At 68.1% G+C, this 54,833-nt stretch carries 57 protein-coding genes and 1 tRNA gene (1 of these 58 running past the window's edge); 14 read left to right on the plus strand and 44 right to left on the minus strand.

The features are described from left to right. Positions 1-110 precede the first annotated feature (110 nt). Entirely contained in the window at positions 111-1,808 is a 1,698-nt protein-coding gene (locus CG50_RS09530) for an MFS transporter (RefSeq protein ID WP_394297138.1), read from the minus strand. Between the two features lie 418 nt (positions 1,809-2,226). On the opposite strand from CG50_RS09530, the gene mqo reads away from it, so the two are divergent. The 3 genes from mqo to CG50_RS09545 all read left to right on the plus strand — a co-directional run bounded on the left by mqo (position 2,227) and on the right by CG50_RS09545 (position 5,415). Next, entirely contained in the window at positions 2,227-3,819 is a 1,593-nt protein-coding gene (gene mqo, locus CG50_RS09535) for a malate dehydrogenase (quinone) (RefSeq protein ID WP_036637556.1), read from the plus strand. A gap of 161 nt (positions 3,820-3,980) precedes the next feature. Beyond that, positions 3,981-4,634 carry a pyridoxamine 5'-phosphate oxidase family protein gene (locus CG50_RS09540; RefSeq protein WP_036637558.1) on the plus strand — a complete coding sequence of 218 codons (654 nt, stop codon included), beginning with the start codon at positions 3,981-3,983 and terminating at the stop codon, positions 4,632-4,634. 7 nt (positions 4,635-4,641) lie between these two features. Continuing rightward, on the plus strand, positions 4,642-5,415 hold the full coding sequence (locus CG50_RS09545; protein ID WP_036637560.1) for a ferredoxin--NADP reductase: 774 nt from the start codon (positions 4,642-4,644) through the stop codon (positions 5,413-5,415). Between the two features lie 101 nt (positions 5,416-5,516). Here CG50_RS09545 and CG50_RS09550 read toward each other — a convergent pair whose 3' ends face one another. The 8 genes from CG50_RS09550 to CG50_RS09585 all read right to left on the minus strand — a co-directional run bounded on the left by CG50_RS09550 (position 5,517) and on the right by CG50_RS09585 (position 14,789). Continuing rightward, positions 5,517-6,950, minus strand: a complete 1,434-nt coding sequence (locus CG50_RS09550) for an amidase family protein (protein WP_051909841.1) — start codon at positions 6,948-6,950, stop codon at positions 5,517-5,519. Beyond that, a complete protein-coding gene (locus CG50_RS09555; RefSeq protein WP_036637561.1) occupies positions 6,928-8,304 on the minus strand; it encodes a glutamine synthetase family protein in 1,377 nt (458 codons plus the stop codon). Before CG50_RS09555 ends, CG50_RS09550 begins: the two co-directional genes overlap by 23 nt. A 30-nt stretch (positions 8,305-8,334) precedes the next feature. Beyond that, complete coding sequence (locus CG50_RS09560) at positions 8,335-9,060, minus strand: type 1 glutamine amidotransferase (RefSeq protein WP_036637563.1); 726 nt, start codon at positions 9,058-9,060, stop codon at positions 8,335-8,337. Between the two features lie 40 nt (positions 9,061-9,100). After that, positions 9,101-10,201, minus strand: a complete 1,101-nt coding sequence (locus tag CG50_RS09565; RefSeq protein WP_036637565.1) for an ABC transporter ATP-binding protein — start codon at positions 10,199-10,201, stop codon at positions 9,101-9,103. Further along, a complete protein-coding gene (locus CG50_RS09570) occupies positions 10,198-11,286 on the minus strand; it encodes an ABC transporter ATP-binding protein (protein ID WP_036637567.1) in 1,089 nt (362 codons plus the stop codon). Before CG50_RS09570 ends, CG50_RS09565 begins: the two co-directional genes overlap by 4 nt. Further along, positions 11,283-12,143: a carbohydrate ABC transporter permease gene (locus CG50_RS09575; protein WP_036637569.1), complete on the minus strand. Its 861-nt coding sequence runs from the start codon at positions 12,141-12,143 to the stop codon at positions 11,283-11,285. Before CG50_RS09575 ends, CG50_RS09570 begins: the two co-directional genes overlap by 4 nt. Beyond that, positions 12,143-13,135, minus strand: coding sequence for a carbohydrate ABC transporter permease (locus CG50_RS09580; protein WP_152559481.1), 993 nt, complete (start codon positions 13,133-13,135; stop codon positions 12,143-12,145). Before CG50_RS09580 ends, CG50_RS09575 begins: the two co-directional genes overlap by 1 nt. 85 nt (positions 13,136-13,220) lie before the next feature. Then, on the minus strand, positions 13,221-14,789 hold the full coding sequence (locus CG50_RS09585) for an ABC transporter substrate-binding protein (protein ID WP_036637570.1): 1,569 nt from the start codon (positions 14,787-14,789) through the stop codon (positions 13,221-13,223). Positions 14,790-15,093: 304 nt separating this feature from the next. Between CG50_RS09585 and pdxR the strand changes: the two genes are divergently transcribed. Next, the gene (gene pdxR / locus CG50_RS09590; protein ID WP_036637572.1) at positions 15,094-16,617 is read left to right on the plus strand and encodes a MocR-like pyridoxine biosynthesis transcription factor PdxR; all 1,524 of its coding nucleotides are present in this window, start codon (positions 15,094-15,096) and stop codon (positions 16,615-16,617) included. 69 nt (positions 16,618-16,686) lie between these two features. Here the strand turns inward: pdxR and CG50_RS09595 are convergent. The 4 genes from CG50_RS09595 to CG50_RS09610 form a co-directional block, all read right to left on the minus strand. Then, positions 16,687-16,760 (minus strand) — tRNA-Gly (locus CG50_RS09595). A 76-nt stretch (positions 16,761-16,836) separates the two neighbouring features. Beyond that, entirely contained in the window at positions 16,837-17,796 is a 960-nt protein-coding gene (locus CG50_RS09600; protein WP_036637574.1) for an AEC family transporter, read from the minus strand. Positions 17,797-17,801: 5 nt separating this feature from the next. After that, positions 17,802-18,650: a DMT family transporter gene (locus tag CG50_RS09605; RefSeq protein ID WP_036637576.1), complete on the minus strand. Its 849-nt coding sequence runs from the start codon at positions 18,648-18,650 to the stop codon at positions 17,802-17,804. Positions 18,651-18,783: 133 nt separating this feature from the next. Next, on the minus strand, positions 18,784-19,629 hold the full coding sequence (locus tag CG50_RS09610; protein WP_245615670.1) for a BadF/BadG/BcrA/BcrD ATPase family protein: 846 nt from the start codon (positions 19,627-19,629) through the stop codon (positions 18,784-18,786). 277 nt (positions 19,630-19,906) lie between these two features. Between CG50_RS09610 and CG50_RS09615 the strand changes: the two genes are divergently transcribed. The 5 genes from CG50_RS09615 to CG50_RS09635 all read left to right on the plus strand — a co-directional run bounded on the left by CG50_RS09615 (position 19,907) and on the right by CG50_RS09635 (position 23,277). Next, positions 19,907-20,296 carry a tautomerase family protein gene (locus CG50_RS09615; RefSeq protein WP_036637578.1) on the plus strand — a complete coding sequence of 130 codons (390 nt, stop codon included), beginning with the start codon at positions 19,907-19,909 and terminating at the stop codon, positions 20,294-20,296. A 141-nt stretch (positions 20,297-20,437) separates the two neighbouring features. Then, a complete protein-coding gene (gene serB / locus CG50_RS09620; RefSeq protein WP_036637579.1) occupies positions 20,438-21,316 on the plus strand; it encodes a phosphoserine phosphatase SerB in 879 nt (292 codons plus the stop codon). A gap of 91 nt (positions 21,317-21,407) precedes the next feature. Next, entirely contained in the window at positions 21,408-22,040 is a 633-nt protein-coding gene (locus tag CG50_RS09625; RefSeq protein ID WP_036637581.1) for a hypothetical protein, read from the plus strand. A gap of 98 nt (positions 22,041-22,138) precedes the next feature. Further along, a complete protein-coding gene (locus CG50_RS09630) occupies positions 22,139-22,912 on the plus strand; it encodes a DUF6478 family protein (protein WP_036637583.1) in 774 nt (257 codons plus the stop codon). Between the two features lie 23 nt (positions 22,913-22,935). Continuing rightward, positions 22,936-23,277, plus strand: a complete 342-nt coding sequence (locus CG50_RS09635) for a hypothetical protein (protein WP_036637585.1) — start codon at positions 22,936-22,938, stop codon at positions 23,275-23,277. A gap of 22 nt (positions 23,278-23,299) precedes the next feature. Here CG50_RS09635 and CG50_RS09640 read toward each other — a convergent pair whose 3' ends face one another. The 3 genes from CG50_RS09640 to CG50_RS09650 are packed head-to-tail and all read right to left on the minus strand — an operon-like array spanning position 23,300 to position 25,676. Then, positions 23,300-24,244: an OmpA family protein gene (locus CG50_RS09640; protein WP_051909843.1), complete on the minus strand. Its 945-nt coding sequence runs from the start codon at positions 24,242-24,244 to the stop codon at positions 23,300-23,302. Further along, on the minus strand, positions 24,241-24,951 hold the full coding sequence (locus tag CG50_RS09645) for a GNAT family N-acetyltransferase (RefSeq protein ID WP_036637587.1): 711 nt from the start codon (positions 24,949-24,951) through the stop codon (positions 24,241-24,243). The genes CG50_RS09640 and CG50_RS09645 overlap by 4 nt, the downstream gene beginning before the upstream one ends. After that, positions 24,948-25,676 carry a competence/damage-inducible protein A gene (locus CG50_RS09650; protein ID WP_036637589.1) on the minus strand — a complete coding sequence of 243 codons (729 nt, stop codon included), beginning with the start codon at positions 25,674-25,676 and terminating at the stop codon, positions 24,948-24,950. Before CG50_RS09650 ends, CG50_RS09645 begins: the two co-directional genes overlap by 4 nt. A gap of 136 nt (positions 25,677-25,812) precedes the next feature. Between CG50_RS09650 and map the strand changes: the two genes are divergently transcribed. Next, a complete protein-coding gene (map, locus tag CG50_RS09655; protein WP_051909845.1) occupies positions 25,813-26,601 on the plus strand; it encodes a type I methionyl aminopeptidase in 789 nt (262 codons plus the stop codon). Positions 26,602-26,668: 67 nt separating this feature from the next. On the opposite strand, the gene CG50_RS09660 is transcribed toward map, so the two are convergent. The 3 genes from CG50_RS09660 to CG50_RS09670 are packed head-to-tail and all read right to left on the minus strand — an operon-like array spanning position 26,669 to position 29,084. Further along, entirely contained in the window at positions 26,669-27,325 is a 657-nt protein-coding gene (locus tag CG50_RS09660) for an HAD family hydrolase (RefSeq protein ID WP_036637594.1), read from the minus strand. Further along, on the minus strand, positions 27,325-27,888 hold the full coding sequence (rsmD, locus tag CG50_RS09665; RefSeq protein ID WP_036637595.1) for a 16S rRNA (guanine(966)-N(2))-methyltransferase RsmD: 564 nt from the start codon (positions 27,886-27,888) through the stop codon (positions 27,325-27,327). The genes CG50_RS09660 and rsmD overlap by 1 nt, the downstream gene beginning before the upstream one ends. Further along, entirely contained in the window at positions 27,885-29,084 is a 1,200-nt protein-coding gene (locus tag CG50_RS09670) for an NAD(P)/FAD-dependent oxidoreductase (RefSeq protein WP_036637596.1), read from the minus strand. Before CG50_RS09670 ends, rsmD begins: the two co-directional genes overlap by 4 nt. A 73-nt stretch (positions 29,085-29,157) precedes the next feature. Between CG50_RS09670 and CG50_RS09675 the strand changes: the two genes are divergently transcribed. Beyond that, the gene (locus tag CG50_RS09675; protein ID WP_036637597.1) at positions 29,158-29,646 is read left to right on the plus strand and encodes a peroxiredoxin; all 489 of its coding nucleotides are present in this window, start codon (positions 29,158-29,160) and stop codon (positions 29,644-29,646) included. 266 nt (positions 29,647-29,912) lie between these two features. On the opposite strand, the gene CG50_RS09680 is transcribed toward CG50_RS09675, so the two are convergent. The 5 genes from CG50_RS09680 to CG50_RS09700 form a co-directional block, all read right to left on the minus strand. Next, positions 29,913-31,088 carry a GNAT family N-acetyltransferase gene (locus tag CG50_RS09680; protein ID WP_036637599.1) on the minus strand — a complete coding sequence of 392 codons (1,176 nt, stop codon included), beginning with the start codon at positions 31,086-31,088 and terminating at the stop codon, positions 29,913-29,915. 82 nt (positions 31,089-31,170) lie between these two features. Next, complete coding sequence (locus tag CG50_RS09685) at positions 31,171-31,941, minus strand: glycerophosphodiester phosphodiesterase family protein (protein ID WP_036637601.1); 771 nt, start codon at positions 31,939-31,941, stop codon at positions 31,171-31,173. Further along, positions 31,938-32,399, minus strand: coding sequence for a RidA family protein (locus CG50_RS09690; RefSeq protein ID WP_036637603.1), 462 nt, complete (start codon positions 32,397-32,399; stop codon positions 31,938-31,940). Before CG50_RS09690 ends, CG50_RS09685 begins: the two co-directional genes overlap by 4 nt. A gap of 36 nt (positions 32,400-32,435) precedes the next feature. Continuing rightward, positions 32,436-32,912 carry a YbjN domain-containing protein gene (locus CG50_RS09695; protein WP_245615672.1) on the minus strand — a complete coding sequence of 159 codons (477 nt, stop codon included), beginning with the start codon at positions 32,910-32,912 and terminating at the stop codon, positions 32,436-32,438. A 43-nt stretch (positions 32,913-32,955) separates the two neighbouring features. Next, positions 32,956-36,411, minus strand: a complete 3,456-nt coding sequence (locus tag CG50_RS09700) for a chromosome segregation SMC family protein (protein WP_036637605.1) — start codon at positions 36,409-36,411, stop codon at positions 32,956-32,958. A gap of 185 nt (positions 36,412-36,596) precedes the next feature. Between CG50_RS09700 and CG50_RS09705 the strand changes: the two genes are divergently transcribed. Together CG50_RS09705 and CG50_RS09710 are read left to right on the plus strand one after the other, a co-directional pair. Beyond that, positions 36,597-36,959: a CidA/LrgA family protein gene (locus CG50_RS09705; protein ID WP_245615674.1), complete on the plus strand. Its 363-nt coding sequence runs from the start codon at positions 36,597-36,599 to the stop codon at positions 36,957-36,959. After that, the gene (locus CG50_RS09710; protein WP_036637607.1) at positions 36,952-37,668 is read left to right on the plus strand and encodes an LrgB family protein; all 717 of its coding nucleotides are present in this window, start codon (positions 36,952-36,954) and stop codon (positions 37,666-37,668) included. Before CG50_RS09705 ends, CG50_RS09710 begins: the two co-directional genes overlap by 8 nt. Positions 37,669-37,815: 147 nt before the next feature. Here CG50_RS09710 and rnhA read toward each other — a convergent pair whose 3' ends face one another. The 3 genes from rnhA to ispH are packed head-to-tail and all read right to left on the minus strand — an operon-like array spanning position 37,816 to position 39,861. After that, positions 37,816-38,274 carry a ribonuclease HI gene (gene rnhA, locus CG50_RS09715; protein ID WP_036637609.1) on the minus strand — a complete coding sequence of 153 codons (459 nt, stop codon included), beginning with the start codon at positions 38,272-38,274 and terminating at the stop codon, positions 37,816-37,818. Next, complete coding sequence (locus tag CG50_RS09720) at positions 38,267-38,872, minus strand: glutathione S-transferase family protein (protein WP_036637612.1); 606 nt, start codon at positions 38,870-38,872, stop codon at positions 38,267-38,269. Before CG50_RS09720 ends, rnhA begins: the two co-directional genes overlap by 8 nt. Positions 38,873-38,907: 35 nt before the next feature. Further along, the gene (ispH, locus tag CG50_RS09725; protein ID WP_036637614.1) at positions 38,908-39,861 is read right to left on the minus strand and encodes a 4-hydroxy-3-methylbut-2-enyl diphosphate reductase; all 954 of its coding nucleotides are present in this window, start codon (positions 39,859-39,861) and stop codon (positions 38,908-38,910) included. 116 nt (positions 39,862-39,977) lie between these two features. Between ispH and CG50_RS09730 the strand changes: the two genes are divergently transcribed. After that, entirely contained in the window at positions 39,978-40,511 is a 534-nt protein-coding gene (locus tag CG50_RS09730) for a GNAT family N-acetyltransferase (protein WP_338048270.1), read from the plus strand. Between the two features lie 2 nt (positions 40,512-40,513). Here the strand turns inward: CG50_RS09730 and recO are convergent, their stop codons facing one another. The 17 genes from recO to hypF form a co-directional block, all read right to left on the minus strand. Beyond that, positions 40,514-41,233 carry a DNA repair protein RecO gene (gene recO / locus CG50_RS09735; protein ID WP_036637618.1) on the minus strand — a complete coding sequence of 240 codons (720 nt, stop codon included), beginning with the start codon at positions 41,231-41,233 and terminating at the stop codon, positions 40,514-40,516. 276 nt (positions 41,234-41,509) lie between these two features. After that, positions 41,510-42,532 carry a hydrogenase expression/formation protein HypE gene (gene hypE, locus CG50_RS09740; protein WP_036637620.1) on the minus strand — a complete coding sequence of 341 codons (1,023 nt, stop codon included), beginning with the start codon at positions 42,530-42,532 and terminating at the stop codon, positions 41,510-41,512. A 30-nt stretch (positions 42,533-42,562) separates the two neighbouring features. Continuing rightward, on the minus strand, positions 42,563-43,699 hold the full coding sequence (hypD, locus tag CG50_RS09745) for a hydrogenase formation protein HypD (RefSeq protein ID WP_036637621.1): 1,137 nt from the start codon (positions 43,697-43,699) through the stop codon (positions 42,563-42,565). Further along, positions 43,696-43,980 carry a HypC/HybG/HupF family hydrogenase formation chaperone gene (locus tag CG50_RS09750; RefSeq protein WP_036637623.1) on the minus strand — a complete coding sequence of 95 codons (285 nt, stop codon included), beginning with the start codon at positions 43,978-43,980 and terminating at the stop codon, positions 43,696-43,698. The genes hypD and CG50_RS09750 overlap by 4 nt, the downstream gene beginning before the upstream one ends. Further along, positions 43,980-45,461, minus strand: coding sequence for a sigma-54-dependent transcriptional regulator (locus CG50_RS09755; protein WP_051909847.1), 1,482 nt, complete (start codon positions 45,459-45,461; stop codon positions 43,980-43,982). The genes CG50_RS09750 and CG50_RS09755 overlap by 1 nt, the downstream gene beginning before the upstream one ends. After that, entirely contained in the window at positions 45,461-46,354 is an 894-nt protein-coding gene (hypB, locus tag CG50_RS09760) for a hydrogenase nickel incorporation protein HypB (RefSeq protein ID WP_036637627.1), read from the minus strand. The genes CG50_RS09755 and hypB overlap by 1 nt, the downstream gene beginning before the upstream one ends. Further along, positions 46,354-46,695, minus strand: coding sequence for a hydrogenase maturation nickel metallochaperone HypA (gene hypA / locus CG50_RS09765; protein WP_036637629.1), 342 nt, complete (start codon positions 46,693-46,695; stop codon positions 46,354-46,356). The genes hypB and hypA overlap by 1 nt, the downstream gene beginning before the upstream one ends. Further along, a complete protein-coding gene (locus CG50_RS09770; protein ID WP_036637631.1) occupies positions 46,688-47,563 on the minus strand; it encodes a hypothetical protein in 876 nt (291 codons plus the stop codon). The genes hypA and CG50_RS09770 overlap by 8 nt, the downstream gene beginning before the upstream one ends. Next, a complete protein-coding gene (gene hybE / locus CG50_RS09775; protein ID WP_036637633.1) occupies positions 47,560-48,396 on the minus strand; it encodes a [NiFe]-hydrogenase assembly chaperone HybE in 837 nt (278 codons plus the stop codon). Before hybE ends, CG50_RS09770 begins: the two co-directional genes overlap by 4 nt. Continuing rightward, positions 48,393-49,220 (minus strand): hydrogenase expression/formation protein, encoded by an 828-nt coding sequence (locus CG50_RS09780; RefSeq protein ID WP_036637635.1) that lies wholly within the window; start codon positions 49,218-49,220, stop codon positions 48,393-48,395. Before CG50_RS09780 ends, hybE begins: the two co-directional genes overlap by 4 nt. Positions 49,221-49,223: 3 nt before the next feature. Beyond that, the gene (locus CG50_RS09785; RefSeq protein ID WP_081880372.1) at positions 49,224-49,637 is read right to left on the minus strand and encodes a hydrogenase accessory protein; all 414 of its coding nucleotides are present in this window, start codon (positions 49,635-49,637) and stop codon (positions 49,224-49,226) included. Positions 49,638-49,645: 8 nt separating this feature from the next. Beyond that, a complete protein-coding gene (locus CG50_RS09790; protein WP_036637636.1) occupies positions 49,646-49,966 on the minus strand; it encodes a HypC/HybG/HupF family hydrogenase formation chaperone in 321 nt (106 codons plus the stop codon). Further along, entirely contained in the window at positions 49,966-50,595 is a 630-nt protein-coding gene (locus tag CG50_RS09795; protein WP_036637638.1) for a HyaD/HybD family hydrogenase maturation endopeptidase, read from the minus strand. The genes CG50_RS09790 and CG50_RS09795 overlap by 1 nt, the downstream gene beginning before the upstream one ends. A 258-nt stretch (positions 50,596-50,853) precedes the next feature. After that, a complete protein-coding gene (gene cybH / locus CG50_RS09800) occupies positions 50,854-51,546 on the minus strand; it encodes a Ni/Fe-hydrogenase, b-type cytochrome subunit (RefSeq protein ID WP_036637640.1) in 693 nt (230 codons plus the stop codon). Between the two features lie 39 nt (positions 51,547-51,585). Beyond that, positions 51,586-53,379, minus strand: a complete 1,794-nt coding sequence (locus CG50_RS09805) for a nickel-dependent hydrogenase large subunit (protein ID WP_036637642.1) — start codon at positions 53,377-53,379, stop codon at positions 51,586-51,588. Positions 53,380-53,381: 2 nt separating this feature from the next. Next, positions 53,382-54,458, minus strand: coding sequence for a hydrogenase small subunit (locus tag CG50_RS09810; RefSeq protein ID WP_036637644.1), 1,077 nt, complete (start codon positions 54,456-54,458; stop codon positions 53,382-53,384). A gap of 205 nt (positions 54,459-54,663) precedes the next feature. Beyond that, positions 54,664-54,833, minus strand: partial view of a carbamoyltransferase HypF gene (hypF, locus tag CG50_RS09815; RefSeq protein ID WP_036637646.1) — the 3' portion only. It continues 2,050 nt past the right edge of the window; 170 of the gene's 2,220 nt are visible here — the last part of the coding sequence; the start codon falls outside the window, past its right edge — the gene reads right to left on this strand; its stop codon occupies positions 54,664-54,666.

Below are 54,833 nucleotides of genomic sequence, written 5' to 3' on the forward strand. Positions count from 1 at the left end.
TCAGCTGCTCTACCACTGAGCTACCGGTCCGGGGGCGCTTTTACGCTTATTGAGGCCGGGCGCAAGGGCCGATGCGGAATTTTTTCCGCGGGGGGGGACGGGGCGGGGCGTCAGACGTCGGGCAGATCGGTGCTGGCGCGCAGGACGGCATCTTCGGTTTCGGGGATGGTCTGGCGCTCGATCAGGCGGTGAACGCGGGGCGTCTTGTCGGGGCCGCGGATCAGCGCGCGCAGCTGGTCGGCATTCTCGGCATCGGCCTTGGTGCGGCGCTGGTTGTGGCGCAGGTAATCCACCCAGGTGGGAACATGATAGCTTTCGGTCCAGCGTTCGGGTTCTTCGATGTCGCGCAGGAGTGCCCATTGCCGGGCGCCGTCGCGCAGCCGGATCCGGCGCCGCGCCCGCATCAGGGCAAGGAAGCGGTCGGTGTCGGGGGCAGCGATGTCATAGTCGATCATCACCATGATCGGCCCGCTGCGGTCCACCATGTCGATGCGCGGCAAAGGCGCGCGGAACCGGTCGAGCGGGTCGAGGTCGAGGCGGGAGAAGTCCGTCACCTCGAGCCACAGACCGAGAAGCGCGCCGAGCACCAGCATCGCCGCCGCGAGGGCGAGCGCCACCGTCACTCCGGACCGGTCGGCGATCAGCCCCCAGATCCAGGCACCGGTCGCCATGCCGCCGAAGGTCGCGGTCTGGTAGAAGGACAGCGCGCGCCCCACCACCCAGCGGGGCGTGGCGAGCTGCACCGTCACGTTGAACAGCGACAGCGCCAGCACCCAGCACGCCCCCGCCACCAGAAGCGCTGCCATGCTGAGCGCGATTTCGGTGGAGGCCGACAGCACCGCCACCGCTGCCGCAAAGCCGAGGAAGGCGATTCGCACCACCCATTCGTTGCGCAGTCTGGCCCGCAGCGGGCCGTTCATCATCGCGCCGCCAAGCGCGCCGAGCCCGAAGGCGCCGAGCGTGATGCCATAGGTCAGCGCCGTGCCCCCCAGACTGTCGCGCACCACCAGAGGCAGCAGCGCCAGCACCGAGGCTGCGGCGAATCCGAACACCGCGCCGCGCCCCATAACCCTGAGCAACGCCGGCGACATCAGCACATAGCGCAGCCCCGCTCCGAGCGCCGAGCCAAGCGATTCGGGCGGCAGTGCCGCGGCCGGATAGGCCGGCTTCCAGCGCAGCAGCGCCCAGATCAGCGGGATATAGCTGAGCGCGTTGCACAGGAAGGCCGCCGCCGCCCCGGCGATCGCCACGATCATGCCCCCGACGGCCGGGCCGAGGCTGCGCATCATGTTGAAGCTCATGCTGTTCAGACTGACTGCCGAGGGCAGCTCGGCGCGCGGCACGATATCGCCCATCGAGGCCTGCCAGGACGGGTTGAACAGCGCTGTGCCGCAACCGATCAGGAAGGTGAACAGCAGCAGCAGCCACGGGTTCAGCAGCCCCGCCCAGGCACAGAGCGCCAGCGCCACCGAGGTCAGCGCCATGAAGCCTTGCGCGAAGATCATGATCCGGCGGCGGTTGAAATTGTCGGCAAGCGCTCCTGCGATCAGAGAAAATACCATGACCGGCAGCGTGTTCGACGACTGCACCAGCGCCACCATCCCGTGCGAGGAGGTCAGTGTCGCCATCAGCCAGCCCGCCCCCACCGCCTGCACCAGACCGCCGAGGTTCGACATCAGCGTGGCCGTCCAGAGCGAACGGAACGTCGCGATGCGGAACGGGGTCAGGATCGAGGCTTTCGGCAAGGGCGCTCCTCCGGGCTGGTCCGACAGGGCTAACGCCTTCCGGGGCGGGCGGCAACGGTGCATCAGAGGGCGGGCGGGCGGTGCCGGTCGTGGCGCCGGATCGGCGCAAAATGGCGCAGCCTTGCGACAGGGGTCGATCTGCCTCCCGCTCGGTGCATGGCTAGCAATTTTATTGCGCGGAGCGGGCGCGACGCCCTTTGACCGGACGCGGATTATGGTGTCTACCACCGCCGAGTCCGGGCGCCGAGTCCGGGCCGGGCCCGCAGGGCGAGACGGGCCGTTCCGCCCATCCCGTCCGGCCTGTTTCGGCAAGGGCCGGGTCGCCGGAGAGGTGAAGCTGCATATAGGATACACGGAATATTTCGGCTTGTGACACATTGTCACGGCGACTATAGAAACCCGCAGGGGGAGAGAACGTTCGGGCGCCGTCGTGCCGCCCCGGTGCCGTCAATCCCCGCGCAAAAAAGCCAGGATCTCCTCGATGGCAGGAACGTCAGTTACTAACCCCGGATCCGCTAAGGTCGACGTCGTTCTGATCGGCGCAGGCATGATGAGCGCCACGCTCGGCGTGTTGCTGCATCAGCTTGAACCCGATTGGACGTTCGAGATGATCGAGCGGCTCGACACGCCCGCCTCGGAAAGCTCGAACTGCTGGAATAACGCGGGCACCGGCCATTCGGCACTGTGCGAACTGAATTACGCCCCGATGGACGACCAGGGTGTCGTGCATGTCGAGAAGGCCCTGTCGATCAACGAACAGTTCCAGATCTCGCGTCAGTTCTGGGCCTATCAGGTGTCGCAGGGCGTGCTGAGCGAGCCGCGCAAGTTCATCAATTCGACCCCGCACATGAGCCTCGTGTGGGGCGCAGAGAACGTTGACTATCTGCGCAAGCGTTACGAGGCGCTGAAGGCCAGCCCGCTGTTCTCGGGGATGGAATTCTCGACCGATCGCGCGAAGATCGCCGAATGGGCACCGCTGACCATGGAGGGCCAGCCCGAGGATCAGGTCTTCGCTGCCACCTGGTCGCCGGCCGGCACCGACGTCAATTTCGGCGAGATTACCCGTCAGTATATCGCCTATCTGTCCGGTCTGACGCAGTTCACCCTGCGCACCGGTTGCGAGGTCCGCAAGATCCGCCGCAACGGCGAAGGCGGCTGGCGCATCACCAGCCGCGACCTGAAAAGCGGCGAGACCCGGAGCATCGACGCACGGTTCCTGTTCATCGGCGCCGGCGGTGGCACGCTGCCGTTGCTGCAGTCGACCGGTATCCCCGAGGCGGACGATTACGCCGGCTTCCCGGTCGGCGGCTCGTTCCTCGTGAGCGAAACCCCCGAGGTCACCGGCCGCCATCTGGCCAAGGTCTATGGCAAGGCGGGCGTCGGCGCGCCGCCGATGTCGGTGCCGCATCTCGATGCGCGGGTTCTCGACGGCGGCAAGCATGTGGTGCTGTTCGGGCCGTTCGCGACCTTCTCGACCAAGTTCCTGAAGACCGGCTCCTATCTCGACCTTCCGGCGACGGTGCGGCCGACGAACCTGTTGCCGATGCTGCGCGTCGGCATGAGCAACTTCGATCTGGTCACCTATCTGGCCGGTCAGCTGCTGATGTCGGAAACCGACAAGATCAAGCAGTTGCACGATTTCTACCCGAACGCGAAGGCCGAAGACTGGCGCCTCGTGCAGGCCGGGCAGCGCGTGCAGGTGATCAAGCGCGATGCGAAGAAGGGCGGGGTGCTGAAGCTTGGCACCGAGGTCGTCAGCTCGCAGGACGGGACGGTTGCGGCGCTTCTGGGCGCTTCTCCGGGGGCCTCGACCGCGGCACCGATCATGCTCGATCTGCTTGGGCGCTCGTTCCGGGACAAGCTCGCAACGCCGGAGTGGCAGGAGAAGATCCGCGCCATCGTGCCGAGCTACGGGCTGAAGCTGAACGACAACCCCGAGATGCTGGATGCCGAATGGCAGCGCACCGCGCAGCTTCTGGAACTGGCCATCGCGCCGGTTCCGGTGGTCTCGGGCGGGCTGGCGGCTCCGGTTCCCACCGGCACGATCAAGCCGGTGTCCGATATCGCGCTCTGAGCCGCGGGCGGAGACGAAATTTTCAGGGCGCGTCCGGGCAACCGGGCGCGCCTTTCGCGTCCCGGGATTGGTCCCCAAGCGGATCGCTAAATGGTTCTCATGGCGCCGAGTGGCTGCCGCTAGGGTGGGTCGCAGGACGAACCTGACCCAAGGAGGCAAACGTGTCGGAGACTGCCAAGGCGCCGACCGACCGGACGCGGCTGCGCCGCTACAACTGGCTGGCCAAATACGACCGCGACACGATCAATGCGATCATCGACGCGAGCAAGGTCTGCCAGGTCGGATATGTGATCGACGGCGAACCCTATGTGACGCCGACCAGCCACTGGCGGATCGGCGATCACGTCTACTGGCACGGCTCCTCGGCGAGCCGGATGCTGAAGGCGCAGGCGAAGGGCATCAAGGTGTGCTTCACCGTGACCCATCTCGACGGGATCGTGTTCTCGCGCGCGGCGTTCAATCACAACCTGCAATACCGCTCTGTCATCGCCTTCGGCGAGGCGGAGATGTGCGACGACGAGACCAAGCGCAGCGCACTGCGCACCTTCACCGACGGTCTGGCGCCGGGGCTGTGGGATTACGCCCGCCCGCCGACCGATCAGGAGTGGAAGGCGTCGAAGGTGATCCGGATGCAGCTTGACGAGGTGTCGGCCAAGGTCGCCGACGGCCTGCCCGAGGAGGATGCCGAGGATTACGCCTCGGACCGCTGGGCGGGGCATGTGCCGCTGACGCTGGTGCAGGGTGCGCCGGTCGCCGATCCGCGTCTCGATCCGGCCATCGCGATGCCGGATTTCGTCAAGAATTTCAAATACTGAGCTCCTCATGAAAGGTTACAACACCGAAACGGTGCTGTCCGTCCGGCACTGGACGGACAGGCTGTTCAGCTTTTCGCTGACCCGCGATCCGGGGTTCCGGTTCTCGAACGGTCATTTCACCATGATCGGCCTCGAGACCGGCGAGCGCCCGGTGCTGCGCGCCTATTCCATCGCCTCGCCGAATTACGACGATCATCTGGAGTTCTTCTCGATCAAGGTGCCGGACGGGCCGCTGACCTCGAAGCTGCAGCATATCCGGCCGGGCGACCGGGTGCTGGTGGGGCGCAAGCCCACCGGAACCCTGCTGATCGACTATCTCCTGCCGGGGCGGCGGCTGTATCTGATGGCGACGGGCACCGGGCTCGCGCCCTTCCTGTCGATCCTGCGCGACCCCGAGACCTACGAGAAATTCGATCAGGTGATCCTGACCCACGGCGTGCGGCAGGTGAGCGAACTCGCCTTTCGCGATTTCCTGTCGCAGGATCTGCCGCAGGACGAGATTCTGGGCGAGATCGTCTCGGGCCATTTCAGCTATCTGCCGACCGTCACCCGCGAGCCGTTCGGGCGTCAGGGCCGGATCACCGATCTTCTGGCCTCGGGGCGGCTGACCCACGATGCCGGGATGCCGGAGCTGGACCCCGGGACCGACCGGGTGATGATCTGCGGCAGCATGGGGCTGAACGCCGATCTGACGGCTGCGCTGCGCGCGCGGGGGTTCACCGAAGGGAATACCTCGACGCCGGGCAGTTTCGTGGTCGAGAAGGCTTTCGTCGACGCCTGAGGGCTGCGACAGGCGGACAAGCCCTGGCCCCGGCAGCGTTTGCCGGGGCCGGATGCGTTTCGGGGACAAGAGACAGCCCCCGCGCGGGGGGCTGTCGGGGGTCATCCGGCAAGCGCGGGGTGGCGCTGCCACAGCGGGCGGGCGCGCTCGATCGCCTCGGCGGTGCGCAGGATCAGCGGCTCCGCCCCCATCGCGCCGACGATCTGCACCCCGACCGGCAGCCCGGCGCGGGTGAAGCCGATCGGCACCGACAGCGCCGGCTGGCCGGTCATGTTCCACGGGTAGGTGTAGGGGCACCAGCTCCAGTCCGTGGCGGCGAAGCCCTCGGGCGTGTCGCGGCCGGTCGCATAGGCGGGGACCGGCATCACCGGCGCGATCAGCAGGTCGTGGCGGGTGAAGAACGCCTTCGCCGCCGCCGCGATCCGGGTGCGGTCCTCGATGGCCTGCATCAGCGTGTCGAGCCCGTATCCCGCGCCGAGCGCCGCGACATCGGCGATGATCGGATCGAGAAGCGGGCGCCGGTCCGCGGGGGTCTTGCGCAAGGCTTCCATGCAGGCGGTGACCCAGAACACCTGAAACGGCCCGAAAGGATCGAGGGGCCAGTCGGGGGCGTCCTCGCGCAGCGTGGCGCCGGCGTGTTGCAGAAGAGGGGCCGTTCCGGCGACCAGCGCATCGACCTCGGCATCGACCAGGGGCGCGGTGCAGCCCATCCGCGCCGAATGGGCGATGCGTATCCCCGACAGATCCACGGCGCCGGGGGCGCTCAGATCGGGGGTGTCGAAGGGCAGGGGCCAGGCATGGGGGTCGCGCGGCTCCGGTTCGGACAGAACGGCCAGCATGAGGGCCGCATCGCGCACCCGCCGCGCCATCGGGCCGACCACGGAATGCGGCATGTCGGGATCGGGCGGGAAGGCCGGCACCCGGCCGAAGCCGGGCTTCACCCCCACCACGTTGCAATGACTGGCCGGGATCCTCAGCGATCCCGCCCCGTCCGAGCCGAGCGCGACCGGCCCGAACCCCATCGCCAGCGCCGCCGCCGCCCCGCCCGAGGAGCCGCCGGCCGTCTTCGCCGGATCCCAGGGGTTCAGCGTCTCGCCATAGCGCAGCGAGCGCGTCACCACCTTGGTTCCGCCCTCGGGCGTGGCGGTGCGGCCCAGAAACACCGCCCCCGCCTCGCGCAGCCGGGCGACGGCCGGGGTATCCTCGGCCATCGGTGTGTCATCGGCGAGCCGCCCGCCGCGCCAGCGCGGCCAGCCCCGGATCGCCGACAGATCCTTGATCGTCACCGGCACCCCGTCGAGGACCGAAAGCGGCGCCCCCGCCTGCCAGCGCGCGGCCGAGGCCCGGGCCATGGCGAGCGTCCGCTCTGGCGCGAGGTCGATCACCGCGTTGACGCGCGGGTTCAGCCGCGCGATGCGTCCGAGCAGCGCCTGCGCCACATCGACCGGGGTGAAGGCGCCGGTGCGGTAGCCCTGCGCCAGTTCCCCGATCCCGGCCCAGGCGAAGCGCTCTTCAGTAGAGGTCGAAATATTCATCGGTTTCCGCCGCCGGGATCTCGTCGCGCAGGCGCGTCGCCTCTTGCCACTTCATCGCCATGTAAACCTTGATGAATTCCTCGCCGAGCATCTCGCGCAGCGCGGTATCGGCTTCGAGCGCGTCGAGCGCGTCGGCCATCTCCGTCGGCAGTTTCGCATAGCTCGAATCGTCCTCCTTCGGGCCCTGCCCGGCGGGCATCAGCTCGCGCTTCTGCAAAAGGCCCAGAAGCCCGCCCGCGATGGCGCTGGCGGCGATCAGATAGGGGTTCGCCATCGCCGCGGGGACGCGGACCTCCATATGGGTCGACTTGTCCTGCGACGCCTTCACCCGCACCGAGGCCGAGCGGTCCTGAATCCCCCAGGAGATGTTCGAAGGCGCATAGGTCCGCGGCCGGATCCGGCGATAGCAGTTCGGCGTCGGGCTCCAGATCGCCATCGCGCCGCGGGTATGGTCGAGGACGCCCTGGATGAAGCTCTTGAACACCTGCGACATGCCGTCGGGATCGGTCTTGTCGAGGAACACGTTCTCGCCCGTCTCCTTGTCGAGCAGCGAGATGTGGAAATGCGAGCAGCTTCCCGACTTGCCCTTGTAGGGCTTGGTCATGAAGGTGGCGAGGATGCCGCGCCTGAGCAGATATTCCTTCACCGTGTTCTTGAACCTGAACCCGGTGTCCGAGGCGGTCACGCCGATCTCGGCGGCATAGTTGATCTCGACCTGACCGGGGCCGTGCTCGACGTTGCTGGTGATGATGTCGATGCCCTCGGCCTGAAGCACGCGGATCAGATCGTCGAGTTCGGGATATTGATGGGTGCGGATCGTGGCGAAGATCGGCTGATTGCCCCACAGCGGTTCGCGGGTCTTCGCATCGACCACGTAGAACTCGTATTCATGGCCCATCAGCGCCTTGTAGCCCATCTGATCGGCGATCATCAGCATCTTCTTGAGCAGCATCCGCGGCGAGGCGAGCTGCACCGTGCCGTCATACCACATCGTGTCGCAGATCACCCGCGCCGTGCGATCGAGCCAGGGCACCGGCGACAGCGTGTCGAGATCGGCGACCATCACCCCGTCCTGATAATTCATCTCCTCGTTGTAGCCCGATCCGCGCACCGGAACCGATCCGCTGTCGAGCGCGACCGTCCCGCCGTAGAGGTTCAGCCCGCTTTTCAGATAGCCCGCGACATGGCGGATCGGGATGGTCTTGCCGCGCGACATACCGGCCATGTCGGCCATCTCGAAGCGCAGGAAATCGTAGCCCTCGGCCTTCAGCCGGGCGACGAAGGCCTCGGCCTCCTCGGGGGTGGCGGTGCGCAGGGGCGGCACGGCGTCGAAAGTGGCAGGTTCGTTTATCATTATCTTCTTGCTCCCTGTAGGGGCTGCGCCTCAGGCGTCGCGGCCCTGAAGAATGGTTTCGAGATTGTCGTTCAGCGCGCGCGCGGCGCGGGCGAACTCGGGCAGGCGCGGCGCCACCTCGGCCGCGAGGTCGCGGGCGCGCTCCGCCCCGAGGGCGGTTTCGAGGCTTTCGGCATAGGCCGGAACCTGCTGCCAGTCGGCGACGGTCACCGGGGTGATCTCGACATGGTATTGCAGCCCGTAGGCGTGCCGGCCCCAGCGGATCGCTTGGGTCGGGCAGGCGGCATTCGCGGCCAGAACCACCGCGCCTTCGGGCAGCACGCTCGCCTCGGCGCCGTGCCACTGGAAGGTCAGCATGTCGGGGGCGATGCCCTGAAACAGCGGATCGGCGCGCCCGGCCGCGGTCTGCTGCACCTGCGCCAGTCCGACCTCGGGGGTGCGCATCGGCGTGACCCTGCCGCCGAGCGCCTCGGTCAGCAACTGGTGGCCGAGGCAGATCCCCAGATAGGGCCGCCCCATGTCCTTCACCCAGCGGCGGATCGCGGCGAGTTCGGCCTTCATCCAGGGCAGCTCGTCTTGCTGCCACAGATCCTGCGGACCGCCCATCGCGACCAGCAGATCGAAGCCCTCCATCTCGGGGATCGGCTCTCCGGCGTCGAGTTCGACCGGGGTCCAGTCATGGCCGGCCTCGGCCCAGAAATCGCGCAGCGCGCCGGGATGTTCGACGGGAAGATGCTGGAAGACGAGGATTTTCATGTCCGGGAATCCGTTGGTTGGTGAGTGGTGAGGGGATGCGTCAGGCGGCGGGCGGGATCAGCCGCCCGTCCGCGGGATCGAAGGCGAGAAGGCCCGCGCGCCCGACCGCGATGCCGAGCGTGGTCCCGATGCCGAAGCCGGCGGCCCCGGCGGCGGGGGCGGTCAGGCGCAGCTCGGTGCCCGCGCTCAGGGTGACGGTGACCGCGACCAGATGGCCGAGCGGTTCGAGATCGCTGACCGTCGCGTCGAAATCGCCCTGACCGGCGGCGCATGGGGTCAGATGCTCGGGCCGGATGCCGGCGGTGAAGGCGCAGGGCGCCGGCGGGGCGCGGAACGCGCCGGGGGCGAGGCTCTGGCCCGCGAGGATCAGCGCCCCGCCGGTCCATTCCGCATCGACGAGGTTGATCTGCGGCGCGCCGACGAAACGCGCGGTCTCGATATCGGCCGGGGCGTCATACAGATCCTGCGGCGCCGCGATCTGCACCACCCGGCCCGCGCGCAGCATCACGATGCGGTCGGCGACGGCCAGCGCCTCCTGGAAATCCGGGGTGGCGAGCACGAAGGTATGGCCCTGTTCGCGCTGCAACCGGCGCAGCTCCGCCCGCAGCTCGATGCGCAGCATCGCGTCGAGCGAGGACAGCGGCTCGTCGAGCAGGAACACCGTCGGCTCGCGCACCAGCGCCCGCGCCAGCGCCACGCGCTGCTTTTCGCCGCCTGACATGGTTTTCGGCAACCGCCCCAGCACATGCGGGATCTTCAGCAGCACCGCGATGCGGCGCACGCGCTCCTCGATCTCGGGCGCAGCGCGGCGGGCGAGCTTCAGCGGATAGGCGATGTTGTCGAAGCCGCTGCGGTCCGGGTAAAGCGCCAGATTGTCGAAGATCATCGCGACATTGCGCGCGCGCGGTTCGGCCGCGGTCAGATCGTGACCGGCGAGGATCACCTGTCCGGCGTCCGGTGTCTCCAGCCCGGCGATCATCTTCAGCGTCGTCGTCTTGCCCGCTCCGGCCGCGCCGAGGATCACCGTCATCGTGCCGGGTTCGACATCGAGGGTCGTGCCCGCGACCGCGACGGTCGCGCCATAGCTCTTGCGCAGCCCGTTCAGCTGCAGCGGCAGGCTCCGGGGGATTTCAGGGATCATCGGGCCGCCTCCGCGACATGCGGCGCGCCGGGCAGCCGCAGGTTGGTGTCTCCGTCGAAGGCAACGAGCGCGCCTTCGGGGATGCTCAGGCCGCAGGTCTCGCCCGGAACCGGCCGGGTCTGCGCGGGAACCAGCAGCCGGATCGCCTTGCCGGCGCAATCGAGGGTCAGCGCCGCCTCGGCGCCGCGCGGCTCGACCTGGCTCAGCCGGCCGGTGAGCGCGCCTTCCCCCGGCGCCACGAGGCGCAGCGCCTGCGGCCGGAGCCCGAGGGTCACGATCCCCTCGGGGATATCGCCAAGCGGCAGGGCGAACCCGTCGGCGCGGAACACCCCGCCGCCCACCTTGCCGCGGATCAGCGTCATCGGCGGATCGCCGAGGAAGGAGGCGACGAAGACATGGGCCGGGTTGTCCATGATCCGGGTCGCGGCCTCGACCTGACGGATCTTGCCTGCCGACATGACCGCGATGCGATCGGCGAGCGACAACGCCTCGATCTGGTCGTGGGTGACATAGACGATGGTCAGGCCGATCTCCTTTTGCAGGCGGCGCAGCTCTCGGCGCATGGCGAGGCGGGCGGCGGTCTCGAGGTTCGACAGCGGTTCATCGAGCAGCAGAAGCGACGGCCGGGTGACCAGCGTGCGCCCGATGGCGACGCGCTGCAGCTCGGATCCGCCCAGATCCTGCGCGCGGGCGTCGAGCTTGTCGCGCATGCCCAGAAGTTCGGCGGTCTCGGCGACGGCGCGGGCGATTTCAGCTTTGGGCCGGCCCTTCACGCTCAGCCCGAAGGCGAGGTTCTGGCGCACCGACATCGAGGTGAAGACGGCATAGTCCTGAAACACCAGCCCGACATTGCGCTTGCCGGCGGGGGTGGCGACGATCGACTGACCGTCGATCTGGATGTCGCCCGAGCTTGGCTGTTCGAGGCCGACGATCATGTTCAGCGTCGTCGACTTGCCGCAGCCCGAGGAGCCGAGCAGCGCGAGCGTCTCGCCCGGCTGCACGTCGAGGTCGATGCGGTCGACCGCCGCCACTTCGGAGCCGGGATAGACCTTGCTCAGCTGACGCAGGGAAAGTTTCGGTGTCATCGCTTGATCGCTCCGAAGGTCATGCCGCGGGCGAGATGCGACTGGATGGCGTAGCCCGCGACGATGAGGGGGATCATCGCCACCACGGCCAAGGCCGCCTGCACGCCGTAAAGCGTGCCCGCCGTCGCGGTGACGTATTTTGCCAGCTGCACGGGGATGGTGGAGATGTTGGAATAGCTCAGCACCAGCGCGAACATGAATTCCGACCAGTTCAGGATGAAGATGAACATCGTCGTGGCGAACAGCCCGCCCTTGATGAGCGGAATGGTCACCGTCACATGCGCCATCAGCCGCGACCGGCCGTCGAGCATGGCCGCCTGCTCGATCTCGCGCGGGAGGTCGTCGACGAAACTTTTCAGCATCCAGGTGGAGAACGGCAGGGTCACGGCGACATAGATCGCGATCAGCCCGGCATAGGTGTCGATCAGCCGCGTCGCCGAGAACATGATGACGAAGGGCACCGCGATGGCGGCGGGCGGGAACATCCGCCCCGACAGGATCATCAGCGGCGTCCATTTCGTCATCTTCGCGTAGCGCGACAGCCCGATCGCCGAGGCGAGGCCGATCGCGATCGACAACGCCGTCGCGCTGACCGAGGCGAGGATCGAGCCGAGGATCGCCGGCGTCGCGGGCTGGCTGACGCCGCTCAGCCCGTAGGCCTTGATCGCGTCGGGGTCGAACAGCGTGGCGAAATTGACCAGCGTCGGCTCGGACGGCAGCCAGACCGCGGGGGCGGCGTTCCAGTCGGTCGGCGGTTTCAGCGCCGTCATCACGATCCAGAAGATCGGGAACATCGTCACCGTCAGCGCGACGAGCAGGATCAGCCGCTGGGCGAGGGTCAGACTCTTCGGTCCCATCACGCTTTTCCTTTCACCAGCTGGTCGCGCACCGGCAGCAGCATCAGGTTGATGACGATCAGCGTCCCGATCAGCACGAGGAACGCGCCCGCCGCGCCATAGGCGAGCTGGAAGTCGTTGAAGGCGAGCTTGTAGATGTAGAGGCTGATCGTCTCGGTCGAGGAGCCCGGCCCGCCGCGGGTGAGCATGAACACCTCGTCGAACAGCTTCAGGATCTCCATCCCGCGGATCACGAAGGCGACGACGATCACCGGCTTGAGCATCGGCAGCACGACGCGAAAGAAGATCTGCCGCGGGCTGGCGCCGAGGATCATCGCCGCGCGCACCGGGTTCTCGGGCACCGCGTTCAGCCCGGACAGCAGGATCAGGAAGAACAGCGGCGTCCAGTGCCAGACCTCGGTCACGATCACCGCGAGCATCGCGAAGGGGGCGGAGCGGAACCATTCGGGCACGTTCTGCATCCCGATCAGCGCGCCGAGCAGCTGATTGACCGGCCCGTTCGACTGGAACAGCATCCAGAACGTGTAGCCCACGACCACCGGCAGGATCATCATCGGCGTGAGGAAGGCCGAGAACAGCATGGACTTGCCGCGGAACTCGCGCAGGAAGATCACCGCGAGCCCGAGCCCGAGGGTGAATTCGAGGCTGAGGCAGACCACCGCGAGGAACAGCGTGCGCCCGACCGCCTCGACGAAGCGGGTATCGTAGACCAGAAGCTCCGCGTAATTCTCCAGCCCCACGAAAGAGGCTTCGAGCAGCGATCCGCCGGTGGGCGACCAGTCGGTGAAGCTCATGTAAAGCGCGACGAGCAGCGGCACCACCAGCACCAGAAGCGAGATGACGTTGCCGGGCAGCGTCAGGAACCGCAGGGCGGGCTTTCGGGCGCGCGGCGCGCGGGGGGCAGGCGGATGGGCCGGCGGGGGCGGGGCGAGGGCGGCGGCGCCTGTCGCGGGGCCGCTGTGCATGGGGGCGATCTGTGCGCTGTCGGACATGTCGGTCTCCGGGGGCGGGCTGAGGGGAGGGGCGGAACGGGAGCCGGGGCCACGGCATCGCGCCGCGGCCCCGCCCGGGTCGCGCTTACTCCCAGCCGTCGGCGCCGGACGCCTTCTTGATCGGGTCGGCCAGGTTCTTCGCCAGCGCCAGCCACGACTTCTGCACCTTGTCCTTGCCGTGGCGGCGGGTGATGCGCTCGAAGTTCTTCGACGCCTGATCGAGCGCCTGTTGCGGCTTCAGCTCGCCGGTCATCGCGCCGTGGATCGCCTTGTCGAGGGCGTCCTGATACTCGAACCCGCCGGGCAGGCAGAAATCGGGCACGGTGTTGACGATGTTCTTGTACAGGATGTCGAGGTAATCCTTGCTGTAGGTGTCGACCATCCGCTGCGTCGGGGCGAGCATGTGGTTCACCCGATACGGGTCCGAATAGCCGCCGAGATAGGGGATCGCGTCCATCGAGATCGTCGGCGAGGTCATCCACTGCGCATAGGCGTAGGACAGTTCCGGGTTGGCCGAATATTTCGACACCGCGTAGCCGTAGCCCCAGCAGAACATGCCGGCATAGAGCTTCGTGCCGTCCTTCAGCATGTCGGCCGGCATCACCGTCGCCGCGATATGGCCCGAGGTCGCAGGCCCCGTCGAGGGCGCCTTGGAATACTTGAAGCCCGACGGCCAGGCGATGTTCATGAACCCCTCGCCGCGGCCGAAGGCGTTGTAATTCGACGACCAGGTGAAGGAGAAGGCATCGGGGTGCAGATACTGGTTCATCGCCAGCATGTCCTCGATCACCTGCAGCCCCTCGTCGGAGTTGAAGGTGGGGTTCATCTCCTTGTCGAACCACAGCTTCCCCTTCGAGGCGAGGCGCTGCATGAACATCCACTTCACGTAATAGGGCGAACGGTATTCGAGCGAGCCGTAGAAGTGGTTCGCCGGATCGTGCATGAACGAGGCGATCTCGCGATACTGCTTCCAGGTGTCCGGCGTGCCGAGCTTGTAGCCGAACTTGTCCTCGAAGGCCTTCGCCTTGTCGCCATTGTCGATGTAGTCCTGACGGCACAGCAAGGTGATCTGATCGCCGTCGCACAAGAGACCCGCGACACGGCCGTTGTAGACCTGCGCGTGATAGGAGGCCGGGAACACCACGCCGACGTCCTTGTCGAACAGCATCGGGTCGTATTTGTCGACCCAGTCGGTCAGATCGTAGATCACGCCCGAGTCGATCCAGTCCGGATAGGACATCGCGGTGGGCATCATCACGTCGTAATTGCCGGTCTTGGCGACGGCTTCCTGCATGCCCTTGGTGTGAACCACCTCGTCGGGTTCCTCGATGAATTTGATCTCGATGCCCAGCTCGGTCTTCCACTTGTCGACATAGGGCGTCATGTTGCCGATGGAGCCCGTCGGGATCAGCACCGTCAGGGTCTTCTTGCCGGCCTTCGCCGCCGCCTCGGTGGCGAGCGCCCAGGCCCGTTCCTCGGGCCCCGAGACCTGCGCCCAGGCCTTGCGCGCGCCGAGCGGCGACAGTGCGACGAAGTTCGCGATCGTCGCCGTGACGCCGAGCGCGCCCATCTTGTGCAGGAAACCGCGCCGGCTCAGCGCGCCCGAGTCCATCTTGGCGACGGTGTCGAGGATCTCATTGCGGTTCTTGATCATCCGTTTGCCTTCCCTGTTTTGCCCTTGCACCGAAAATGCGCAGGTCGTTGTTGCGGTCATGCCTTCCCCCGGTCGGGGAAGCAGGGCTTTCCCGTTGGCCGGAAACGAAAATTCCGGGGATGAGACATGCCGTCCGTTGCGGCGAGTTCGACCCTAGGGCGGCACCTGCGCGCCGGGTGAGAACCATTTTGCGATAAACCCGGGGCACCATTTTGAAACTGGCCCCGGATCGCTTTCACCCGGGGGCGAAGGATGTAACATCGCCCGCACCGCCCTTCTTCGGCCCAGCCACACGAGATCCGCCATGCCCAAGACCACCCGCGCGGGGTTCCAGTTCTCGCTGGAACTCGACCGCGACAGTTCCGTTCCGGTCTATCGCCAGATCGCCGATGCCCTGCGCGAGGCGGTGCTGAGCGGACGTCTGCTCGCGGGGACGCGGCTGCCCTCGACGCGGGTATTCGCCGATGATCTGCAGGTGTCGCGCAACACCGTGCTGCAGGTGTTCGAGCTGCTGAAGGACGAGGGGTTGCTCGACAGTCAGACCGGTTCGGGCACCTTCGTCACGGGGGTGGCGGCTGCGTCAGGGGCGGCTTCGGCCGGCGGGTTCGAGGAAGACATCCCCCCCGACCCTCGCTCGCCGGCACCGGGGCGGTTCCGCTCTCTGTCGCGGCGCGGCAAGAACCTGGTGCATTCGGCCACCGGCGCCTTTCGCGAACGCCCGACGCCTTTCATGCCCGACATGCCGGATCTGCGCGAATTCCCGATCAAGACCTGGCTGCGGCTGATGAACGAGACCTCGGGGCGGCTGACCGGCCCGATCCTCGCCGAGGCCTCGAACGCCGGTTACATGCCGCTGCGCACCGCCATCGCCCAGCATCTGAACGCGGCGCGCGGGATGAACTGCGATCCCTCGCAGGTGATCGTGACCACCGGCACCCAGCAGGGGCTGGATCTGGTGTGCCGGATGCTGCTCGACCCGGGCGATCCGGCATGGCTCGAGGATCCGGGTTACATCGGGGCGCATTCGATCCTGCGCGCGAACGGGGCGCAGATGTATCCGGTCCGGGTCGACGGCGAGGGGATCTGCGCGCGCGAGGCGCTTGACACCCTGCCGGTGCCGCGGGTGATCTTCTGCTCGCCCTCGTGCCACTACCCGCGCGGCGCGCCGATGTCGCTCGACCGCCGGGCCGAGCTGATCGAGGTCGCCCATCGTTGCGGCGCCTGGATCATCGAAGACGATTACGATTACGAATTCGTCTACGAGGGCGGGATGCACCGCTCGGTCTTCGCCCTCGACGCCGAGGAGCGCACGATCCACATGGGCACCTTCTCGAAGATCCTGCTTCCGTCGTTCCGTCTGGGCTACATCGTGGTGCCGAAGGATCTGAGCGAGGCTTTCGCCACCGCCCGCGCCGTGGTCGACCGCCACGCCGCGCTGATGGAGCAGATGGTGCTGTCCGAGTTCATGCTGCGCGGGCTGTTCAGCTCGCACATGCGGCGGATGAAGAAGCTGTACGAGGCACGCAGGCAGATGCTGCGCGAGGGGCTGTTCGACATCTTCGGGCGCGGCGTGTGGGGCGACAGCGGCGAGAGCGGCACCAACCTGATCGTGCCGCTGGCGATGGGAACGGATGACCGGGCGCTGTGCCGCAAGCTGGCCGAGGCGGGGCTGGTGCTGCGTCCGCTTTCGCCCTACTTCCTCAAGCGCGCGCCGCAGCCCGGCCTGATCGCCGGCTTCTCGGCCTTTCGCGAGGCCGAGATCGAACGCGGTCTGGCGCTGCTGAAAGGCTGTCGGTCGATGCTCGAGCCCTGCCTGCGCGGCGCATAGAGGGATGCCCGTATACCGCGCGGGGGCAGGTGGCTGCGGTGGAAAACACGTCTCGAACTGTCAGGAGGCTGGAGCGGGTAGCGGGAATCGAACCCGCGCGTTCAGCTTGGGAAGCTGACAGGCTACCATTACATCATACCCGCGCTGAGCCCTGACTATCGTCTTGCCGGGGCGGCTGCAAGACGAAATCGTGCGCCCGTCCCGGACCCCGGGAGCGGATTACAGCGCCGGCGAATGCACCAGCGCCAGCAGCGCCGAGATGGTGAAAAACGATACCACCGTCGCCACCAGAAGCGTCACCGCCGCCACCCCGCCCTCGCCGTAATCCTGCGCGAGGATCGGGAAGATCCCCATCGTCGGCATCGCGGCCGAGATCAGCAGCGGCACCGCCAGCACCGTCGCCACCGCCGGCACCCCCAGATGTGGCAGCGCCGCGCTCAGCCCGAAGGCGATGAGCGGCATGGCGATCAGCTTGACCGTCACCACCAGCCCGACGAACAGCCCGTCGCCGCGCTCATGCGGCACGCCGACCAGCGTTCCGCCGATGTAGAACAGTGCCACCGCACTGGTCGACACCGCGAGGATCGACACCATGTGCCCCACCGCCTGCGGCAGGTGGATCCCCGACAGGTTCACGATCAGCCCCAGAATCACCGCCTGCACCATCGGCCGGCGCAGCACCCCGCCGAGGATCTGCACCAGAAGCCGCAGCGGTTCGGCGCGCACCCGCGGCGTGGTGCTTTCGACCGCCATCAGACCGAGCGGGATCGACAGGAAGTTCTCGATCACCACCTGCATGGTCAGCACCGTCCCCGCGAGGTCCGGATAGGCCAGCATCAGGATCGGATAGCCCATGTAACCCGAGTTCGAGCAGCACACGCCAAGCATTCCGACCGTGCAGCGCCGCGCCCGAAACCCGGCGATCTTCAGCGCCAGCCCGGCCAGCGCCATCGTCAGCACCGTCGCCAGCGCATAGGTCAGCAGGTAGCCCGGGTTGACCACCTCGGCGAGCGGGCGCGACACCATCGCGTTGAAGATCAGCGCCGGCAGCGCCACGTTGATGGTGAAATGGCCGAGCGTGCTCATTTCCTGCGGCACGAACCAGCCGCGGCGGGTCATCACATGGCCAAGCGCGATCAGCGCGAAGATCGGGAAGGTGATGTTCAGAACGGCAAGCATCGGTCTCAGGCCTTCGGCTGGCTGGCGCGGTAGTTCAGCAAAAGCGCCGCGATCACCACGACGATGCCCAGCATCTGCAGCGGCGTGGGCACGACGGATTTCACCACCGCGTCGATCACCAGCGCCGTTACCGGCGTCAGCAGGATGAAGGGCATCACGTTCACCGCGCCGATCATGCTGATGGCGCGGAACCACAGCAGGAACGGCACCCCGGTCAGCACCACGGCCAGAAGCGCGAAGGCGCCGAGCGTCATCGCGTCCGCGGTTCCGCCGTAATCGCCGTTCAGCGCGGTCAGGATGGCCAGCTCGATCCCGCCGATCATCAGCTGCCAGCCGAAGAACGCGGAGAATCCGATCGGCGGGCGGCCCCACATGTTCATCAAGATGCCGCTCAGCGTCAGGGCGACCATGCTGCCAAGCGCCGCCGCCACCCCGATCGGGTCAAGCGCGGCGCTCGATTTCAGCACGACCAGCGTCACCCCGGCAGCGCCGAGAATCAGGCTCGCGAACTGCGCGCCCGAGGGGCGGCGGTGCAGCAGCGCCCAGGCGAACAGCAGCGTCGCGATCGGGCCGAGTGCCTGGAAGATCGCGGCGACCCCGCTTGGCAGGCGCATCGCGCCGATGAAGAACAGCACGAAGAAGATGCCGGTGTTCAGCGTGCCGAGAACGAAGAGCCGCCACAGCCAGGTGCGGGGCAACGCCTCGCGCCCGACGGCCAGCAGGAACGCCCCGCCGCCGAGGGCGCGCAGCGCCGCCGCCTGCGTCGGATGCGGCGGCAGCATGTCCGTGGTCACGAGATAGGTGAACCCCCACAGGATGGCTGTCAGGGCGGCGGCGAGTCTGGGTCCGGGCATGGAAATCCTTGGGGCTGTTGGCTTTGGCGGGCCGTCAAAGGGCGCCCCTGTCCGCGCTCATATGAAGGTCGCGGCGGGGGGCGACAAGGGTCCGCTTCGCACCGGGAGCTGTTCGCCTGCGCAGGGAAGGGGCTCAGTCCGGGATCTGATGCGCCAGCGCGAGCGCCCCGTCGAGGGCGCTTCCCACCGCCGGGCGCACTGTCCAGTGCGCCGCAATGCGCGGTGCGAACACCGGGCCGAGGCCGCCGATCAGCACGACCGGCAGGGGCTGGCTGGGCTGCAGCGCAGTGATGGCGGCATTCACCTCGGCCGTCGCCTCCTCCATCAGCGCGAGGGCCGCGGGATCGCGACTTGCGACGATCTCGGGGGCAAGGGTGGCGAAATCCGCGCCGCGCGCCGTCACCGCCCAGGCGACCGCCGCATCGACGCCCCCGAACCGGGCGATCAGCGCGCTCAGGAACGGTGTGCCGGGGATCAGCCCATCGGCCGCCCGCAAGGCCCGCGACAGGGCCATCTTGCCAAGCCAGGCGCCGCTTGCCTCGTCGCCGACGGCAAGGCCGCGCCCGCCGATCTGGCGCAATCCCGCGCCGTCGCGGCGCGCATAGACCGATCCGGTGCCGATGGCACCGACGATCCCCCAGCTGTCGCCAAGCGCGCCGAGTGCGGCGGTCTCGGCATCGGTGACGACCGTTGAACGGGCGAAGGGCAGATGCGGGCGCAGCCGATCCGCCGCCGCGCCGGCATTCGCGCCGGCGAGGCCGAGGCCGGCACGCAGCGCCGTCAGCGACACCTCGCCCGCTGCCTCGCGCGCCGCTTGCAGGATATTCCCGAGCGCGCCCTCGAAATCCGAGGCGATGTTCGCCGGCCCCGCTGTGCCGCGCCCGAGGATCTCGCCCCGCCCGTCCGCCAGCACCGCACGGCAGCCGGTGCCACCGCCGTCAATGCCGAGAAACAGGGGCAGCCGGGCAGGGGTCATCATGGGTCCTCGGGGGCGGAAAGGCGGGGTTTCCTGGACTAGACGCCGAACCGGCGCCGGGTGCAAGCGCAGGACCGCAGCGTGCCAGAGGCAGTTGCCCGTTCCTTGTGCAAGATTCCTCGCCGCCGCCCGGAAAATCGCGTCTTGCGATGTCCGCGCCGGCCGTTACCCTTGCCCCGTGCCATGCCCGCGCCTTACCAGCGGGGGCGGGCCCGCCCTTTTCGGGGGCGGTTGCCGGAAAAGAAGCCCCTGACGGGCAGGAACAGGAAGGAAGACCCCCATGCCGCTCATGCAGTATCACGTCATCAAGGGCCGCACGCCCGAACAGATCGACCTGCTGCTCGACACCGCGCACACCGCGATGGTGCGCACCTTCAAGGTGCCGGAAGGCGATCGCTATCAGACGCTGACGGAATACGAGCCCTCGCATCTGCGCGCGCTCGATACCGGGCTGGGCATTCCGCGCACCAAGAACTTCGTGCTGCTGCATGTGGTGTCGCGTCCGCGCGGCAAGGAAGCCAAGCAGGAATTCTACAAGAACCTCACCGACGATCTGAAGGCGAAATGCGGCATCGAGCCGACCGACGTCATGATCTCGTTCACCGAGAACACCGATGAGGACTGGTCGTTCGGTCACGGCCGCGCGCAGTTCCTGACCGGCGAGCTGTAACAGAGCCCGCAAAAGCCTCGGCGCGTCGCCCCTGTGGCGGGCGGTGCGCCTTCGGGGCCCGGAACGGGGGCGGGACAAGCTGGCGCGCTGCCCCGAGATGCGCTAAGCCGGCCCCCGAACGAACCATATCCGGGCCCTGCCATGTATATCGCGACGCTTCTTGCCGCCCCCTCCGCCGCCAATCTGGATGCTGCCACCCTCGACGGGATCGTCGCGGGCTGGGCGGGCTCTGCGCCGCGCTGGCTGAAGCCGGGCGTCGCGGCCGAGTTTGACCTCGAGGCGATGCCCGCCGACCGCTGGGCGGTGTGGGACGCCTTGCAGGCGCAGCGCATCGACATGGTGGTCCAGCCCGCGGCGGGGCGGCGCAAGAAGATGCTGCTCGCCGACATGGACTCGACCATGATCCAGCAGGAGTGCATCGACGAGCTGGCCGATGTCGCCGGCGTCGGTGCCCGCGTCAAGGAGATCACCGCCCGCGCGATGAACGGCGAGCTCGATTTCGAGGGCGCGCTGACCGAACGCGTCGGTCTGCTCAAGGGCCTGCCCGAAACCGTCATCGCCCGCGTCATCGAAGAGCGGCTCAGCTTCACCCCCGGCGGGCGCGAGCTGATCGCCACGATGAAGGCGGACGGCGCGTATTGCGCGCTGGTCTCGGGCGGGTTCACCGCTTTCACCGGCCATGTCGCGGGGGCGCTCGGCTTCCACGAAAACCGCGCCAACACGCTGCTGATCGAGGACGGCGTGCTGACCGGCGTTCCGGCGCGGCCGATTCTCGGGCGCGAGGCCAAGGTGCAGGCCTTCCACGAGATTTCCGAACGCCTCGGGCTGCGTGCTGACGAGGTGATGGCGGTGGGCGACGGGGCGAACGATCTGGGGATGCTGCATCTCGCGGGAACCGGCGTCGCGCTCCATGCAAAACCTTCGGTCGCGGCGCAATGCGACGTGCGGGTGAATTTCGGCGATCTGACGGCGCTTCTGTATCTGCAGGGCTATGCCGAGGCCGATTTCGTCACGGCCTGAGCCAGGCACTCGCGGAATTGTGCCGATCCGTGTGGGGCGGGGGGCGAAAGGTGACTTGCCGGAACCGGCAAGGCCACCTAAGCCTTGCTGCATGATCCAGAACCGTTTCCTTCCTCGTCTTCTTGCCGTGCTGGCCGTGTCCGCTCTGGTCGCCGGTTGCGCGACGAGCCCGCGTGCGACCGACCGGGTAAGAGTGCTGAACGGCGCGATGACCGTGGCCGCGCCGGCCGGCTATTGCGTCGATCCCTCGGCGCGAAAATCCTCGGCGCAGGGGGATTTCGTGCTGTTCGGCAGCTGCGCGGCGATCTCGGGCGATGCTTCGTCGCCGCGCGCGCCCTATCCGGCGATGCTGTCGGCGACTGTCGGTCCGAAAGCCGCCGCGCCCCTCGTGCGCAGCTTCCCGGCCTTCGAAGCGTTCTTCCATTCGGCCGCAGGGCGGGCGGCGATCGCACGCTCCGGCCTGGCGAAGGATGTCGATATTCTGGCTGTGCGCCAGGCCGGCGATATGATGGTGCTGAAGATCCGCGACCGCTCGGTTTCGGGCGGGGCGCCGGTCAGCCCGGTCTACTGGCGTGCCATCGCCGATTTCGACGGCCATATCGCGGCGCTGTCGGTGCTGCCGCAGCGCGGCGCGGCGATGAGCGATTCCGCGCAGATCGCGTTGCTCGGTCGGTTCGAGGACACAATCCGCGCTGCGGACGCGGCGGGCGGCTTGCACAACTGAGCCAAACTTCGGATAGTGCCGACAGGTTCGGACCGCCTCCGGCCACGGGATGGCGGTCTGTCGGGTATCTGTCTCGGGCGATTGGGATTTCGGCACATATGTCGGGCAATAACGGCACCTTTCTCGACCGTCTGCTGCAACGGCGGACGCTGGCGCGCTGGAATCGTGCGGCGCGGCTGGCGCCGCAGCTGGATGCGGGCGAGTTGCAGCGGATGCGCACCGATGCGCGGCTGCTGCGGCGCGACATCGACAGGGTCCTGCACGAGGCCGATGGACGCCTTGCCATGCCATTCGAGGGCGGTGACGGGATCAGGCGCCCGCTCGGCTGCGATTGGGCGTGGCGGCCGGAACTGTGGTCCGGGCCGGTCAACCCGGCGGGCTTCGTCGCCACCGGCACGCGCCAAAGCCTCGGCTCCGAGCTGACCTTGTTTCATGACGACCCCGGCGCCGGGCTCGCCTTGCGTCAGTTCGGCGATGTGCGTCCCGACAAGGCCGCGCCCTGCGCGGTCGCGCTCGATGTCTATGATTTCGGCGGAACGCTGTTGTCTCTGGTGCTGGCATTGCCCGAAAGTCTGCTCGACGGGCTGCGGCGCAACCACCTGATCCGGCTGGCGATGACCGCCGATGTGGAACGCCCGCTGAAGGTGTTTTGCCGGCTCAACATCCGGCACGGCCCGAACACCGCGCAGATGATCCGCGAGATGCCGTTGAATTCGGGGGCGAGCTTCGTCGATTTCGATCTCGGCAGCGCGCGGCTGAACGAGAAGCGGCTCGAATCGGCCTGGGTCGATCTGATCTTCGAAAATGCCCGGATGAACCGGGTCGTGCTGCGCGACCTGTCTCTTGCCCGCCACCCCCGGGCGGAAATCTGACCGGCGGGAGCAGGGAGAACCGAATGCTGGAAGTGTCGCGGCTGCGGGCCGGAAAATGGGAAGGGATCTGGGCCGGGCCGGCAGAGCCGCGCTTCGAGGTCCTGCATCAGGGCAAGCCCCTCGCCGGGCTGGAGATTGCCGCGCATGGCGAGGGAAAGTGGCTGGTCTCGGTGCCGGTGCCGGCGGGGCTGATCTCGGACGGGGTGCAAAGTTTCGTTCTGCGCGCGAACGGCGAGCGGGTGGGGGATTTTGCCATCGTCTCGGGTGCGCCGCTGGAGGCGGATCTTCGCGCCGAGATCGCACTGTTGCGCGACGAGCTGGAGCTGCTGAAATCCGCGTTCCGGCGTCACTGCACCGAAAGCTGACGGACCTGCCGGCGGCCCGGTCTCAGTCCGGCAGCAGGACCGCCTCGACCCGGCGGTTGCTTTCGCGCCCGGCTTCGGTCGCGTTGCTCGCCCGCGGCGCCAGCCAGCCCGCACCGCGCGCACTGAGCCGCGGCGCCGGCACCCGGTAGCGGCTGACCAGCAGCCCCATGACCGTCTGGGCGCGCTGCTCGGACAGTGCCACGTTGGCCTCGAGGGCACCGGTCGCGTCGGTGTGGCCGACGAGGACGATCCGCGCCTCGGGGTGCGTGCTCAGATACTCCGCCAGCGCCTGCAACGAAGCGGCATCGCCCGCCAGCAACGTGGCATCGCCGCTTTCGAAGGCCAGATCGTCGAGGGCGACGTGGCCCTCGGTTTCGAGGGTCTGGGCGAGGTCGGGGTTGGCCGCCGGGGGGGTGTCGCTTGCCCCGGGCTTCGGCGCCGGGCGGGGCGGGGCGTCGGGATTGCCGATTTCCGGGCCGCCGACGCTCAGTGTCGTGAGGTGCACGAAGCCGGTCTGGGACGAGCGCGAGACCGTCAGCGCCAGCCACTCGCCCCCGTGCCGCGCCACCAGATAGCGGAAATCGCCGAGATCGACGTGCATTTCCGGTTCCGGCAGCAGATCGAGCGCATAGCGGAAATCGAACCCGCCGCAGGCATCGGTGGCACAGCTGTAGAGGATGTCATATCCCGCGGCCGAGATCTGGTCGCGCAGCGGGTTCAGAAGATCAAGGGTCGCGGTGGCATCGCCCGGCAGCTGCCAGGCGGTGTCGTGCCGCGTGCCGGCAAGCAGGACGGACTTGCCCCCCTCGCTGTTCCATGCCCCGGTCAGCATCCGGTAATCCGTCGCCGCGGTGTCGCGGCTGTCGGTCTGTTGCGCGCCCTGAGGCAGGCTCAGCGCCAGCGGATCGGCCAGCGCCGGTGCCGTGGCGGCGATCAGTGCGCCGAGCGCACAGCACAGGGCCTTCATGCGAGGCGTCTCCGGTAATGATACTGCGCGGCGGGTCGCATCCCCAGGCCGCGATAAAGTGCATTCGCCGGCCCGTTCGCCTGGGTGACGACGAGGGCGAGGCGCTCTGCCCCTGCCGCGCGCGCCCATCGCACCGTCTCGGCCATGATCGCGCGGCCAAGGCCCTTGCGGCGGAATTCGGGCAGCGTCACCAGTGCGTGCAGCATCGCGGTGCCGTCATGGACCGCGACGAAGGCTGCGCCGGCCGGATGATCCTCGGCCCGGCCGAGAACGGCCGCGCGCGCGCCCTGTGCGCGCGTCATCACCGCGCGCCGGGGGGCACCGATCCCGCCGCGCTCCCACACTTCGGCGGCGATGGCGAGGGGCGGCCAATGCGCGAAGGCACTGACCGGGGGCACATCGTCCGACAGCACGTCGAGGGGCGCTTCGTAGACCGTCACCGGGTCGAACACCTCGAAGCCGCGGGCGCCGAGCGCGGCATCGAGCGCCTCTTCCCCCGGACGGATCATGAATTTCGGCGGCTGGCCGAGGGCGCGGTGCGCCGCGATGGCGGCGTCGATGTCGGCGCTCTCGAAGGGTGCGATCAGGCTGGCCGAGCTGACCCGCGAGCCGCCCCCCAGCCCCTCGCGGACCAGAAATCCGCCGGCCTCGTGCAGGGTCGCGGCGGGCCAGGTGGCGTCGATGACCTGAAAGAGATCCGCGCTCATTTGCCCTCCGGGAAAGCGGCCTTCAGCGCGGCGAAGGCCGCGTCGAGCGCCCCCGCATCGGTCGAGCGCACCACCAGATTGGTGCCATAACGGCCCTCGGTCTCGAACGGATAGGAGCCGAAGCCGACGCCCGGATGCGCCAGGGCGAGCGCGCGCAGCGGCTCGGCGATCTGCGATTCGGGGCGCATCATCTGCAGGCTGCGCGAACGCAGCGGCGCGCCGCCTTTGAGGGTGGGCACGATCGCCTCGGCCATCGCCTTGAACACCGCCGGCACGCCCGCCATGACATGGCAGTTCTGCACGGTGAACCCCGGCGCGACCGAGACCGGGTTGTCGATCAGCGTCGCGCCCGCGGGGATGCGGGCCATGCGCAGCCGCGCCTCGGTCAGCTCCTGGCCGCGGCCGGCGTAATAGGCGGCGAGCAGTGCGCGCGCATCCTCGCGCACCGAGATGGTGCGCCCGAAGGCCTCGGCCACGGCGTCGGCGGTGATGTCGTCATGCGTCGGCCCGATGCCGCCCGAGGTGAACAGGTGATCGTGGCGCGCGGCAAGTTCCGCCACCGCGTCGACGATGGTGCCGTGATCGTCGCCGATCACCCGGATCTGGCGCAGCTCGATCCCGGCTTCGGCCAGCATTCCAGCCAGGACCCAGGCGTTGCCCTCGCGGGTGCGGCCGGTGAGGATCTCGTCACCGATGATCAGGATTGCAGCGGTCGGATTGGACATGTCGGGCCTCCTTTTCGCAGAATCTATAGGCTTCCGCCCCGTCACGGGGAAGCCCGCCACTGGCCAAGCCATGCGTTTGTGACTATCTAGGGCGAAACTAATCAGGAGAAGTCCAGTGGAACAAAGTCATGGTCGGATGACCAAGGACGGCATCCGCATTTACGAATTGTCGGACTTCGCCGGGGAACGGGCCGCTTGCCAGATCACGGCGCAGATCCTCGACGAGGTCGCCCCCCTCGTTCAGCCCGGCGTAACGACGCAGGTGCTTGAGGATTTCATCGCGAAGCGGGTTGTCGAACTCGGCGCGGTCTCGGCGACGATCGGCTACAACGGCTACAAGCACGCGTCCTGCATCTCGGTCAATCACGTGGTGTGCCACGGCATCCCGGGCGACAAGGTGCTGCACGAGGGCGACATCCTCAACATCGACATCACCGTGATCTACGATGGCTGGTATGGCGATTCGAGCCGGATGTATGCCGCCGGCAAGATGGACCGCAAATCGCAGCGTCTGGTCGATGTGACCTATGAATCGCTGATGATCGGCATCGAGCAGGTCAAACCCGGCAACACCTTCGGCGATATCGGCCACGCGATTCAGGAATATGTCGAAAGCAACCACATGAGCGTGGTGCGCGACTTCTGCGGCCATGGCGTGGGGCGGATGTTCCACGGCGCGCCGAACGTGCTGCATTACGGCAAGCCGGGTCATGGCGCGGTGCTGGAGCCGGGCATGATCTTCACCATCGAGCCGATGGTGAACCTCGGCCGGCCCGAGGTGAAGGTTCTCGCCGATGGCTGGACCGCGGTGACGCGGGACCGCTCGCTGACCGCGCAGTATGAACATTCCGTCGGCGTGACCGAGGATGGCTGCGTGATCTTCACCGACTCGCCCAAGGATATGTTCTACAAGACCTGGGCGTGATCGCCCGGCCTTCATGAACCCGATGACAGGCGCCCCCCGCGGGGCGCCTGTCGTCTTTCCGGGGGTCTTATTCGAGGCCGAGCAGCCCCGGCACCTCGGCCATGTCGCGGAAAATCTCGGCGCCCACGGCTTTCAGGCGCGGGTTCTCGCCCGAGGGGGCATAGCCCAGAACCCGCATCCCGGCGGCGATGCCGGCGCTCGCCCCGGTCGCGGTATCCTCGATGACGACGCAGCGCGCGGGATCGGCCCCGATCGAGCGCGCGGCATGAAGATAGAGATCCGGCCTCGGCTTCGGCATCCCGAGATCCTGCCCCGAGAACAGTCGCCCTTCGAGCCGCGCCCACAGCGCCGGGTGCTGGCCGAGCGTCGCGCGCATCTTCTGCATCCGCCCGTTGGAGCCCACCGCATAGCCCACCCCCGCCGCATCGAGACGGTCGAGCAGCGCCTCCACCCCCGGCATCAGCGCGGTGCCGCGGGCGAGGCGGGCGCACATCCGGTCATAGAACCCATCGGCCCAGTCGGCGGGCAGCATGGCGCCATGGGCGCGGGCGTAATCGCCGGTCTCTTCGATGGTATGGCCGATGAACAGCGGCTCAAGCTCCGGGATCGTCATGTGCAGACCGTGCTCGGCGAATTCTTCCTGGATCTGGGCGAAGGTCAGCGGCTCGCTGTCGACGAGGACGCCATCGCAGTCGAACAGCACGGCTTCGGGGGGCTGGGGCATCAGGCGGGGTTCCGGGCAAGGGTGATGATCGTGTCGCCATAGCGGCGCTGGTCGATCTGTTCGAGAGGGGCGGGAACGACGGGGGGGAGGCTTTCCTCCCACACGATCAGCGCGCCGGGCGCGATCCAGCCGTTCGCGAGGCACGACGCCATCGCCTTCTCGCCAAGTCCCATCCCGTAGGGCGGATCGAGGAACACGAGGTCATAGCCCGCGCCGCGGCACGGGCCCATGTCGGTGGCATTGCGGCGCCAGACGTCGGTGACCCCCATCGCGCGCATCAGCTCGATGTTGCGGCGCAGAAGCGCGCGCGCGGCGGTGCCGTCATCGACGAAGGCCGCCCGCGCCGCGCCGCGCGACAGCGCTTCGAGGCCGAGCGCGCCGGTGCCCGCGAACAGGTCGAGAACCCGCGCCCCCGGCAGCGGATTGCCATGCGTGCCGTTGATCAGCAGGTTGAAGATCGCCTCGCGCACCCGGTCGGTGGTGGGGCGCAGATGGGCGGCGCTGTCGCCCTCGCCGACATCGGCGAGTTTCAGGCCGCGGCGCTCGCCGCCGATGATTCTCATTTCAGCAGGGCCTTCAGATCGGTCGCGGTGGCGATGGTTTCGGGGGTGACGGGTTTCGCCGCCTCGATCAGCCGCTTGCCGACCATATAGGCACGCGGATCGTTCAGCGTGTCGACGGCGATCAGCTGGCGGTTGCGGAAATACCAGAACGACGGCGTGTCGCCGCCGCGCGAGACCACCTCGTCATAACCGCTGTTCAGCCCGGCGATCTGCAGCTTGGTGTCGAACTGATCCGACCAGAACCACGGCTTCGGGGTATAGACCTTCTCGGCGCCGAGCATGTTCTGCGCGACGGTTTCCGCCATGTCGATGGCATTGCCGACGCTTTCGAGGCGCAGCCGCCGCCCCTGCCACGGGAAAGAGGCGCAATCGCCCGCCGCCCAGATCGCCGGGTCCGAGGTCCGGCCATGGGCATCGGTGGCGATGCCGTCCTCGACGGCAAGGCCGGCGGCGCGGGCGAGGTCGGTGTCCGGCGTCACGCCGATGCCGACGATGGCGAAATCGGCCGGGATATGGCGCCCGTCCGTCAGCTCGGCGCCGGTGACATCGGTCTCGCCGGTCAGCCGGGCGAGGCCGGTGCCCTCGATCAGGGTGACGCCGTGCCGGCACTGCAACGCGCGGATCGCGTCCGCCGTCTCGGCGCAGGCGACGCGGCCGAGGATGCGCGCAGCCGCCTCGACCAGGGTGACGGTGAGGCCGAGCTTGCGTGCGACCGCCGCCGCTTCGAGGCCGATGTAGCCGCCGCCGATCACGACGAGGCGGGCGCCCGGACGGAACTCGGCGCGCATGGCATCGACATCGGCGAGCGAGCGGACCTGATACACATGTCCGAGCGCGCCGCCGACCGGGGCCGGCAGGTGGCGCGGGCTCGCCCCGGTGCAGAGCGCGAGCTGGGTATAGCCGATGACCTCGCCCGTGTCGGTCGTGACGGTACGGGCGGCGCGGTCGATCGCCGCGACGCGGGTGCCGGTGCGGAGCGTGATCGCGTTCGCTTCCCACCACTCGGGAGAGCGCAGGGCCAGCCGTTCGAGGGGCATCTCGCCCAGAAGATAGGCTTTCGACAGCGGTGGGCGCTGATAGGGGGGCACGGGTTCGGCACCGATCACGGTGATTTCACCGACATATCCGGCGCTGCGCAGTTTTGCCGTCAGCGCTGCCGCCGCCTGTCCCGCGCCGACGATCACGATCCCGGTCATGATTTATCCTCTGGTCCGTTGCCCGGCGGACCCTATATCCTCAGGGCAATCCTGTGCAACGGAGAGGGATGAAATGAGCATTTCTGTGGGTGACGTTCTGCCGGGGGCAACGCTGCTGCGTGTCGGCGATCACGGGCCGGAGGCGGTGAGCCTCGGCGAGAAGATGAAGGGCCGCAAGGTGGTGATCTTTGCCGTGCCGGGCGCGTTCACCGGCGTGTGCACCACCGCCCATGTGCCGAGCTTCATCCGCACCTTCGGCAAGTTCAAGGCGAAGGGCGTCGACGAGATCATCTGCATCGCGGTCAACGACCCCTTCGTGATGAAGGCCTGGGGCGACGAGACCGGGGCGACGGCGGCGGGTATCACCATGCTGGCGGATCCGGAAAGCGCCTTCACCTCGGCGATCGGGATGGAGTTCTCGGCCCCGGGTGCGGGGCTGATCAACCGCTCGTCGCGTTACGCGATGCTGGTCGAGGATGGCGTGGTGAAGATCCTGAACAAGGAGCTGAGCCCGGGGGCCTGTGAAATCTCGGCGGGCGAGGGACTGTTGGCCGAGATGTGATCCGGCGGCCGGGCGATACGCCCGGCTGTGTCGTGCGGCGTGATGTGAGACGGGGGCCGGCGACGGCCCCCGTTTCGTTTTGTGCTCTGCCCCGCAGAAGGCAGAAGAGAGGGGGCGCTGCCCCGCAGAAGGCAGAAGAGAGGGGGCTCTGCCCCGCAGAAGGCAGAAGAGAGGGGGCTCTGCCCCCTCGGGCCTTTGGCCCTCACCCCCGGGATATTTGCGGCGAATCGAAAGGGGGGAGGGGGCTTTGGCCGGGTGGGGCGCGGTCAGGCGGCGGGGGGATCGCCGCGGTGGAACGGGCCGAGTGCGGTGAGGTCCGCGATCTCTTCCGCGACCGAGGCGCGTTCGAGGCGCAGGAACTCCGCCACCGCGCGGCGAAAGCCGGTGTTCGGGATCCAGTGGAGCGAATGGGTCAGAACCGGCAGGTAGCCGCGGGCGAGCTTGTGTTCGCCCTGCGCGCCGGCCTCGACGCGGGGCAGGCGGTGCGCGATCGCCCAGTCGATGGCGCGGTGATAGCACAGTTCGAAATGCAGGAAGGCGTGATCCTCGGTGCAGCCCCAGTAGCGGCCGTAAAGCGCATCGCGCCCGATCAGGTTGAGCGCACCGGCGACGGGTTCGCCGTCGCGCGCGGCCAGCACCAGAAGCACCTCGTCACGCATCGCGTGGAGCGCGTCGAAGAACGCGCGGCTGAGGTAGGGGCGGCCCCATTTGCGGCTGCCGGTGTCCTGATAGAAATCCCACATCGCGTCCCAGTGTTCGGGGCGGATCCGGTCGCCGGTCAGGCTGTGGATCGTGCCGCCGAATTCCTGCGCGCGGGCGCGTTCCTTGCGCAAAGCCTTGCGCTTGCGCGCGGCGAGATCGGCGAGGAAATCGTCGTAGCTGCCGTAACCGCGATTGTGCCAGTGGAATTGCTCGCCGGTGCGGGAGAGCCAGCCGGGGGGCGGATCCGCGGCCTCGGTTTCGGTGCAGAAGGTGACATGAGCCGAGGACAGGCCTTCGCGCTCGGTCAGCGTCTCGATCGCCCGGATCAGCGCGGCGCGGCCTGTGGCCTCGTGCCCCGGTCGGGTCAGGAGGCGCCGCCCGGTGACCGGCGAGAATGGCACGGCGCATTGCAGCTTCGGATAATAGCTGCCGCCGGCGTGTTCGTAAGCCGCGGCCCAGGAGTGGTCAAAGACGTATTCGCCCTGCGAATGGCTTTTCAGATACAGCGGTGCGACGGCGATCACCCGGCCGTTTTCGCGCGCGACGAGCGGGCAGGGCGTCCATCCGCTGTCGCCGCCGACCGAGCCGGAGGTTTCAAGTGCGCTCAGAAAACGATGCGTGGTGAACGGGTCGAGCGGGCGGCCGCCGTCTGCCGCCTCGGGGCAGGCGCAGGCGTCCCAGTCGGCGGCCGGGATCGCGGTCACGCCGGGATGGACCGAAACCTCGATCTCTGCTGTCATCTGCGCCTCCTGCCGGGGGCTGTGCCCATGCCCGGCCCCATGATGGGGCGCGGCGCGTGAGGGTCAAGACGGGCAGGGCCGATCAGGCGCTCACGACCGGGCGATAGCCTTCGAAGGTGATGTTGTCGGCCACCGCGCGGGCGCCGGCCTCTTCCTCGGGGGAACGGATCGTCCAGCACAGGATCGCGGCGCCTGCGGCCTTCAAGGCGGCGATGCGCGGCGAACCGAGGTCTATCGCCTCATGCGAGACGAAGCTGCAGCCGAGGGGCTCGTAATCGGGGATGTCGCGCAGGCGCTCGCGCGTCTTCGCGGGGATCAGCGGCCAGTCGGCAGCCGTGTAGGCCGAGGTGGTCAGCCCCACCGCCACATCCGGCGCGCCGGGACGGAAGGCCGCGATCGCCGCCGGGCTGAACGACATCACCGCCAGAGGACCCCGGTAGCGCGACAGGATTTCGGCCGAGCGCCGTTCGAGAAGGCCGTCAGAGGGGGCCATCGCGCCTTCCTGATCCTTCAGCTCGATCAGCAGGGGCACCTTGCCCGCGACGGTTTCGAGCAGCTGATCGAGGGTCGGAATACCCTCGTCCGTGCCCAGAAGCGACAGCGCCGACAGCTCGGCCGCGCTGTGCGCCCGCACCCGTCCGCCCGCGCCGGTCATCCGGCGCAGGTCGTAATCGTGAAACACCATCGGCACGCCATCGGCCGAGGGTTGCAGGTCGACCTCGATCGCATAGCCCGCCGCAACCGCCGCGCGCACCGCCGCGAGGCTGTTCTCGGGACGGCCGAGCGCCGCGTCATGCAGCGCCCGGTGTGCCACCGGCAGATGCCGGAAGGCCGGATCGAGGCCCGCCATCATGCGACCTCGAAGATCGCTTCGATCTCGACCGCGACGCCGAGCGGCAGCGACCCCGCGCTGACCGCGCTGCGGGCGTGGCGGCCGGCATCGCCGAACACCTCGACCATCAGGTCGGAGCAGCCGTTCACCACCTTCGGCTGATCGGTGTAGCCGGGGACCGAATTGACGAAGCCGACGAGCTTGACCACCCGCGCCACCCGGTCGAGATCGCCGAGCGCGGCCTGCGCCTGAGCGAGCAGCGACAGACCGCAGCGGCGCGCCGCACGTGCACCCTCGGCGGTGTCGAGCTCGGCACCGAGCTTGCCGGTGATCAGCCCGGCCTCGTCTTGCGAGATCTGCCCGGAGACGTAAAGCATCCCGCCGCTGAGCACGTAGGGAACGTAATTCGCCGCCGGGGCCGGGGCCGCCGGAAGTGCGATGCCAAGCTCTTCGAGGCGGGCTGCGATCTTCGATGCCATGTCTGTCTCTCCTGTCGTCGGGTCAGTGATCCGGCCTTACCAGCCGATGTAATTGCGAAAGTCGGTAATCAGCGAATGCCAGATTTCCAGCGAGCTGTCGAAGTTCTTCGGCCCCACCCCGTCGCCATCGAGGTTGATATCGTATTCGAGATAGGGGTCGCCGTGATCGTCGGTGTAAAGCTTGCCATAGCGCCGGTCGCGGTTCCAGTTGTTCAGCTGCTCCGCGCTCAGCCCGTTCGGCAGATCGAATCCGGCCGAGAACTGCACCGAATCGCAGGGCGCGTTCTTGCCGCAGCCGTAGAAATAGACGTCGAAGCTGATCCCCTCGATGCGGCTTGTCAGCATTACATCGCCGGCCGGATCGGTGCCGCGCTTGGTCTTCAGCCCGTAGGTCTCCAACAGGTTCTGGATCACATCGACATCGCCGGTGACCTGCGCGGGCAGGCTGGTGGCGGTGATCGAGAGGCAACAGGCGGCGACGGACAACAGGCGGAACATGGCGCTCACGATCATGATTTGCCGCCCCTTATAAGCCTGCCCGAAAGCAAAGGCGAGATCACGCGACAAGCTGTTCGGCACGTTTCAGATCGACCGAAACCAGCTGGCTGACGCCCTGTTCCTGCATCGTCACGCCGAACAGCCGGTCCATCCGTGCCATGGTCACGGCGTGGTGGGTGATCACCAGGAAACGCGTGTCGGTGCGCCGGGTCATCTCGTCGAGCAGATCGCAAAACCGCGTCACATTGGCATCGTCGAGCGGCGCATCCACCTCGTCGAGCACGCAGATCGGCGCGGGCGTCGCGAGGAACACCGCGAAGATCAGCGCCATGGCGGTCAGCGTCTGTTCGCCCCCCGACAGCAGCGACAGCGTGGACAGTTTCTTGCCGGGCGGCTGACACATGATTTCGAGCCCGGCCTCCAGCGGATCGTCCGATTCGATCAGCTGCAGATTGGCCATGCCGCCGCCGAACAGATGGGTGAACAGCATCCGGAAGCTCTCGTTCACCTGCTCATAGGCGGCGAGCAGACGTTCGCGCCCCTCGCGGTTCAGGCTGGAGATGCCGGCGCGCAGCTTGCGGATGGCTTCCTCCAGATCGGCCTTTTCCTGCACCAGCGCGTCATATTCGGTCTGGATCTCGCGGGCGTCCTCCTCGGCGCGCAGGTTGACCGCGCCAAGCGAATCGCGCGCCCGTTTCAGGCGGGCGACGTCGTCTTCCAAGGCCCCCGTCGCCGGGATCCGGTCGGGATCGACGCCGAGGGTGTCGAGAAGGGCTTCGGGCGTGGTTTCCAGCGCCTCCTCGATGCGCTGCGCGGTCTGGGCGACGCCTTCACGCGCGGCCTCCAGACGCGCCTCGGCGCGGGCGCGCAGCTCGCGCGCCTCGCCGGCGAGGCGTTCGGCTTCGCGCTCGGCGAACTGTGCGTCGCGCAACCCGGTCTCGGCCTCGGCCAGACGGTCAGCGGCGATGCTGCGGCGCTCCTCGGCGGTGTCGATGGCTTCGGACAGTTCCTCGTATTGCGCGCGCAGCTCCTCGGGGAGAACGCGGGCCTCTTCCAGCTCCTCGGCGGTCTGCTCGCGGCGCTCGGCCAGCTCGGCGCTGCGCTTCTCCGCGGTCTCCAGCCGGTGGCGCCAGCCGGACAGCTCCTTGGTCACTTCCTGCCGGCGCTTGGTGCGCGCATCGCCTTCGCGGCGGATCTCGTCATGGGCGGCGCGGCGGCTCATCATGGTCATCCGCGCGGCCTCGACGGCGATGCGCAGCCCGTCGACCTCGCCGCGCGCGGCCTCGAGATCGGGCAGCGCGGCAAGCTGCGATTGCGCTTCGGCCAGCGCGAGACGCGCGGTGCCGATATCCTCGGCATGGCGCTTGCTGGCGAGCCGCGCAGTTTCCAGCCGCCCGGCCGAGATCGAGCGTTCCGCCTCGGCCCGCGACAGGGCGCGACCGGAGTCCGCCAGACGCTGATCGGCGGTGCGGCGCGCCTCGCGCGCGCGGGTGTCGGCATTTGCGGCGTCGGCGAGCGCGGCCGACAGCGCCTCATGCGCGGTGCGGGCGGCCTCGGCGCGGGCCTCGGCCGCGTCCAGATCGTGGCGCAGCTCCGCCAGACGGTTGAGCTGCCGCAGCCGCAGCGCCGCGGCCGAGGGCGCATCCTCCGCCCCCGCGCGGTAGCCGTCCCACCGCCACAGATCGCCCTCGACCGTCACCAGCCGCTGACCGGGGGCAAGCGCGGGTTGCAGCCGCAGCCCCTCGGCGCGGTCGGCGACCAGACCGATCTGGCCGATCCGGCGCGCCAGAACCGGCGGCACGCCGACATGGGCGGACAGCGGCCGTGCCCCGGCGGGCAGCGGCTGCGGGGTCTCGTAATCGGGCAGCACGCCCCAGCCGGTCGGTTCCTCGCTGACCTCGGGGGCGCGCAGATCGTCGGCAAGCGCGGCACCGAGCGCCGCCTCGAACCCCGGTTCCACCGTCACCCGGTCAAGCAGCTGCTGCCCCGAGGCCGATTCGCGCTCCACCAGACGGGCGAGGGCGGTGACCTCGGCGCGCAGGGCGCCGGCCTCGCCCTCGGCCTCGGCGCGGGCGGCGCGGGCGGCGGTTTCCTCGCCCTGCACCCCGGCGCGGGCCTCTTCCGCGGCTTCGAGGGCTTCCTCGGCCGCCTCGGCCATGGCCTGCGCCTCTTCCTGACGCTGCTGGGCTTCCCCGAAGGCCTCGGCCGCGGTTTCGAGCGCTTCGGCAGCCGCTTCGGCGGCCTCAGTGGCGCGATCCGCCTCGGCCTGCGCGCGTTCGGCACCCGCCCGGCTGTCATCGACCAGCCGCGTCAGCGAGCCGTGCCGCGCCGCGAGCCTTGCGACATCCTCGGTCTTCGCGTCGAGCTCCGCTTCGCGCTCGCGCAGCACCGTGGCCGCTTCCGAGGCCATCTCCGCCGCCTCGTCGAGGCGCGCGTCATGCCCCTCCATCGCCTTCGAGAGCTGCTCCATCTCCCAGTCGAGGCGTTCGATCGTCTCGCCGGCATCGCGGTTCAGCCCGGCCTCGCGCTCCATGTCGCGGTCAAGCTGCTGCACCCGGTTCTTCAGCGTCTCGATGCGCTGCGCGGCCTGCGCCTCCTGATCCTTCAGCGTGTCGCGCTGGATGGTCAGCCGTTGCAGGATGGCGCCGGCGATGGCCTCTTCCTCGCGCAGGGGGGGCAGGGCGGCATCGCGGGCGGTGCGCGCCTCGCTCGCGGCGCGCGAGGTCGCCTCGGCCCGGGCGAGCGCGATCAGCGCGGTGCGCAACGCATCCTCCGCCTCGGCGCGCGCCATATCCGCCTCGCGCCAGCGCCGATACAGCAGCATCCCTTCGGCACGCGTCAGCTCCGCCCCGATCTCGCGATAGCGCGCCGCCTGCCGGGCCTGGCGTGCCAGCTGACCGAGCTGCGCGCCCATCTGCTCGATCACGTCATCGACGCGCAGCAGGTTCTGTTCGGCCCCCGAGAGTTTCAGCTCCGCCTCGTGGCGGCGCTGATACAGCCCCGAGATCCCCGCCGCCTCTTCGAGAATCCGCCGTCGCGCCCGCGGCTTGGCGTTGATCAGCTCGTTGATCTGGCCCTGTCGCACCAGCGCGGGCGAGGTCGCCCCCGTCGAGGCATCGGCGAACAGCATCTGCACGTCGCGCGCGCGCACGTCCTTGCTGTTGACCTTGTAGGCCGAGCCCGCGTCGCGGGTGATGCGGCGCACCACCTCCAGCGCATCGGCATCGTTGAACCCCGCCGGCGCCAGACGTTCGGTATTGTCGATCAGCAGCGAGACCTCGGCGAAATGGCGCGAGGGCCGGGTCGCGGCCCCGGCGAAGATCACGTCCTCCATGCCGCCGCCGCGCATCGCCGAGGCGCGGGTCTCTCCCATCACCCATCTGAGCGCTTCGAGCAGGTTCGACTTGCCGCAACCGTTCGGCCCGACAACGCCGGTCAGCCCGTCCCGGATCACCAGATCCGTCGGGTCGACAAAGCTCTTGAAGCCGTTCAGCCGCAGCCGGGTGAAGCGCAAGCGCGACCCCCTTTCCGATTCCGTCGCGTTTGCGTGAGTTTCGGGGCAGGGACGCCCCAAGTCAACGCCGCTTCCCCTTCATCTGGAGGTATGCCCAGTCTTATCCCCAAGATATAAGGGGCTGTTCCCGCCTTCCGCTTTGGCGTATGGACTGCCCCCGCGGGAGGAACACAGTCAGGAGAGGCATGATGCTCGTTCCCGCCTTTGCCATCATATTGTTGTTTCAGCTCGTCGGCGAGGTGATCTCGCGCGCGCTCTCGCTCCCGTTGCCGGGGCCGGTTCTGGGCATGGTGTTCATGGTCATAGCGCTCAGCATGTTCCCGAAGCTCGGCGATATGGTGACGCCCATCGCGCAGGGGATCTTGCGCTATCTCGCGCTGATGTTCGTGCCGGTCGGCGTCGGCATCGTCGCCAATATCCCGACGCTCGAGGCGCATTGGCTGGCGATCTCGGCCTCGGTGGTCGTCTCGACCCTCTTCGCCATCGTGGTGGGGGCGCTGACCTTCGTCTTCGTCGCCCGCCTGACCGGGAGCAAAGCCGATGACTGATGCCTTCAAGATCTGGTCCTACCTGTCCAGCCAGCCGCTGTTGTGGCTGTGCGCCACGCTCTTCGCCTATTGGATCGGCGATGCGCTGTTCGTGAAATCCGGGCGCAACCCGCTGGTCAACGCGGTGCTGATCGCCATCGTGCTGCTGTCGCTGATGCTTTGGGCAACCGGCACGAGCTACGAGAAATACTTCGACGGCGCGCAATTCGTGCATTTCATGCTCGGGCCGGTGACGGTGTGCCTGGCGATCCCGCTGCAGGCGAACCTGATGGCGATCCGGCGCGCGTTGCTGCCGATCGCGGCGGCGCTGATCGCGGGCTCCTGCGCGGCGGTGGGCTCGGCGCTCGGCATCGCCTGGCTGCTCGGGGCAGATCACACGCTCCTCGCCACGCTGTCGCCGAAATCCGCGACCGCCCCGGTCGCCATCGGCATCTCGCAAGGACTCGGTGGCGAACCGACGCTGACCGCGGTGATGGTCATCATCACCGGCATCGTCGGGGCGATCTGCGTGACGCCGCTGCTCAATCTGATCGGGGTGCGCGACTGGCGTGCGCGCGGCTTCTCGGTCGGCGTCGCGGCGCATGGTTTCGGCACCGCCCGCGCCTTCCAGGTAAACGAGACCGCGGGCGTCTTCGCCTCGATCGGCATGGGGCTGAACGCGGTGCTGACCGCCTTCCTCGCGCCGCTGTTCCTCAGGCTGTTCCAGTGAAACGAAAAGACAGGGGGCGATGAACCCGCCCTTCGGTCTTTCGGCTTTCCGTAAATATCCCGGGGTGAGGCCGCAGGCCGAGGGGCAGAGCCCCTCTCGCCGGCCCCGCCCTGCGCAAGGCCTGCCCGTTTCGCGAAGCCTGTCGCCTCAGCGCGCCGGCTTGAACGGCGCCATCCCGGCGCGGGCGAGCTCATCGGCGCGCTCGTTCTCGGGATGGCCGGCATGGCCCTTGATCCATTTCCAGGTCACGCTGTGGCGCGCCTGCGCCGCGTCCAGCCGCTGCCACAGATCGACGTTCTTCACCGGCTTGCGGTCGGCGGTCTTCCATCCGTTGCGCTTCCAGCCGTGGATCCAGCCGCCGACGCCGTTCTTCACATAGGCCGAGTCGGTGGTGATGGTGATCTCGGTCGGCCGGGTCAGCGCCTCGAGCGCGCTGATCGCCGCCATCAGCTCCATCCGGTTGTTGGTGGTGTCGGCCTCGCCGCCGTTCAGCTCGCGCTCCTTCAGCACCGTCTCGCCGTCGAGCGCGCGCATCAGCACCCCCCAGCCCCCGGGGCCGGGGTTGCCAGAGCACGCCCCGTCCGTCCATGCGTGAAATTCAGTCATTCAGTCCAACATATCCCGGCAGATCCGCGATCCGCGCCAGCCAGCGCCCGATGGCGGGGAAGCGCTCCATCCCGAACCCGCCCTTGCTTCCGGCGGTATGGGTATAGGCGTAAAGGCAGATGTCGGCGAGGCTGACCGCATCGCCCACCAGCCAGTCTCGGCCGCTCAGCCGCCGCTCCATCACCGCGAGGTTGCGGTGCCCGGCATCGAGCAGCGCCGCCAGACGTTCCGGCGTCGCATCGGCCTTGCGGTGGTCGTAGGTCAGAAGCGCCGCGCGCACCGCGATGGTGCCCTCGTGCTGGTTCTGCTCCCAGAACATCCAGGCCAGCATCTCGGCCCGCGTCAGCGCGTCTTCCGGCACGAAGCGCGTGCCCTCGCCGAGCCAGCACAGGATCGCGTTCGATTCCGGCAGCAGGTGCCCGTCGTCGAGCTCCAGCACCGGCGCCTTGCCGAAGGGCAGATGCCCGTCGCGATGCGCTGCCTCCAGCGCGGGCGAGCCGTATTCCACATCCTCGCGGGTATAGGCGCGCCCGCTCAGCGCCAGCAGCAGCCGCACCTTGTAGCTGTTGCCCGAGGAAGGCATCGAATAAAGTTTCATCGTCGTCTCCGTGGCTTGCCGGGCAACCGGCGGCGTCATTGGGCGGCGGGGTCGCGCAGGATGCGCGGCACCTTGAACTCGATGTCCTCGCGCGCGGTCTCGACCATCTCGACGGTCACGTCGCGCCGTTCGCGGAAGGCGTCGATCACCTCGTTGACCAGCACTTCGGGGGCAGAGGCGCCGGCGGTCACGCCGATCGCCTTCGCGCCTTCGAGCGCGCGCCAGTCGATCTCCGAAGCGCGCCCCACAAGCTGGCTGTAGGCGCAGCCATTCGCCCGGCCGACCTCGACCAGACGGCGCGAGTTCGAGCTGTTCGGCGCCCCGATCACCAGAAGCGCGTCGATCTTGCCGGCGATCGCCTTCACCGCGGACTGGCGGTTGGTGGTGGCGTAGCAGATGTCTTCCTTGCCCGGCCCGATGATCGCCGGGAAGCGCGCGCGCAGCGCGCTCACGATATCCGCGGTGTCATCGACCGACAGCGTGGTCTGGGTGATGAAGGCGAGCTTCGCCGGATCGCGCGGCGCGATCTTCGCCACGTCCTCGACGGTCTCGACGAGCAGCACCTCGCCCTCGGGCAGCTGGCCCATGGTGCCGAGCGTCTCGGGATGGCCGGCATGGCCGATCATCACCATCTGCAGGCCGTTTTCGTAATGTCGCGCGGCCTCGTTGTGGACCTTGGTCACCAGCGGGCAGGTGGCGTCGATCTGGATCAGATCGCGGCGCGCGGCCTCGGCCGGGACGGATTTCGGCACGCCATGCGCCGAGAAGATCACCGGGCGGTCGTCGGGGCATTCGTCCAGCTCCTCGACGAAGACCGCGCCCTTCGAGCGCAGGCTGTCCACGACGAACTTGTTGTGCACGATCTCGTGGCGCACATAGACCGGCGCGCCCCATTTCTCGAGCGCCATCTCCACGATCTTGATCGCGCGGTCGACGCCTGCGCAGAACCCGCGCGGCGCGGCGAGGTAAAGGGTCAGGGCAGGTTTCATCGGGCTCTCCTTGGCTGTCCTTCACCTAATGCGCGCGCGGCCGCGCGTCCAGAGTGCGGCGCCGCTCGGGGCTTGCACCCGGCAGGGGAAAGCGCAATCTGCCGGCCGAAGACCTGTTGCCCGAGACCCTGCCGAAGGATGCGCCGATGATCCGCGATGCCACCCCCGCCGATGCCGCGGCGATTGCCGAAATCTACAACGAGGCGGTGCTGAACTCGACCGCGATCTGGAACGATGTGGTGGTCGATGCCGATAACCGCGTTCGGTGGATCGCCGCGCATCACGATGCAGGCGTGCCGGTTCTGGTGCTGGAGGAGCAGGGCGAGGTGACCGGCTACGCGACCTATGGCGCGTTCCGCTCCTTCGACGGTTACCGCGAGACGGTGGAGCATTCGCTGTATATTCGCGCCGACAAGCGCGGCGGCGGGCGCGGCCGGATGCTGATGGAGGCGCTGATCGCCTTCGCGCGCGAGGATGGCCGGCACATCATGGTCGCGGCGATCGAGGCGGAGAACGCGGCCTCGATCCATCTGCACGAGCGGCTGGGGTTCGTGCCGGTCGGCCGGATGCCGGAGGTCGGGCAGAAGTTCGGCCGCTGGCTCGATCTGGCGCTGTTGCAGCTGAAGCTCGACGACCGCACCGCGCCCTGAGGTCAGGTTCTGCGCTCGATCGCGGCGAGGAGCCTTGCCCGGGCCTCGGGCAGGGCGTGGTGGTGTTCGGCCGCGAAGAGCGCGAGGAAATGCCCGGTCAGGCGCAGGCCCTGGGCGATCTCGGCCCAGGTGGCGCTGCCTTGCCCGAGAAGGGCTTGCGGCAATGGCAACAGCCGCGGTGCCCAGTCTCCGGCGCCCTCACGGCTGACCGCGCGGCCGGTGCGCGGCGAGACATAGGCGAGATCGTCACGGCTGCCGGTGACCGCGCAGCGGCTGAGGTCGAGCCCGTAGCCGAGCGTGTCGAGAAGCCCGGCCTCCCAGCGAAGATAATCGAGCGGCCAGCCCTCGATGGCGCGGCCGATGACGTCGAACAGAGGCTCCGTCGCGGCGTAAAGGTCGGGTTGCGGCTCGCGTTCGGGCAGCGAGGAGGACAGCATCGCGCAGACCGCGCTGAGCCCCGAGAGCGCCAGACGGTCTTCCATGGCGCCGGCGCGCGAGGCGAGCGGTTCGACCTTCAGCGTGCCGATCTGATCGTCGAGCCGGGCGTGCCAGGCAAGCGCGACATGGCTGCCCGGTTGCAGCATCGCCGCCATCTTGCGCGAGGCACCGCCGCGCACCACGCCGAGGTGACGGCCGTGCCGGGCGGTGAAGGCCTCGACGATCATCGAGGTTTCGCCATGCGGGCGGGCGGAGAGGATCGTGCCTTGGTCTTGCCAGTCCATCGGACCCTTTGCCCCCGAACGCTGCTTTTATGTCGAGCGCCGGGGGCCGTCTGCCCCCGGACCCCCGAGGATATTTGAGGAAAGATGAAAGGGAAAGGCGCCGGGGGAGGCGGGGTGTGCGGGCGCCCGGCGGCGGCTTCGGGTGGGGAGGTTCGGCCGGGGGCGCTTTGTCAAATGATGTGGGGGCGGGGCGTGCCCTTGCCATAAGGCGCATCGGATGGGGCCCGACTATCGCTGCGGGGCGTGTGCGGGGGGCGAGCGGGCCGCCCCCGGCGGTCAGCAGATCCGCGGCAGTTGTTCGCCGACCAGCATGTCGACGATGCGCGCGCCGCCGAAGCCGGTGCGCATCCGCACCTGTCCGGGATGCTCGGGCGTCGCCGTGCCGATGATCGCGGCGCCCTCGCCCTCGGGGCGGGTGCGCATCGCGGCGAGGGCGGCCGCGGCCTCCTCGGGCGGGACGAAGACGACGAGCCGGCCCTCGTTCGCCAGATACAGCGGATCGAGGCCCAGAAGTTCGCACATGCCGGTGACCTCGGCGCGCAGCGGCAGGGCGGTTTCGTCGAGTTCGATACCGCAGCCGGCGGCCTCGGCGATCTCGTTCAGCGCCGAGGCGAGCCCGCCGCGGGTCAGATCGCGCGCGGCGCGGGCATTCGGCGCGGCGGCGAGGATCGCTTCCATCAGATGGCCGAGCGCGGCGCAGTCGCTTTCGAGTTCCGTCGACAGCGCCAGATCGCCGCGCGCCGCCAGAAGCGCCGCGCCGTGATCGCCGAGCACGCCGTTGACCAGCGCGACATCGCCGGGCCGCACGCGTGCCGCCGCCATGTCGCGGCCGGGTGGGATGACGCCGACGCCCGCCGTGGTGACGAAGACCTTGTCGCAGGCGCCGCGCCCGACGACCTTGGTGTCGCCGGTGACGATGCGCACACCCGCGGCCTCTGCCTCGCGCGCCATCGAGGTGACGATGCGGCGCAGAAGTGCGACCTCGGTGCCTTCTTCGATGATGAAGGCGGCCGAGAGCCACAGCGGCCGTGCCCCGCCCACGGCCAGATCGTTCACCGTGCCGCAGACCGCCAGCGTGCCGATGTCGCCGCCGGGAAACTCGACCGGGGTGACGACGAAGCCGTCGGTGGTGAAGGCGAGCCGCGCGCCCGGTTCTGCCAGAGCCTCGGCCTGAAGACGCGCCTGATCCTCCATCCCCGGCGGCTGGAAGACCGAGGTGAACACTTCCTCGATCAGGTCCCGCATCGCCTTGCCGCCACCACCATGGGCGAGCGTCACCTTGTCGTCGCGTAATGCCATCTGTTCCTGTCCTTCCCGGAGCCGGGGGGCCTATTCGGCCGCCGCGCGCGCCCCGCCATATTGCCAATAGGCCGCGCAGGCGCCTTCCGAGGACACCATCAGCGCGCCGAGCGGCGTTTCCGGCGTGCAGCCCTTGCCGAAATGCGGGCATTGCGTCGGTTTCAGATGACCGATCATCACCTGACCGCAGGCGCAGCCCTCGGGGTCGGCGATCTCGGCGCGGATGCCGGCATAGCCGATGCCGAATTTCTCCTCGGCGTCGAAGGCGCGATAGGCGGGGCGGATGCGCAGGCCGGAGCTGTCGATCTCGCCCAGACCGCGCCACTCGAAACTCGGGCGTTTCTCGTAGACATCGGCCATCGCGGCGATGCTGACGGGGTTGCCGTTCTCGGGCACGACGCGGGCATATTGGTTCTCGACCCCGGCGCGCTGCTCGGCGATCTGGGTGAGCAGCATCAGCACCGATTGCAGGATGTCCAAAGGTTCAAACCCGGCGACGACGACCGGCTTGTGATAGTCGCGGGCAATGAAATCATAGGGATGGGTGCCGATCACCATGCTGACATGGCCCGGCCCGATGAACCCCGCGAGGTTCATGAACGGATCGTCGAGGATCGCCTTCAGCGGCTCGGGCACGGTGATGTGGTTGCAGAACACCGAGAAATTCGTCAGCCCCTCGCGTGCCGCCTGCTGGATCGCGAGCGCGGTCGAGGGCGTCGTGGTCTCGAAGCCGATGCCGAAGAACACCACCTCGCGCTCCGGGTTGCGGCGCGCGAGTTCGAGCGCGTCGAGCGGGCTGTAGACCATGCGCACATCGGCGCCCGCCGCCTTCGCCTGCAACAGCGACTGGCTGGCGCCGGGCACGCGCATCGCATCGCCGAAGGTGGTGAAGATCACCTCGGGGCGGGTGGCGAGCTGGATCGCCTCGTCGACGCGGGCGCGCGGCAGGACGCAGACCGGGCAGCCGGGGCCGTGGACGAATTCGATCCCCTCATGCACCAGCTTGTCGAGGCCGTAGCGGAAGATCGAATGGGTGTGGCCGCCGCAGATCTCCATGATCGGGATCGGCGCCTCGCGGCTGGCGCCGAGGGTGTCGGCGACATGGGCGATGCGGGCGAGAAGCGTCTTCGCGGCGGCGGGGTCGCGGAATTCGGTGGCGTATTTCATTGCGCGAGCGCCCGGTCCGCCTCGGCCATCTGGCCAGTGGCCTCGGCGACCTCGCCCAGTTCATGCAGCGCGATCAGCGTCTTCTCGGCCTCCTCCGGGTCGATCCGGCTCATCGCGAAGCCGACATGGATCAGCACCCATTCGCCGATCAGCGCCTCAAGCGGGCCGTCGGCCACGCAGGCCACGTTGACCTCGCGCCGCACGCCCGAGACCTCGGCCATCGCCATCATCCGTTCGGGCGCCGTGATCGCCACGATCTGCCCCGGTATGCCCAGACACATCAGATGTCCTCCTCTTCGTCCTGCCGGCCCGCGGGGGCGGCGATGCCATATCGGTCGAGCTTGGCGCGCAGCCCGACCCGCGACAGCCCGAGTTCCGCCGCCGCGCGGCTCTTGTTCCAGCGGCACCGCGTCAGCGTCTCGCGCAGGATCCGCATCTCGATCAGCTCCACCCTGTCCTTCAGCGTTCCGCCCGAGACCATCACGCTCTCGGCCGAGCGGTCCGCGCCTTCCTCGCCCGGTTCCGCCTGCAGGATGTGGCGCGAGATCAGCTCTGCCCCGAGCACGCGGTCCTGTGCGAAGATCATCATCCGCGTGACCTCGTTCGACAGTTCGCGCAGGTTGCCGGGCCAGTCGTAATTCTCCAGAAACTCCAGTGCCGCCGCGTCGAAGCCGGCGATCGGCTTGCCGTGGCTGGTGGCGATGTCGCTCAGCATCCGTTGCGCCAGCATCGCGACGTCGCCGCGCCGCGCGCGCAGGGGCGGCAGGGCGATTTCGCCGACGGCGAGGGCGTAATACAGATCGGCGCGGAACCGCCCCTCGGCCACCGCCTCGCGCAGCGCGCAGTTCGATCCGGCGATCAGCCGCAGGTTGGAGCCGATCACCTCCTGCCCGCCGACCGGGCTGAACGCGCCCTCGGTCAGCAGTTTCAGCAGTTGCAGTTGCAGCGCCGGGCCGGCCGCCTCGATCCCGCCCAGATAGAGCGTGCCGCGGTCGGCTTTCTGCACCAGACCGATCCGGTTCGCGCCGCCGGGCAGAACGCCGCGTTTGGCACCGAACATCTCGATCAGGGCCAGTTCTTCCGGCAGACCGGCGAGCGCCAGTTCGTAGAACGGCCGTTCCGAGCGCAGCGAGCCGAAGTGCATCGCGCGGGCAAGCTGGCCCTTTCCGGTCCCCGCCTCGCCGCTGAGCAGCACCGGCACGTCGAAACTCGCATATTGCCGGGCAAGTGCCACCACCTGATTCATCGCCGAGGTCGGCGTGCGCAGGATCGTCTCGAACCCCATGCCCTCGCGCAGCGCCTTGCGCCGCTTCTCGACCCGGCTTTCCGCGGTCGAGGTCAGCACCTTCATCTCGAGCGACATCCGCTCGTTCTCGCGCGCGAGCTGGAACAGCCTTGTGGCGTTGCGCGCCGCCATCAGCAGTTCCTCGGGGTGCCAGGGCTTGGGGATGAACTGATGTATGCCGGCGTCGTTGATCGCCGCCATCATCGCCTGCGGGTCGGTGTAGCCGGTGATGACGATGCGCACCGTCTCGGGCCAGCGGTCGCGCACCTCGGTCAGGAACTCGACCCCGGTGCGGCCGGGCATCCGCTGATCGCAGAAGATCGCCTGCACCCATTCCTCTTCGAGGATGTCGAGCGCCGCGCCCGCGCCGGGTGCGCTCAGCACCTCGAACTCGTCCTCGAGCGCCATGCGCATCGAGGCGAGCGAATGCGGCTCGTCATCGACGAGCAGGATCGTGGGGCGCGGTGCCTCGGCCATCAGAGCGCCTTTTGCGCCAGATGCGCGCGCAGCCAGCCGAGCCACAGATCCATCCCCTCGCCGGTGCGGGCGGACAGGCGGATCACCTCGATCTCGGGGTTCACCCGGCGCAGGTTCGCCTCATAGGCGTCGAGATCGGCGTCGCAATGGGGCGCGAGATCGGTCTTGTTCAGGATCGCGAGCTTCGCCGCGGTGAACATGTCGGGATATTTCAGCGGCTTGTCCTCGCCTTCCGTCACCGACAGGATCGCGACCTTGGCGTCCTCGCCCAGATCGAACGAGGCCGGGCAGACCAGATTGCCGACATTCTCGATGAACAGGATCGAGCCCGGCCGCGGGTGCAGCGTATCCATCGCGCGGCCGACCATATCGGCATCGAGATGGCAGCCCTTGCCGGTGTTCACCTGCAACGCACGCGCGCCGGTGGCGCGGATGCGGTCGGCGTCATTCGTGGTCTGCTGGTCGCCCTCGATCACCGCGAGGGGCTGATCGCCGAGCATCTCGATGGTGCGGCACAGCAGCGTCGTCTTGCCCGAACCGGGCGAGGACACCAGATTGACCGCGAGCGCGCCGAGCGCGTTCAGCACCCGCCGGTTCGACACCGCGAGCGCGTCGTTCTTCGCGAGGATGCCGGTCTCGATCTCGATCAGGCGGGTCTGGCTGATCCCCGGAACCGAGACCCCCGCCGCACCGAGGCCGTAATGATGCTGCTCGTCATGGGCGTGGTCGTGCGGATGAGCATGGTCGTGGTCATGGGAATGCGTGTGCTCATGCTCATGCCCGTGCTCATGCCCGTGGCTGTGCGCCAGACCGAGGCGATGGGCCTCCTCATGGCTGATCTCGCGCCCGTCGATGAAGACCGGGGCCTCGCCGCATCCGCAAACCGTGCACATCACTGCACCTCCATGTCCTTGATCCGCATTTCATCGCCGCCCTGCGGCAGCAGCCGGCCGCCGCCGCACAGCGGGCAGGGGTCCAGCCTTTCGGCGATCTCGACGGTCTCGCCGCAGTCATAGCACAGCGCCCGGCCGGGCAGGTCGATGATCTCCAGAACCGCCCCCTCGGCCGCAGAGCCGCGCATCACCACGTCGAAGGCGAATTCGAGCGCCCGTTTCTCCACCCCGGCGAAGAGGCCGATCTCCAGCCGCAGCCGGGCGATATGCGCGAAGCCGTGGGTCCGGGCGGCATCCTCGACGACCGAGCGGATGCCTTCGGCGATCGACATCTCATGCATCGGCGACCTCCCAGGGCACGCAAGGATCGAGAATGTCGACGACCAGCGGCGCCAGACGCGCCTTGGCGGCGGGCAGGGTGGCGAGGCTGCGTTCCAGCACGCCCCCCGGCACCAGAAGATGATCGGTCGGCGTGATCCGGGTCAGATCGGTCAGCCGGCCGTCCTGAAGCGCGACCTCGATCGCATAGGTGCCGCGCGCGGCGGGTGCCGTGGCGCGGCCGGGGGCGGGGGATTCGGCGCCGAACACGTCCTCGATCGCCGCTTGCAGATCGACCGCGCGGCCGAGCGCGCGCCAGAACGGGCCGCGGCCGAAGCGTGCCTCGGCCTCTTGCATCAGGGGGTGATCCGCGACACGGGCGGCGGGGGAATTGTCCTCGGCCCTCACGGTGAACGGGTCCGAAAGCGCGGGCAGGGCGGCTTCGGCCTCGCCCTTCGAGAACGTCTCGGCGATGGCGGAGAGGACCGGGGCCACGCCCTCGTCCCAGCCGAGCCAGCGGCGCAGATCGCCCGGCATCTCGGCATGGCCCCAGATCGCGCGCGACAGCCGGCGCCCGCCCTCGGCCCAGTTCTGGGGCAGCGGCTGCGGCGCAAGCCCCAGAAGCCGGGGCCAGGCGATGAACAGCTTCGCCAGATGATCGCGCAGCACCTCGCGCCGGGTGGCGTTTCCGGGATTGTCGTCGGTCTCGATGCCGAGGGCGAGGCGCGCGGCCTCGCCCTGCGCGGCACCGCAAAGGTTGAACAGCCGGGGCAGCATTTCGGCCACCTCTGCTGCATCGCGACCGCGCAACAGCCGTGCCACCGGCAGATCGGCCGGGCGGAAGATCCGCGGCCCCGCAGGCGTCAGGGCGATGCGCAGCGAGCCGCTCATTCGGCGCCGCCGGTTTCGGGTTCGGCCACCGGCTCGGCGGCGAGGCCCCCGGTCAGCAGCTGGCGCCGGGTCGGGGCCTCGACGGTCTCGATGGCTTCCGCCGCTTCGGCGGGCGCCTCGGCAGGGGCTTCGGCGGCGGCGATCTCTGCCTCGCGGGTGGCGCGGATCTCGGCGGCGCGGTCGGTCTCGGCGATGTTCTCGGGGTTGAACAGCTCTGCCATCACCGCGCGAGCGACGTCGCGCGCCTGCATCTGGTTCTGGAATTCGCCCATCGGCGAGAACAGCGAGCACGCCTTGTAGCCGCCGACCATCTCGCGCACGTTGTGGATGAACTCGTAGCGCCCCGAGGGGAAGTCGATCATCTCCTTCGCGCCGGGCACCAGCGTCGACCAGTCCTCGCCCTCGGCCGGAAGCTCGATCAGGTTCATGAACCAGGGCGAGATCAGCACCCCGAGCGCGCGCCCCTCATGGCTGATGAAGCCCACCGCCTCGACCGAGAGCACCTTGTTCACAAGGGGCACGTCGCGCATGGTGGAGTTCCAGATCTCGCGGAAATCGGCGGTGAGAAGGGCGACGCGCTCCTCGATCCGGCGCGATTCCAGCAGCGCCGGCGCGCCCGGATCCTCGCGCACGATGAACTGTTCCTTCGGCGCGTCGCAGTTCGGGCATTTCCAGTCGTCGGGCAGCGCGGTGAACGGCGTGCCGGGCAGCACCTGCCGGGTGTCGTCGCCATGATCGGGCTCGTAGGGCGTCCAGCAGATCTTGCATTCCATGATCGCCCGGTCCGAGATCCGGTCGTTCGCGCCGAGGTAGCTGCCTTCGAAACCGCTCAACGGATCGCCTCCAGCACTTCGCGGATGCGGGATGCCGAATCCTCCAGATCCTCGGTCGCGGCCAGCGCCACCTCAGGCATCGAGGTCACTTCGAACGTGTCGAGGATCAGCTGATCCATCGAGTTGAAGAACTGCACCCGCCAGACATGAGAAAGCGCCGTCGCGGTGATCCGGCAGTTGCCATAGCCGCGCGACAGCACCGTCACCGCCCCTTCGCCAAGCGTGCGGTCGAGCCAGTCGAGGTCTTCCTCGGTATGCGGCAGCAGGGTCAGGTTGATGACATGGGCCGCGCCGCCCTTGTAGCGGGCGGAATGGTCGGTCAGCTCGGCCAGCAGCGCGGGGGCGTTCACCACCCCGGCCGGGCGTGCCAGATCGGCGCCGAGGCCGGCGCGATAGGGCTCGAACGCGCGGCTGAGCGCGGCCGCGGGCACGGGGCCGACCTCGACCGCGTCGATGCCCGCCCCCGAGATCGCCCAGACCCCGGCGAAGACCGCCTCCTGCACGCGCAGCGCCGGGATGCCGCGGATCTTCATCGCGACCTCGCCCTGACCCAGCGTTTCCGCCATCAGCGCGCGGTTCTGTTGATCGAGCTTCGACAGATCGAAACGCGCCATGCCACCCTTTGCGGCCGCCTCGCAGGCGGTGGCGAGATCGGCGAGCGTCTTCAGCGCCGGGCTGAGCGCCGACGGGTCGTCCACCTCGGGCAGATGCGTCTCGTAGGTGCGCATCCCCGAGGGCAGGTGCATGTAGTCCAGACCCTCTTCCTCGTCGGGCTGGGAACCGGGGCCGAAGCCCACGGGCGGCAGATGGAAATTCGAAGCCATGTCTCAGCCCTTCGTCGTCAGGATATGGGTGGTGCGGGCGATGTAATCGTCCCAGTCGCGGATCTTCTCGATCGCGCCGAGGAATTCCCCGTCGCGCCAGAACAGGAAAGACGGGGTTTTCAGTGCATGGGTGCGCTGGCGCACCTCGGCCTCGATCGCGTCGCCGACGACGGCGCAATCAAACGCGTGCTGGAAGGTCATGCGCAGTTCCGGCAGCACCACGGCCGCATCCGGGGTTTCTAGGTTGCGCGCGGCGTCGCCCGGCACCAGCAGGCAATGCGCGCCGGGGCGCGCAGTGAACTCCGCGAGATCCGAGAGGTTCGACAGCAGCGGATAGTTCATCTCGTGGATCAGCCGGGCGACCAGCGGGTGCATCTGTCCCGAGGGGGCGGCAGGGGCGGGGGCAATGTCGTGCATCGGGGGCCTCAGGCGGTGGTGCGGCCGGCGGCGAGCGCGGCGGCGAGATGGGGGGGGAGCGAGGGTTCGCGGGCTTCGAGATCGGCGAAGGCATCGCCGAGGTCGCCGCCCGTCATCAGCGCGCGCAGCCCGCCGAGGGCGGCCGCGATCTTCTGCGCCTGATCGGCGGAGATCACCTCGCGCGCGGCGCCGAGGAAGGTCAGCACCCAGTCGCCGGGGCGCGCCTCGGGCGTCAGCGACAGGTCGATGAGGGTGGCTTCGCCCTCTATCACCGCCTCGCCGCGGATGCCGTCACAGCCGGTCAGCAGGGCCGGAACGCCGACGCACATCAGCTATCCTCCGGGAAGAACCGCTCGTCGCCACTGCGGCAGGCGAGCGCGGCATCGGGGCGGCCGTCCTCATAGGCGGCGCGGGCGAGCGAGGCATCGACGAGGTCGATGCTTTCGGTCCGGCCGGGGCGGGCCTCGACGCCCCAGCGGGCGAGTTCGGCGACGGCGGCCGACAGCGCCTCGGGGATACGGTCCGACACGATGGGACGCAGGCTGCCGCCGAAATCCTCGATCTCGGCGGGCTGGCAGCCGATCAGCGTCAGCTTGTCCGGGCAGCGGCCCAGAAGTTGCGCGGTCGACAGCACTTCCTGAAAGCCGGTCTGATGCAGGCTCATCTTCTTCGCGCCCATGAAGGCCGGCACATCGCCGTCGCGCAGCACATGCAGCGTGCCGGGTTCAAGGCCGAAGTCGATGGCGTCGAAGATGATGACGGCTTCGGCTTCCTCAAGGAACGGCAGCAGGTAGAGCCCCTGCGTGCCGCCGTCGAGGAGCCGCACGTTTTCAGGCAGGGCGAAACGGTCGGCCATCGCCTCGACGCAGCGCACGCCGAACCCCTCGTCGGCCCAAAGGACATTGCCGATCCCCAGGATCAGAATCCTGCGGGGCAGGTCGTGATGGCTTGCTGGCATGGTCCCCTCCCGGGCGGTGCTGGCAAGAGGCTTTGCGCCCCGGTTCTCAGATGAAAGTAACGCTGTCATCCGGCTTGCGAACCGGGGATCGGTGAAAACTGCGGCAATCTGTCATCACCTTGAACGGCAATGGTTAATTTTCCTTTTACAGGAATTCGTCCGAAAGGTTCATGAAAAGTAAATTTCCAAAAGAAAACCCGGATGGAAACATGTGTTCCATCCGGGGGGATTGTCGCGATGTCGGAATGGCGGCTAAGATCAGGCCTCTTCGTCATCCTTGAACATGCGGTGGCCGGAAATCATCGTCGAGACCATGGTCTGACGCGACATGATGTCCTCGCGGATCGCCACATAGATGTGGATGATCATGAAGATGACGATCATCCACATGCCGAGGTGATGCAGCGTGTGCAACCACTGGCTGTTCCAGATCAGCCCCAGCACCCAGCCCGCGGCCATGTCGGGATAGCTGCCCTGACCCGCGCCCTGAGCGTAAAGCGCCCAGCCGGTGACGATCATGAAAATCAGCCCCAGCGTGATGCACACGAACATCGCCAGTTGCGCCAGCGGGTTGTGCCCGACGATCTTGGCAGGCTCGCGTTCCAGGAACAGATACCAGCGCAATTCGTGCAGCACACCGCGCCAGAAGCTCGCGCGGTGCACCGGCAGCACGAACAGCTCGCGCGCATAACGGTTGCCGACGAACGCCCAGTAGAGTCGCCCGAAGAAGCCCACCGTCAGGATCATCCCGGCAGCGAAATGGGCGAATCGGATATAGCCGAAGACGAACTGGTCATAGGCCTCTGCGATCTGCATCGAGGGCGGCGGCGAGGCGATGAAATACCCCGTCACGCACAGCACGGTGATCGAGAGCGCGTTGACCCAGTGCCACAGCCGCACCGGCGCCTCGTAGACGTAGACCGAGTTGCGGCGCACGATCTTGTCGGTCATGGACGGCCCTCCGGTTCGAAATCTCGCATGGCGCCCTCCTCAGCGGACGGTGACGGTGGTCAGATCCTCGCCATCGGCCGACATGACATGGGTCGAGCAGGCAAGGCAGGGATCGAAGCTGTGCAGCGTGCGCAGGATCTCGACCGGCTCTTCGGGGCGTTCCATCGGGGTGTTGAGGAGCGAGGCCTCGAACGCGCCAATATTGCCCTGAGCGTCGCGCGGCGAACCGTTCCAGGTGGTCGGAACGACGCATTGATAGTTCTCGATCCGGCCGTCCTTGATGCGGATCCAGTGGCCGAGTGCGCCGCGCGGTGCCTCGGTCATGCCGACGCCCTTGCACTCCTTCGGCCAGGTCGAGGGATCCCATTTCTCGACATTGGCGGTCGATTCGTCGCCGTTCTTGATGTTGGCGATCAGCTTGTCGAAGAAGTGACGCTGCACGCGGGTCAGATACTCGGCTTCGAGCGCGCGCGCCGCGGTGCGGCCGAGCGTCGAGAACAGCGCATCGACCGGCAGGTCCATCGTGCGCAGCAGCCCGTCGACCTGGCCCTTGATGTCCTCGTGGCCCTTCGCGTAGCCGATGATGTAGCGAGACAGCGGCCCCACCTCCATCGCATGGCCCTTCCAGCGCGGCGCCTTGATCCAGCTGTATTTCGCGGCCTCGTCCAGCTCTTCGATATTGGTCTTGGTGCCCTTGGCGTTGGGGCCGAGCTCGAACTTCGGCGAGGTCTCGCCATCCCAGGGATGCAGGCCCTTGCCCGGCTCGCCATAGGTGTACCAGGAGTGATCGACGAATTCCTGGATCTGCGACGGGTCGCGCGGATCGACGTCGAGCACCTCGTTCAGGTTGCCGTTGATGATCGCGCCGCGCGGCAGATGCAGCTGCTCGGCCGAGAAATCGTTCGCGTGCTCCGGGATGTCGCCGTAGGACATCACCGCCTTCGACGACAGACCGCCGCCATAGAGCCAGCTCTTGTAGAAGCCGCCGATGGCGATCACGTCGGGGATGTAGACGTTCTTGCAGAACTCCGCCCCCAGGTCGATGATCGAGGAGACGTAGTTCAGCCGCTCCATGTTGATCGCGCCGACCGAGCCCACGCCGTCGATGTTGATCGGGCAGGGCACGCCGCCGACCAGCCAGTTCGGATGCGGGTTCTTGCCGCCGAAGATCGTCTGGATCTTCACCAGCTCTTTCTGCAGGTCGAGCGCCTCGAGGTAATGGGTCGTCGCCATCAGATCGGCCTCGGGCGGCAGCTTGTAGGCCGGATTGTCCCAATAGCCGTTCTTGAACAGCCCGAGCTGCCCCGATTCGACGAATTTCTTCAGCCGGTTCTGCACGTCGCGGAAATAGCCGGGCGAGGAGAGCGGATGGCTCGGGCTGACCATCTGCTGCAGCTCCGACGTGGCCTTCGGATCGGCCTTCAGCGCGTTGACCGGGTTCACCCAGTCGAGCGCGTGCAGGTGGTAGAAATGCACCACGTGGTCATGGATCTGCAGCGCCAGCTGCATCATGTTGCGGATCGAGTTGGCGTTGTCCGGGATCTGGATGCCGAGCGCGTCTTCCACCGCGCGCACCGAGGTCAGCGCATGGGTGCCGGTGCACACGCCGCAGATCCGCTCGACGAAGGCCCAGGCGTCGCGCGGGTCGCGGCCCTTCACGATGACTTCGAGGCCGCGCCACATCGTGCCGGTCGAGACCGCGTTGGTGATCACGCCGTTGTCGTCGACGTTGACCTCGCAGCGCATGTGCCCCTCGATCCGGGTGACCGGGTCGACGACGATTCGCTTGCCCGAAGCGTCGAGGTTGAAACCGTTGGGAGTGGAGATCGCCATGATTACTTTTCCTCGTTCTTCTTCTGGGCGCGCTTGAGCGCCGAGACCGCGGCATGCACCGCGACCGCACCCGCGGTGACGCCGGCGGCGGTGGCACCGATCTTGTCGGCATTCGCCTCGATGCCGAACTGTTTGATGTCGGTCACGCGGTCGTAGAACGAGCCCTGATCCCAGAACCCGTCCTCCGAGCAGCCGATGCAGCCGTGGCCCGACTGGATCGGGAAGGACACGCCGTCGTTCCAGCGCACCGTCGAGCAGGCGTTGTAGGTGGTCGGGCCCTTGCAGCCCATCTTGTAAAGGCAATAGCCCTTGCGCGCGTTCTCGTCGTCCCAGTGTTCGACGAACTGTCCCGCGTCAAAGTGCGGCCGGCGATAGCACTTGTCATGGATACGCTGCGAATAAAACATCGCCGGCCGCCCTTGCCGGTCCAGTTCCGGCATTCGGTCAAAGGTCAACATGTAGGTAATCACGCCGGTCATCACCTCGGCGATGGGCGGGCAGCCCGGCACCTTGATGATCGGCTTGTCGAGGATCACCTTGTGCACCGGGGTCGCGCGCGTCGGGTTCGGCGCGGCGGCCTGCACGCAGCCGTAAGAGGCGCAGGCCCCCCAGCTGATGATCGCCTTGGCGTGCTCGGCGGCTTCCTTCAGCTGCTCGACGAAGGGGCGGCCGCCGACGATGCAATACATCCCGTCCTCGTTCAGCGGCGGGTTGCCCTCGACCGCGAGGATGTAGTTGCCCTTGTATTTCTCGATGGTGTCGCGCATCGCGTCTTCGGCGGCCTTGCCGGCCGCGGCCATCAGCGTGTCGTCGTAATCGAGCGAGATCATGCTCAGCACGACATCCTTCGCCAGCGGATGGGCGGCGCGGATGAAGCTCTCGGAGCAGCAGGTGCATTCGAGGCCGTGGACCCAGATCACCGGGGTGCGCGGCTTGGTCTCCATCGCCTCGGCGATCTTCGGCACGTAGGCCGGCCCGAGGCCGAGCGCCGCCGCCGTCAGCGAACAGAATTTCATGAAGCTGCGCCGGGTGATCCCCTGGCGGCGCATGACCTCGTAGAAGGTTTCGATTTCGGACATCCGTCCCTCCCGCAATCTCTGCCGGTGTCGGGCCGGAAGGCGGGCCGCACCGAGGTATGACTTCCGATATGCCGGGGACGTGATCGCCGGTGAACTACAAACGGACAGATTGTCGCAGCTGAATTATTCCCGTGAATTCAGTGCTTTAGCCACTTTGTGTCGGTTTTGCATGGTTAGCGTGTGACCGATCCTCGGTCCGGGGTGGTCACATGCTTTGCGCCGAGGCGATCAGCGCCTGTCCAAGCGCCAGTCCACCGTCATTCGCCGGGGTTTCGCGGTGGATCAGCACCCGCAGGCCCGACAGCTCCGTCAGCGTCAGCCGCAGCAGCAGCGCGTTCTGGAAGCAGCCGCCCGACAGCGCCACCGCCTGCGCCG

The sequence above is a fragment of the Paenirhodobacter enshiensis genome, from assembly GCF_000740785.1.
Classification (GTDB): Bacteria; Pseudomonadota; Alphaproteobacteria; order Rhodobacterales; family Rhodobacteraceae; genus Rhodobacter; species Rhodobacter enshiensis.

Coding starts and splice junctions, on each gene's coding strand:
- CG50_RS09530 (WP_394297138.1), bottom strand. CDS start 1,808: ATGCACCGTTGCCGCCCGCCCCGGAAGGCGTTAGCCCTGTCGGACCAG.
- mqo (WP_036637556.1), top strand. CDS start 2,227: ATGGCAGGAACGTCAGTTACTAACCCCGGATCCGCTAAGGTCGACGTC.
- CG50_RS09545 (WP_036637560.1), top strand. CDS start 4,642: ATGAAAGGTTACAACACCGAAACGGTGCTGTCCGTCCGGCACTGGACG.
- CG50_RS09550 (WP_051909841.1), bottom strand. CDS start 6,950: ATGAATATTTCGACCTCTACTGAAGAGCGCTTCGCCTGGGCCGGGATC.
- CG50_RS09555 (WP_036637561.1), bottom strand. CDS start 8,304: ATGATAAACGAACCTGCCACTTTCGACGCCGTGCCGCCCCTGCGCACC.
- CG50_RS09560 (WP_036637563.1), bottom strand. CDS start 9,060: ATGAAAATCCTCGTCTTCCAGCATCTTCCCGTCGAACATCCCGGCGCG.
- CG50_RS09565 (WP_036637565.1), bottom strand. CDS start 10,201: ATGATCCCTGAAATCCCCCGGAGCCTGCCGCTGCAGCTGAACGGGCTG.
- CG50_RS09570 (WP_036637567.1), bottom strand. CDS start 11,286: ATGACACCGAAACTTTCCCTGCGTCAGCTGAGCAAGGTCTATCCCGGC.
- CG50_RS09575 (WP_036637569.1), bottom strand. CDS start 12,143: ATGGGACCGAAGAGTCTGACCCTCGCCCAGCGGCTGATCCTGCTCGTC.
- CG50_RS09580 (WP_152559481.1), bottom strand. CDS start 13,135: ATGTCCGACAGCGCACAGATCGCCCCCATGCACAGCGGCCCCGCGACA.
- CG50_RS09585 (WP_036637570.1), bottom strand. CDS start 14,789: ATGATCAAGAACCGCAATGAGATCCTCGACACCGTCGCCAAGATGGAC.
- pdxR (WP_036637572.1), top strand. CDS start 15,094: ATGCCCAAGACCACCCGCGCGGGGTTCCAGTTCTCGCTGGAACTCGAC.
- CG50_RS09600 (WP_036637574.1), bottom strand. CDS start 17,796: ATGCTTGCCGTTCTGAACATCACCTTCCCGATCTTCGCGCTGATCGCG.
- CG50_RS09605 (WP_036637576.1), bottom strand. CDS start 18,650: ATGCCCGGACCCAGACTCGCCGCCGCCCTGACAGCCATCCTGTGGGGG.
- CG50_RS09610 (WP_245615670.1), bottom strand. CDS start 19,629: ATGATGACCCCTGCCCGGCTGCCCCTGTTTCTCGGCATTGACGGCGGT.
- CG50_RS09615 (WP_036637578.1), top strand. CDS start 19,907: ATGCCGCTCATGCAGTATCACGTCATCAAGGGCCGCACGCCCGAACAG.
- serB (WP_036637579.1), top strand. CDS start 20,438: ATGTATATCGCGACGCTTCTTGCCGCCCCCTCCGCCGCCAATCTGGAT.
- CG50_RS09625 (WP_036637581.1), top strand. CDS start 21,408: ATGATCCAGAACCGTTTCCTTCCTCGTCTTCTTGCCGTGCTGGCCGTG.
- CG50_RS09630 (WP_036637583.1), top strand. CDS start 22,139: ATGTCGGGCAATAACGGCACCTTTCTCGACCGTCTGCTGCAACGGCGG.
- CG50_RS09635 (WP_036637585.1), top strand. CDS start 22,936: ATGCTGGAAGTGTCGCGGCTGCGGGCCGGAAAATGGGAAGGGATCTGG.
- CG50_RS09640 (WP_051909843.1), bottom strand. CDS start 24,244: ATGAAGGCCCTGTGCTGTGCGCTCGGCGCACTGATCGCCGCCACGGCA.
- CG50_RS09645 (WP_036637587.1), bottom strand. CDS start 24,951: ATGAGCGCGGATCTCTTTCAGGTCATCGACGCCACCTGGCCCGCCGCG.
- CG50_RS09650 (WP_036637589.1), bottom strand. CDS start 25,676: ATGTCCAATCCGACCGCTGCAATCCTGATCATCGGTGACGAGATCCTC.
- map (WP_051909845.1), top strand. CDS start 25,813: ATGACCAAGGACGGCATCCGCATTTACGAATTGTCGGACTTCGCCGGG.
- CG50_RS09660 (WP_036637594.1), bottom strand. CDS start 27,325: ATGCCCCAGCCCCCCGAAGCCGTGCTGTTCGACTGCGATGGCGTCCTC.
- rsmD (WP_036637595.1), bottom strand. CDS start 27,888: ATGAGAATCATCGGCGGCGAGCGCCGCGGCCTGAAACTCGCCGATGTC.
- CG50_RS09670 (WP_036637596.1), bottom strand. CDS start 29,084: ATGACCGGGATCGTGATCGTCGGCGCGGGACAGGCGGCGGCAGCGCTG.
- CG50_RS09675 (WP_036637597.1), top strand. CDS start 29,158: ATGAGCATTTCTGTGGGTGACGTTCTGCCGGGGGCAACGCTGCTGCGT.
- CG50_RS09680 (WP_036637599.1), bottom strand. CDS start 31,088: ATGACAGCAGAGATCGAGGTTTCGGTCCATCCCGGCGTGACCGCGATC.
- CG50_RS09685 (WP_036637601.1), bottom strand. CDS start 31,941: ATGATGGCGGGCCTCGATCCGGCCTTCCGGCATCTGCCGGTGGCACAC.
- CG50_RS09690 (WP_036637603.1), bottom strand. CDS start 32,399: ATGGCATCGAAGATCGCAGCCCGCCTCGAAGAGCTTGGCATCGCACTT.
- CG50_RS09695 (WP_245615672.1), bottom strand. CDS start 32,912: ATGATCGTGAGCGCCATGTTCCGCCTGTTGTCCGTCGCCGCCTGTTGC.
- CG50_RS09705 (WP_245615674.1), top strand. CDS start 36,597: ATGATGCTCGTTCCCGCCTTTGCCATCATATTGTTGTTTCAGCTCGTC.
- CG50_RS09710 (WP_036637607.1), top strand. CDS start 36,952: ATGACTGATGCCTTCAAGATCTGGTCCTACCTGTCCAGCCAGCCGCTG.
- rnhA (WP_036637609.1), bottom strand. CDS start 38,274: ATGACTGAATTTCACGCATGGACGGACGGGGCGTGCTCTGGCAACCCC.
- CG50_RS09720 (WP_036637612.1), bottom strand. CDS start 38,872: ATGAAACTTTATTCGATGCCTTCCTCGGGCAACAGCTACAAGGTGCGG.
- ispH (WP_036637614.1), bottom strand. CDS start 39,861: ATGAAACCTGCCCTGACCCTTTACCTCGCCGCGCCGCGCGGGTTCTGC.
- recO (WP_036637618.1), bottom strand. CDS start 41,233: ATGGACTGGCAAGACCAAGGCACGATCCTCTCCGCCCGCCCGCATGGC.
- hypE (WP_036637620.1), bottom strand. CDS start 42,532: ATGGCATTACGCGACGACAAGGTGACGCTCGCCCATGGTGGTGGCGGC.
- hypD (WP_036637621.1), bottom strand. CDS start 43,699: ATGAAATACGCCACCGAATTCCGCGACCCCGCCGCCGCGAAGACGCTT.
- CG50_RS09750 (WP_036637623.1), bottom strand. CDS start 43,980: ATGTGTCTGGGCATACCGGGGCAGATCGTGGCGATCACGGCGCCCGAA.
- CG50_RS09755 (WP_051909847.1), bottom strand. CDS start 45,461: ATGGCCGAGGCACCGCGCCCCACGATCCTGCTCGTCGATGACGAGCCG.
- hypB (WP_036637627.1), bottom strand. CDS start 46,354: ATGTGCACGGTTTGCGGATGCGGCGAGGCCCCGGTCTTCATCGACGGG.
- hypA (WP_036637629.1), bottom strand. CDS start 46,695: ATGCATGAGATGTCGATCGCCGAAGGCATCCGCTCGGTCGTCGAGGAT.
- CG50_RS09770 (WP_036637631.1), bottom strand. CDS start 47,563: ATGAGCGGCTCGCTGCGCATCGCCCTGACGCCTGCGGGGCCGCGGATC.
- CG50_RS09780 (WP_036637635.1), bottom strand. CDS start 49,220: ATGGCTTCGAATTTCCATCTGCCGCCCGTGGGCTTCGGCCCCGGTTCC.
- CG50_RS09785 (WP_081880372.1), bottom strand. CDS start 49,637: ATGCACGACATTGCCCCCGCCCCTGCCGCCCCCTCGGGACAGATGCAC.
- CG50_RS09790 (WP_036637636.1), bottom strand. CDS start 49,966: ATGTGCGTCGGCGTTCCGGCCCTGCTGACCGGCTGTGACGGCATCCGC.
- CG50_RS09795 (WP_036637638.1), bottom strand. CDS start 50,595: ATGCCAGCAAGCCATCACGACCTGCCCCGCAGGATTCTGATCCTGGGG.
- cybH (WP_036637640.1), bottom strand. CDS start 51,546: ATGACCGACAAGATCGTGCGCCGCAACTCGGTCTACGTCTACGAGGCG.
- CG50_RS09805 (WP_036637642.1), bottom strand. CDS start 53,379: ATGGCGATCTCCACTCCCAACGGTTTCAACCTCGACGCTTCGGGCAAG.
- CG50_RS09810 (WP_036637644.1), bottom strand. CDS start 54,458: ATGTCCGAAATCGAAACCTTCTACGAGGTCATGCGCCGCCAGGGGATC.